The organism is Natrinema salaciae, from assembly GCF_900110865.1.
GTDB classification, from domain to species: domain Archaea; phylum Halobacteriota; class Halobacteria; order Halobacteriales; family Natrialbaceae; genus Natrinema; species Natrinema salaciae.
In genome coordinates, this window is record NZ_FOFD01000001.1 from 219,773 (window position 1) to 276,635 (window position 56,863).

A 56,863-nucleotide genomic window follows, 5' to 3' on the forward strand; every position below is an offset into this window, starting at 1 on the left:
GCTTCGGGGGAGAGGTCCCGCATGTATTTGATGTCGGCGCCGGCGATGAACGCGTCACCCGCGCCCGTCAGGACGAGTGCACGCGCATCCTCGTCCGCGGCCGTCGCGATCGCGTCGCCCATCGCCTCGAGCGTCTCGACGTTCAACGCGTTGAGCGCGTCGGGTCGGTCAACGGTCAGCGTCGCTACGTCGTCGTCCCACTCGAGTCGGACTGTGTCCCAGGACATACACCGCCGTTCGTCGGCGACCGCCAAATCCCTTCCCACGCGATTCACGTCGCAATAGCGGGGCGTCACCGCCGACCGACCGATCACACCCGTCACATCTTTCCTCGGCGGTCCCCTACGGACGCCCATGGAACGAGCCACGTTCGGCGGCGGTTGTTTCTGGTGTACCGAGGCCGCGATGAAAGAGCTCGAGGGCGTGTCGTCGGTCACCTCCGGCTACGCCGGCGGGCACGTCGAGGAGCCGTCCTACCGCGAGGTCTGTTCCGGGAACACCGGACACGCGGAGGTCGTCCAGGTCGAGTACGATCCCGACGCCATCGGCTACGACGACCTGCTCGAGGTGTTCTTCGCGACCCACGACCCGACCCAGCTGAACAGGCAGGGGCCCGACGTCGGAACCCAGTACCGCTCGATCGTGCTCTACCACGACGACGACCAACGGAATCAGGCCGAGGCCTACATCGAGGCCCTCGACGAGGAGTACGACGACGAGGTCGTGACCGAACTGGAGCCGCTCGAGACGTTCTACCGCGCCGAAGAGAAACACCAGGACTACTTCGAGAAGCACCCGAACGACGCCTACTGTACGATGCACGCGGCCCCGAAAGTCGAGAAAGTCCGCGAGAGGTTCGCCGAGAAAGTCACTACGAAGCAGTAAGAAGGGAAACGAGTCCGTTCGCGTTCGGTTCCCCCTCATGTGGGATAGCGAGACAGTAGCGGACCACTATAGATACGCAGTCACTAGATAACGATTTACGAGAGTTACATCTCCGCTTACATGGTCGGCGTATCAGGCAGAACGACGAGCGAAGGAACGACCGAAGCGACGTTCGCCGAGTCCCTTGATCCGTTGTTGCATCTCGGCCGATACGAGAAACGGGTCGTTCTCGACGAATCGGAGCACGCAGTCGGCGTTACGGCCTATCCGGAGTACCCCGTTCGGGTGTACGAAGACGAGAATCGGTGGGTGTATCTCGAGGGGCGGATCTACGACCACGACGGGTCGCTCGAACGCGAGTTGCTGACGGTCGCTCGGCACGCGCTCGAATCGGATACGGACGCGCTGACGGAGTGGTTGTTGGAGACCGACGGGGAGTTCGTCGTCGTCGCGGCCGACAAGCGGTCCGGTCGGCTCGCGTTGCTGAACGATCTCCTTGGTCGCCTCCCGCTCCATTATCATCACGACGGCGACTCGTTCGTCTTCTCTCGCGAGCTCCGCTACATTATGAACTGTCGCGACGTCTCCTTCGATTCGGTGGGTGTCGCCCAGTCCCTCCTGCTCGGCTATACGCTCGGGAGCCGATCGCTCCTCCGGGACGTCGAACGGCTCCGGCCGGCGACGCTACTGACGTTCGATCCGGCACAGGACAGGCTCACGACGTCGACGCTCCACACGTTCTCCTTCGACGAGCCCGCCTACGCCGATCGGAGTCGAGAGCGGAACGCGACGGAACTCGTCTCTCGGTTCAGGGCGGCCTGTCGTAGCCGCGCCGGTATCGGCGACCGCGACGTCGTTTCCCTGAGCGGCGGACTCGACTCTCGGTCCGTCCTCGCCGGCTATCACACCGGGGGGCTGCCGGTCACTGCCGCCACTATGGCGTCCGAAGCCTACGTCCCGATGCCGGACGTCGAGATTGCGGGCCAACTCGCGGACATCTACGGGATCGACTGGCGGACCTATCGCGTCGATTCCCCCCGAGGCGGCGACCTCGACACGATCATCAAGACGAAAAACGGACAAATCGGCCTTCTCACGTCGTTCATTATCGATTTCTTTCGCGAGCTTCACGACGACTTCGGTCCGTCGATGACCTACGTTACCGGGGACGGCGGTGACAAGGTTCTCCCCGATCTGACGCCGGCGAAGCCGCTCGCGGACGACGATCTCATCGACCACATCGTCCGCGAAAACCGATTCCTGCCGCTCGAGGACGTCTCGGAGATCACCGGCCTGTCGGAGTCGGCCATCGAGGAGAGCATCCGATCCCGGATCGAGACGTATCCCGAACGAACGCCCGAAGCGAAGTACGTTCACTTCCTCGTCTCGGAGCGAGCGGTCAACTTCCTGTTCGAGGGGGAAGATCGGAATCGGTTCTTCTTCTGGAGCACGACGCCGTTCTACTCGCTGCCGTTCTTCCGGTACGCGATGAACTGTCCGACCGATCAGAAGACGCGATACAAGCTCTATCGGTCGTTCCTCCGTGAGCTCTCCCCCGAGGCCGCGAGCCAGACGCACCCGGACTACAACGCGGCGGTCGATTCGCCGCGTCACGCGGCGACTGCGGTGGTCGACGACCTCCTCTCACGGTACCCCGGCGCGTTCGAGGTCGTCAAGCCGCTCATCAGGGCGATCAACGGACTCGATACCGATTCGTCGCTTCCCCCGACGACGATCGACTGCATCCAGCGCCAGATCGATCAGTGCGACACCGTGGGCGACGTCCTCTCCGCCGACGAGATCCAGCGCTTGCTCGACGCTCACGAGGAGTACGATCGCTCGGAGATCTTCCGCGTCTTCTCCCTGACCTCGGTCATCGACGACCTTCACTCCACCGAGAGCGTCCTCGAGACACACCCTGAGACGGTCTTCGAGTGACGAAACTGCGGCGGAGACGTGCGGTTCCGGGAGCCGCCGAGACTAACAGTCCGTATTTCGGTCCGGTCAGCGGGCTGTGAGATTCGTTTTCAGGAATATCCTATCCGACGGTACGTCGTTGTTACTGACGGTCGAGACGGTGTCGAAACCACCCGGAGACACTCACGGCGAGTGGAAAGCCGAATCCAGGTGACCGAACGAAACCCGCGTAAAAGCCGATCAGCTGCCGGCTTCGGTGTTTTCACCCAGCGTCGCCCACGTTCTTCTTCGAATATTGTTATAGACAAGTATTTCATAATATTCTGTACATATAGTCACGATTTATTGTATTTCATCGAAATACGTACTAATAGAAGCAAGAAAGTTTATGTTATCTCGACTTTCTCATTTCCCAGTATGGCACGCGACTATCCGGGAGGGAGCAGTGAAAATCCCGTCCCCACCGACGAACGGACCACTGAAACGACGATCGACCGGCGCTCGTATCTGAAGCTGGCCGGCGTCGCAGCGATCGCTACGGGGACGGCGACGGGAGCCGCGAACGCGGCGTCCGGTGAATACGAGACGATTGCCGCGAGCGGCCAGACGATTCGAATCGACTCCGGGGAGACGTGGGAGAACAAGCTCATCGATCTCGGCACTCGAAATTCGATCACGATCGTCGCGAAGGGGACCGACTGGACGATTCGAAATATCGGCTTTACGGGCGAAGTCGCGTACGACGACACGCTCTTCGCGGTGGCCGATACGGGCGGTGGCACCTCGCGAATGGAGAACATCTACTTCGACGAGTGTCCGTCCGATCGACCGACTGGTGGCAGTTACCGAGCGAAGTGCATCTGGGTCGATCCCGATCACAACGGATCGCTCGAGGTATCGCGGTGCAATTTTTCCGCGAACGGAAACAACGGCATCTACGGCTCGGCGCCCGCATACAACGGCGACGGTGGCGATATCGTACTCGCCAACTGTTACACCAACGACAGCCACCACACGGGGCTCCGCATCGGCGATTGCGGCATGAAAATCGTCGACTCCGTCGTCTACAAGAGCGGTTCCAGTTCCGCGAACCGCGGTATCTGGATCTGGGGCGACGGCGGCGACGTGGCTACCCTGGAGAACGTCCACGTCATTACGAACGGCGCGGGCGTCGGAATCGATACGAAGAACAGCCCGAACGTGAAGATGACCGACGTGTACACCGACGACGGCACCGGGACCGACGGCAACCCCGACCACTTCATCCCCGACGGCTGTCCGGAAAGCGCTAAAGCGGCAGCATCCGGCTCCGGGAACGAGGAGCAGCCGTCCGACGGCGACGAGTCGGCCGGTGAGGATCTCCCCGAACGTACCCTGACGATCATCGGCCAGGGCGATCCGACGGAGTACTACGTCGAAACGACCGGCGAGATCGTTCGCAACCCCGACCGCGGGACGCTCGAGAGCCACGACGCGATCGACGGCACGACGGCGACGGGATGGGTGACGACGACGAGCAACGTCGACGGGTTCAGGTTCGACGGAGAGCTCGTCGACGTCGGGTTCCACCAGGGGCGTGCGACCGTCGAGGTCGACGGGGAGGAAATCGACCCCGACGAGTACGGCGAGGAACCCGCTGCCCTCGAGAACACGATCCTGATCGACGGGTTCGGGACAGCGGGCACGAGCCACTACGAGTTCGCCGTCTCCGGCGCCGCCGAGAAGTCGACGATCAAGGGCGCGACGATCGACGGCGCGGACACCATCGACAGCGGGACCGTCGTCGGTAGCGTCGGCGGCTGGCGCGACGCGTTCCGCTTCGCCGGCGAGCTCGAATCGCTGACGGTCGACGGCGACGCGCGCGTCTCGGTCAACGGCGAGCTGGTCGACCCCACCGAGTACGGCGCGGAGTTCCCGCACGTCCTGACGATCGTCGGTAACGGGTCGCAGGCGGAGTATACGGTCACCGTCGACGGGCGAATCGAGACGATCGCCGGCGACGACTCGGACCGGTACGCGACGGTCGAGTCGGGCGACACGGTCGTCGGCTCGATCGAGCGAGGCGTTCAGCGCTTCCGCTTTTCCGGTTCGGTCTCGAATCTCACCTTCCACCAGGGGTCGGCCAACGTGTACGCCGATCAGGAGGAACTCGACCCCGACGCGTTCGAGTCCGCGCCCACACCCCCGCACTCGATCGTGATCGACGGGAGCGACGCATCGGGCACGACCGAATACGAGTTCACGGTCGACGGTGACGTCGTCAAGTCCAGTTATCGCGATGCGACGCTCGAGGGCGGCGACGTGATCGACGGCCGTACCGTCACCGGGAGCGTCGACGACGATCTCGACGCCTACTGGTTCGAGGGAGACATCACCGACTTCTGGCTGTTCGGAGATGCGTCGGTAGACGTCGAGTACGACGTCTGATCGCAGCCGGCTCGAGCCGCCGTGGAACGCTCGGGCTACTGACCTGCGTTCACTCGAAGGCTCCACGTTGAATACCGTTCCGCTGCTGCATTCGAGTGACCCATGTCTATCGGCAAACTCGGCCCCGAAAACGTCGTCACGACGAGTCCAGACAGCGACCTCGAGGAGGCGACGGAAACGCTAGCCGAGGAAAACGTCGGTGCGGTCGTCGTCGTCGAAAGCGACGAACCCGTCGGAATGCTCACCGACCGCGACGCGGCGCTCGCGATTCACGAGCACGACGACGTCGGGTCGGTCTCGATCGAGGACGTGATGACGGCCAACCCGGTAACGGTCCACGAGGACGACGATCCGATCACGATCTCGGAGGCGATCCGGGACAACAACGTCCGCCGGTTCCCGATCGTCGACGACGACGGCGACCTGGCGGGGATCGCGACGCTGGACGATCTGGTCGCGACGATCGGCGAGGAACTCGAGAACGTCGCCGATACGATCGAGGCCCAGTCGCCCGAGTACAGCCCGTAGCGCCGCGCGACCGCGAGCCGAGACGGTTCGAACCCGCGGCCCCGTTCGCCCTGCTCGGTTTCGCCGCTCCGCCGTCCGGGGAGTGAAAGCTACGTCCGTCTGGCGCACGTCGGTCGCGTATGGATCAAACGGACGTCCTCGTCGTCGGTGGCGGCGCGACCGGCGCCGGAATCGCCAGAGACCTCGCGCGCAGGGGTGTCGATGTCACGCTCGTCGAGCGAGACGGCCTCTCGTCGGGTGCCTCGGGGCGCTCCCACGGCCTGCTCCACAGCGGGGCGCGCTACGCCGAAGCCGACGGGCCCGGCGCGACGGAGTGTCTCGAGGAGAATCGCACCCTGCGACGGATCGCGGGCGCGTGCGTTCGGGAGACGCGAGGTCTGTTCGTGCAACTGGCCGACGACGACCCGGCGTACTTCGAGGCGAAGCGCGACGCCTGCGTGGACGTGGGAATCCCGACCGACGTCGTCGACGGCGCGACCGCCCGCGAGGCCGTCCCGGGGCTGTCAGACGACGTCGAGCGGGCGATGTGGGTCCCGGACGCCGTGGTCGTCCCGTCCCGGCTCGTCGCCGCCAACGCGGCCGGCGCGAGCGAGCACGGCGCGCGAATCCACACCCACGCACCGGTCACGTCGATGACCGTCGAGCGCGGCCGGGTGACGGCGGTCGAACTCGGCGGCGACGTCGACGACACCGTGTGCCCGGAGTACGTCGTGAACGCGACCGGTCCCCACGCCGGGAAGATCGCGGAGATGGCGGGCGTCTCCGTCGAGATGCGACCGACTCGCGGCGTCATGGTCTCGGTCGCGTACGATGGTCTCGAGCCGGTGCTCAACCGGTGCCGGGAGCCCGCGGACGGGGACATCGTCGTTCCGCACGACGGCGAGGTCGTCCTCGGGACGACGAGCGTGCCGGTCGGCGATCCCGACGACTACGAGCGGGACGATCGGGAGGTCGAGCGGACGGTCGCGGAGTGTTCGGCGATGCTCCCGTCGGTCGTCGACGCCGACCGCGTTCGGACGTGGTGGGGCGTCCGCCCCCTGTACGAACCCGACGAGGCCGCGCGGGGCGGCCGCGGAATCTCCCGGGGCTTCCACCTGCTCGAGCACGCCGACGAGGGCGTCGAGAACTGCTGTAGCATCGTCGGCGGCAAGCTGACGACCTACCGGCGGATGGCCGAGGCGACCGCGGATCTCGTCTGCGACCGACTCGACGTGGAGGCGACGTGTTCGACCGCGGACGAGCAGCTTCCGGGTGCGTCGGAGCCGGCGCGCCTCGACGAGTTCGTCCGGCAGTTCGACGGGCAGGGACCCACCGATATCGATCTCGTCGGTCGGTAATTCGTCATCCAGTAGTCGATCCGTCTCGGCGGGGACGCGTGGGGGATGGGTCCGAATCGACGGCTAGACTGCGATCGAGAAGCCGACCGGTCGGCTCACAGTTCCGACGACAGGTCCGACCAGATACTGTGTCTCGTCCCGCGGTCGATATCGACGCGCAACTCGTTGTCGTCGTCGAGGCGAATCGAGATCCGGTCGAGGTTGGCGACGTATCGTGACTTCTGGTGGCGACCCCGGCGGACGCCGACGGCTTCCTCCACGAGTCCGGCGTCGGTCAGGCAGTCGAGCTTTCGGTAGGTCGTCGAGAGCGGATGTGCCGTCGCCTCGGCGATGTCGTGGACCGTCATCGGCTCCTCGAGAATCGCGATGATCTCCCGGCAGGCCTCGTCGTCGAGCGCGCCGATAACGCGCTCGAACGAGGCGACGTCGTCGGACGAGGAGAACTCGAGGGACATGCGTGCAGCGACGTTAGGAGCGAGCCCTAAAGACACGTTTGGTTAGGAGTGTCACAGATCGGACACGGGCGGAGGAGGCAACTACATGTGCGATCGGTCCGACGGCTCCCGTATGAGCGACGATCGGACGCCCGAGTCCGCGGTCGAGAACACCCCCGGACAGGGACGGACGCCCGAAGCGGAGGCGATCGAGCCCGCCGCTCCCGAGGAGTTCGGCCTCGTCCAGGTCTGGTGGGGCGACGGAAAGGGAAAGACGACGGCCGCCCTCGGCATGGGGATGCGGGCCGCCGGCCACGGCTATCGCGTTCACATGCTCCAGTTCATGAAGGGCGGGGCCTCGAGCGTCGACGCTGTCCGCGGCGAGTACAACGCGATCGCGGCCCTGCCCGGCATCAGCTACGAGAACCTCGGCCACTACGGCTGGCACGGGATGGCCGACGGGAGCGAGGAGGCCGACCACGAGGCCGAGGCCCAGGCCGGCCTCGAGCGGGCCCGCGAGCTACTCGAGGCGGCCGAGGCGGCCGACCTCGCCGCGCCGATCGATCTCGACGCGGCTCCCGAAGCCGGGATGCACATGCTCATTCTGGACGAAGTGCTCTACGCCGCGGATCGGGGCCTCGTCAGTGAAGCAGACGTCCTCGAGCTCGTCGAACGGAAACCCGACGACCTCGAACTCATCCTCTGTGGCAGTCACACCGAACCGACGTACCTCGAGGAGCAGGCCGACCTCGTGACGAACGTTAGAAAAGTGAAACATCCGATCGACGAGGGACAGCGAGCGCGGCGCGGGACCGAGTTCTGAGCGCCGGCGACAGGCGGTATCGGGCGGACTGCCAACCACCCACAGAACCGGCGCGTCGGGGGCTCGCTTGGAGAGAGCGTCGTATGGGAGGGAGGGTCCGTTTGCGTCCCGAATACCGCTACTTCGCACCCGTTCAGGGTGAGCAGTCTCGAATGAACGCTGTGCGGTCACCCTCGCCGATCTCGGAGCCAGTCGCGCCGCGACCGGGACCCGCTACAACCAACGTTTCCCACGGCTACCGCGTTCTCGGACGATACTACCTCGTCTAGCGAACCGTGAGCGATTCGATGCTGCGCGCCACGGTTGCGTAGACGGCTCTCGGCTTTTTCGCTGTGTGAACGGGTTCCTGCGGCCTGAACGATTCAAATTCGATTCGCTTTTACTCGCAAACGTATGTATTAGCAGTAATGATACAGATTGAATTAAGCGAAGGTGCGAAAAATGGAATCGCTATCCTCCTCCTTCCACTCTCGACCCTGGTCTTACTCACGAACGAAGTTCTGTATCAACTGAGCCTCCTCGCTGACGCCGATCCAGGTATCATCGACGAGGTCGCACCTGTAATCGGCTGGGTAGTACTCGTTTCAGCTGTGGCGTATCTACTTGTCGGTCTTCGGAGGTACCTGCCCGTGGTTGATTTCAGGGAACGGCGCTGATTGCATCGTCGAGTGCTCCGTCTCCCGGTGCTCGGGCGCAAGGAGGTCGAAACCGCCGTCGAACAGCCGCTCGACGGGATGGACCTCGAGTCAGCGTTCAATCGCCCGGCGCGGTACGTCGACGGGAAATCGACCGACGGCAAACGCGCGATCGTCCAGCTGCCGATGGACACAACGACCGGCTGGTTCGAATCCCGTGCTATCGGCCCAGTGTTACTATTCCTCTACCAACACAATTATTATCAGTTCCTGAGAACGCTTCTGCGTTCAATGGGAGCGATTCAGGTAGACGGACTGCGGAAGTCCTACGGATCCGTCGACGCGGTAGACGGGATGTGCTTTTCCGTCGATCGCGGGGAGGTATACGGGTTTCTCGGCCCGAACGGTGCCGGCAAGACCACCACGATCCGGGTGCTGACCGGACAGATACAGCCGGATTCGGGCGACGTGAGCGTCCTCGAGACCGACCCGGTCGCGGACCCCCTCGAGACGCGCCGACGGGTCGGCATCCTGCCGGAGCAGGGATCGCCGCCGAGCTTTCTCACGCCCCGCGAGTACCTCGAGTTCGTCGGCGAGGTACGGGACATCGAGCCGGCGCGGGTCGCCGATCGGACGGCCGCGTGGGCCGAACGGCTCGGCTTCGAGAGCAAGCTCGACACGCTGCACACCGACCTCTCTCGGGGGCAACAGCAGAAGGTGATGATCGCGCAGGCGTTCGTCCACGAACCCGACGTGGTCTTCATCGACGAGCCGCTGGCGAACCTCGATCCGCTCGTCCAGGAGCAGGTCAAGCAGTTCCTCGTCTCCTACGCGGCCGGCGACAACGCCGTCTTCGTCTCGACGCACAACATCGACGTCGCCGAGGAGATCTGCACTCGCGTCGGCATCGTCGCCGACGGACGACTCGTGACCGAACGCTCCCTCGACGACGAGCCCGACGAATCGCTGCTCGAGGTGTTCCTCGACCGCGTCGACGGTGAAGACGCGCGAGATACCCCGTCGCTCGAGCGGATAGACGCATGACCGGGACCGGGACCGGGACCGGGACCGGGGCTGGGACGTCGGATCGGGCGAACACGGCGAGCCCGGACCGATCGGGGACAGGGATCTCGACCCGGCGGCTGCTCGCGGTGCTCTTCCGCGAGGAGTGGCGACTGCACACCCAGCTGTTCGGCGGGTGGCGGTTCGCGTGCTTCCCGTTCGTGATCGCACTGCTCGCCGTCGGCGCGGCCGTCGCGCTCGTCGAGACCGGCACTGCGCCCGAAACGGTCGTCGTCGGGCTGCACGTCCTCGCCGTCGGCTTCGGGCTCTACAGCGGCACCGCCGGGTTCGCCGGATCGGACATGCTCGAGAACGTGTTCGGGCGGCTGTCGCTGCTGCTCTCGTCGTCGACGACGCTGCCGCTCTCGCGGCGGCGCTTGCTCGGCGCGTTCCTCGTGAAGGACGCGCTGTTCTACGGGGTCGCGTTCGTGTTGCCGATGGCGCTGGGGAGCGTCGCGGTCGACGGGCTGTCGGCCACGACACCGCTCGAGGTGGGGCTGTTCTGGCTCTCGCTCGTCCTCGTCTTCGCCGTCGGCATGGCGGTGACCGTCTCGCTGATCGCCGTCCGCACTCGCGGCGTGGCACCCTGGACGATCGGGCTAGCGATCGGCGTCGCCGCCGTCACCGTCTGGGCGACCGGGGGGCTCGAGGCGCTCCGGCGCGTCCTCGTGCCGATCGACGGGCCCGCGATCACCGCCGTCGGACTGGCCGTCGCGACCGCCGCCGTCGCAACGGGGTCGCTCCGGCTGTACGATCCGACGTACGGGAGACCCGCTCGGACTGCGACGGATCGCTTCGCGCGGCTCAGCAACGCCCTCCCCGTCGATGACGCGCCGCTGGTCACGAAGTCGTTGCTCGACCTCGCGCGCTCCTCGGGCGGCGTCTGGAAGCCGTTCGTCTCGGCGACCATCCTGCTCGCGCTCGTGGCCGCGCTCGTCGGCGTCGTCGACTCGATCACCGGCATCGCGCCCGCACCCGGGATCTTCTTCGGCGGCGTCCTCGGGCTCTCGGCGTTTACGACGTACAACTGGCTGACCCAGTTCGACTCGCTCGAGGCCTACCTCACCTACCCCGTCTCGATCGCGGACGTCTTCCGGGCCAAACGGATCGCGTTCGTCCTGGTCGGCGCGCCGACGGTCGCGGTCCCCTACCTCGCAGCCGTGATCTGGTTCGAGGCGACGCTCGTCGACGCCGTCGTCGGGGCCATCCTGCTGGCTGGGTACGCGCTGTACTACTACGGGCTCACCGTCTACATCGCCGGCTTCGATCCCAACGAATTCCTCTTCGACGCCGTGCGCTTCGCGACCTTCACCCTCGGCGTCGCCGTCGCGCTCGTGCCGACGCTGGTCGCCGGCTTCGTCGTCGTTCCGCCCTCTCTCGAGCTCGCCGCCGTGCTCGGGCTCGCGGGGGTCGCTCTGGGACTCGTCGGAGTCGTCCTCTCGAGTCGCGCCGGTCCGCGTTGGGACGCGCGGTATCGGACGGAGTAGCGGGTTACCGTTCCGGCCGAGGTGCGGCCTCGTACCGCTCGATTTCGTCGGTCTTCTCCACCCGTTCGTAGATCGATCGCAGGGTGTCCTCCGCCCGCAGGAGGTCGTGTGACTCGAGGAACTGCCGCCCCTGATCGCTGATCCCGTAGAACTTGTACGGACGATCGTTCCGCCGGCGGTCCGTCGGGAGGGTCACTTCTTCGACGACCCCCACCTCGATGAGTCGTTGGAGGTGCTGCCGAATCGTCGTTCGGCTCTTCCCGGGATTGACGTAGTCCAGCTCCTTCAGCGTCGGCAGCCCCTCAGGGTGCCCGAGGAGGTCCTGAACGAGTGCGAACCGCGTCTCCTGCGTGACGACGTTCAGTCGCTCGCGAACGCTCTCGAGGTCGGTCGGCGTCCGATCCGGCGTGCTCATACCCGTTCCTTCGTTCGATACGCCCAAAAGCGTTTCGCTCAAATGCGAATCGTATGTGGACAATGTATTCACGATACGAGCCGATAAATTAAAGTCCCGAAGCCGCGTCATCTCGATCGATGAGCGAGCAGCCGGTGACTGTCGACGAGCTCGCTGCGAAAGCCGAGTCGTACCTCCACGAGTCGTCGCTGACGCCCGAGGAGTACGAAGCGCTCAAACAGAGCGTGGCAGAGCTATCTCCGCTTCTGACGACCGACAGAACGTACTTCGTGCTGGGAAGCTACGGGCGTCCGGAGATCCACCGCCTCCAACTCGTCAAGGACAGACTCAACCGACGATCGGATCGGTACGCGTTTTTGATGGTCGATATTCGAAGCGAATGGACGAATACGTACCTCAAATTTCGGCTCCTCGCCGACTACGCCGACGTCATCGTCGGCGTGACTGAGCACGATCAGGGCGGATTCCTCGTCGAGCAGGGCTATTTTACTGCCATCGAGACCTACTTCGAGAAGACCCACGTCCTCGTGCGGACGTACGAGGAGACGGACGCTGCGGACGTCGAGACGTCCGTCGATCCCGAGAGGCCGTACAGCGGGATGCAGACGGCGATATTCGATATGCTCGCGGACGCGGATCGACTGTGTACGTGGGAAACCGAGGACGAACTGCGTGATTGCGCCACCACACTGCCGTAGCGTGACAGTATCGCTCTCCGCCGGCCGATCCGCCGTCGAACGGACTGCGGAACCCGAGACGGCCACGTATCCGACGCGGTGTCTGTGCAATCGGCTGGAAACGCGACCGAACCGATAGGACGATACCACCGGCCGCGCGAATACGTCCCAACGCGGATGACCAGAACGCTTCTCGTCGCCGGAACCGCGAGCCACGTCGGCAAGTCGACGGTCGCGGCCGGCCTCTGCCGGCTGCTCGCCGACCGCGGGATCGACGTCGCCCCGTTCAAGGGCCAGAACATGAGCAACAACGCTCGCGTCGTCGTTCGACCGGAGACCGACGGGCGACAGAGACAGAGCGGCAACTCCGACGGCAGCACCGACGCCCGGTGGGGCGAGATCGGCGTCTCGCAGTTCGTCCAGGCTCGAGCGGCCCGGATCACGCCGACCACGGACTGCAACCCCGTCCTCCTCAAGCCCCGCGGCGACGGCGAGAGCCAGTTGGTTCTGCAGGGAGCGGCCCACGACCACGTTCCCGCCGGCACCTACTACGAGGAATACTGGGAGCAGGCGCGTGCGGCGGCCGCGGAATCCTACCGCAGACTGGCCGCCGACAACGACGTGATCGTCGCCGAGGGAGCGGGCAGCATCGGCGAAATCAACCTCCACGACCGGGACCTCGCGAACGTCGAGACCGCCGCGTTCGCGGACGCCGACATCCTCCTGCTCGTCGACATCGAGCGCGGCGGTGCCTTCGCCAGCCTCTACGGAACCGTCGAACTCGTTCCCGACGACCTCCGGGATCGAATCGTCGGCGCGGTGATTACGAAATTCCGGGGCGATCCGTCGCTGCTCGAGCCCGGCATCGAGGAGATCGAGTCCCGGACGGGGGTCCCGATTCTGGGCGTCCTGCCCTACGACGACCCCGGGCTTCCCGAGGAGGACAGTGTCGGCCTCCCGGGAGCCGAGGAGCGGGGCGTCGTCGGCGACGACGACGGCATTCCCGCCGACCGCAGGATTCGGATCGCCGTCCCTCGGCTCCCCAGGATCTCGAACGCGACGGATCTCGAGGCGCTGGCGGCCGAACCCGGCGTCTCGGTCGTCTACGTTCCGGTCGACGACGACGTCACGGCGAACCCGCTCGAGAGTATCGACGCCGACGCGGTCGTCGTTCCGGGAACGAAGAACACGGTCGACGACCTCCTGGCGCTCCGCGAAGCCGGCTTCGCCGACGCGCTCGCGGCTTTCGACGGGCCGGTTATCGGCGTCTGCGGCGGCTACCAGCTGCTCGGCGAGCGGATCACCAACGCCGCACTCGAGGGCACGGGCGAAGACGACGTCGTCGAGGGACTGGGCCTGCTCCCCGTCGAAACCCGGTTCGAGGGCGACAAGCGCCTCGAGCAGACCACCGTCCCCGTCGACGGAACCGCGTCGCCGCTGCTCGACGGCGCCGACGGCCCGGCGTCCGGCTACGAGATTCACGCCGGCCGGACGCGGGCGCTCGAAGCGGTTTCCCGGCCGCTCGGCGACTCGAGCGCGGCTCGCGGACGGGTGCTGGGGACGTACCTGCACGGGCTGTTCGACAACGAGTCGGTGCGGACGGCGGTTCTCGATCACGTCGCGGCGACGGCGGGCGTCGATCGGCCACCGCGCGGGGATGCTGCGGGGTCACCGTGCGCGTCACCATCGACGGACCCGGACGCCAGCGCCGCGACGCCGTACGATCGAGCGGCGCGGCTCGTCGGCGAGCACGTCGAGCTAGAAGCGCTCGGCGAGCCGTTCGCCTACGCGGACTCGCCGCGGTAGGTCCCGAGCAGTTCCTCGAGAATGATGCACTCCTGGTCGGTCTCGTCGTAGTGGGTGTCGATGAACCGTTCGGCGGCCTCGTAGTTTCCGCGGAGGCCGTGCTTTCGGACGTTGATCACGGCATCGAGGAAGAAGGTGCCACCGTCGGCCCCGAGCGCGTCGGCGTGATCCTGTTCGGTGATATCGAGTTCGGACTTGATCTCGTCGAAATTGAACGTCTTCACCTCGTGGTCGGAATCGATCAGGGTGAGGACGTACTCCGCGGAGAAGCGGTAGAACTCGGATTTACTCTCGAACATACCGTCGTCGACGAGCTGGTCGATCTGCTCGACCACGTCGTCCGGGTACCTGACGGTATCCTTCGCCATGTCCGCACACTCCACGCTGCTGACTAATTATTGTTTCTACTGTTTCTACTGTTCCGGGGGCGTCTCGGTGACGGTGAGCGCACCGGCGCGACTCGAGCCGTGCGGCCGACCTCGTCGAGCAGCTATAGTAGACGTTGAAAGTCATTGCACTTTCGCTCGCGAATCAGCGGCCAGCACGAACGGTGCTGGCCGCTCGAGTGCGAGCGGTGAGTAAATCGTTTCAACGACTACTATCGTCGTCCGGGTTCGTATCGAGTCTCGAAACGGAACGAACGTTAAAGGGAGGGGCCCGACTCCATTCGGACGAGTGGGTGTAATCGACGTGTATCCCGGCGTTCTCCTCAGTTCCCTCCCGTGGTGGCTGGCAGCCCCGCTGATCCAGCTCGCGGTGCTGGTCTTCGGGATGGCGCTCGACGAAACCTACGTCAATCGAACGACCGTGTTGACCGGGGCGATCGCGGTCCACATCCACGGCTTCGTCGCCGGGGAGGTCGGCCTCCTCGTCGGCCTCTACGCCGATATCGGCCTCCTGATCGGGGCGTACGGGCTCTACGCCTACGTCATCGACGGCTACGTCGGCAACGTCTTCCGACTGATCGCGTTTTTCCTCTACTCGCCGCTGTCGGTCTCTCTCGTCATCCTGACGGCCGGACCGACGCTGTTCGGGATCGAACCACTGGTCGTCCCCGCGCTGGCAGCGGCCGGATACGCGAACGTGCAGCTGCGAGCGTCCCTCGCGCCGAGCGAGCCCTACTACTTCGGTCCCGAATCCCAGGCCGCGTTCGAGGCAGCGGTCGACGCCGAAACCGAGGCGGAGACCGGCGCGGCCGACGGGACGAACGAAGCGGCGAAAGCGGCGGCCGAGACCCGATCCGAGACGGCGGAGCCCGACGGTGAGGCCGCCCGCGATTCGAGCGCCGATCCCTTCGAGGAGCCGTCCGACGACGGAGAGATCGATCCGCCCGGTGCCGAACCGGCTGCGACCGGCGGCTCGAGCGAGCGGGGTATCCTGCCCGAATTCATGCGCCGTCTGTAAGCGATTTCGCCGCGCCGGCCCGCACCACCTGCAGATTTATTGGGGCCGACGCTGAACCACGGGACGTAATGGCAGACGAAGCCGATCTCCGCGACCAGCTGACCGAGGCGTTCGAAGACGCCGACTATCCCGTCTCGGGTCCGATGGAACTCGTTCCGGCGCTGCCGAACGGTCCGGGGACGACATTCGAGTCCGGCGACTTCTCGATGACCGCGATGGAGCTGAACAGCAAGACCTCCGGGGGAACGTTTCCCTACGAGGACGTCGAGTCGTTCGTCGACGACATCATCAGCGAGCTGAAAGCGCAGGGCGAACTGTAAGCAGCGACGGCTGACGCCGGACCGGCCCGCGGCCGCGGCGCGAGATACGAGAGATGAGACGTGGTCGCCCTCCGAACCCGTGAGCACGGGTCGTTCGCCGTCGGACGGCCGAGAGACGACCAGCAAGCTTTTATTCCACAATCCGTTCTTGGTAGAAAGAGAGTTGCGGCTGGCGGATTCGACGGGGCCGCGCGGAGGGGACACACGGATGATCACGACAGACCGAGCGAGACCGATACTCATCGTGACGGACGCCAGAGAGCAGGAGAGCCGTCTCCGGACGCGTCTCGAAAAGGCGACCAATCGCGATGTCCGGACGGTTCCGGCGACCGGTGACCTCGAGGCGGTCCTCGAATCAGCGGCCGAAAGCGAGGAGACGCGTTCCGACGAAACGACGGTCGACGGGAAGACGGCGACCGACGGTGACTCGGCGGCCGACGGCGAACCCGCATCGACCGCTCCGTGCGCCGTCGTCGTCGAGCTCGACTGTCCCGGTGAAATTCGGACGGTCCTCCAGCACGTCCACGGCTGGCTCCCGGACGTGCCGACGATCGTCGCGCCCCGGGACGGCAACGAACGGCTCGCTACCGTCGCACTCCGATCCGACGCGACCGAATACGTGCCGACGAACCGCGACGAGGACCCCATCGATCTGATCGTCTCGACGATCGGTTCGCGGTCCGGGCCGGAGAGTGGCCGCGGCCGACACCACCGGATTCTCGCCAACAAGCTGCCCGACGAGGCCTTCGTCATCGGCGAGGACGGGACCTATCTCGAGGCCAAGGTCCGGCCCGGTTCGGCGGACCTCTACACGATGGCCGCCGACGAACTTCCCGGGACCACGCTCGAGGAGGCGTTCCCCGACGAGGTCGCCGCGAAGCTCCAGGAGTGCATCGATCGGGCGATTCGGACCGACGACGTTCAGTCGGTCGAGTACGACACCGAAACGACCGAGGGGGACCGTCGATACGAGGCGCGTGTCGTCCCGATCGAGGAGCGAATGCAGGGTCGACGCGCCGTCGTCTGGCTGGCGCGCGACATAACCGAACGGGTCCGTCGCGAGCGACAGCTCCGCTCGCGGCAGGACCAGCTCGAGACGCTCAACCGGATCAACGCGGTCGTCCGACAGGTGATCGAGACGCTGGTCGAGGCCCCGGCGCGGGACGCCATCGAGAGTGAGGTCTGTGAGCAGCTCGTCGATTCGGAGCTGTACTGCGGGTCGTGGATCGCCGAACGGACCGGCGACGGCCAGCTCTCCTACCGGACCGGCACGGGCGAGGCGGACACCTACCTCGAGCGCGTCCGGGATTTCTCGATCGATCAGGAGCGACCGGTGGCGAGGGCGGCACGGACCGGCGAGATCCAGACGACGAACCGTCTCCTCGAGGACGAACAGGCACCCGAGCCGCTCCGAGCGGCGGCCCGTGAAGACGACGTCAGATCCGCGATCGCCGTCCCAATTACGCACGAGGACGCGACCTACGGCGTCCTCACCGTCCTCGCGAGCCGTGACGACGCGTTCAGCGAGCGCGAGCGGGCCGGATTCAGACTGCTCGGCGAGACGATCGGCTTCACGATCATGGCCGTAAAGAACCGGCAACTGCTCTTCGCCGACACCGTCGTCGAACTCGAGTTTCGGATCGACGGCGGTGATACGTTCTCGTTCGACCTCTCCGAGGAGTACGGCTGCACCTGCTCGCTCGAGTGGGCCGGGACCACTGCGAACGGGCGCACCTTCCAGTACGTGACGATCGACGGGCTAGACGGGGAGACGGTTCTCGCGGAGGCCGGCGACCACGACTCCATCGAGGAGTGTCGGCTCATCCACGACGGGGACGAGAGCTGTACGATCGAAATGCGCCTGGCGAAGTCGGGGGTCCGTACGCTCGCGAATCACGGCGCGACGATCCGAGACGTCACGGTCGAGGACGGCATCGGAACGTGCGTGATCGAGGTCTCGCAGGACGCCGACGTCAGGGAGATCGCAGAGGCGCTGACCCTCGTCTACGAGAACACCGAACTCGTCGCGCGACGGCAGGTGGATCGGCCGGTTCGAACGGCAGCCGAACGGCGCGATCGAATCCTCGATCAGCTCACCGACCGCCAGCTCACGACGCTTCGACTGGCCTACTACGGCGGGTTCTTCGATTGGCCACGAGAGAGTACCGGCGAGGAGATCGCCGAATCGATGAACATCTCGCCGCCGACGATGCACCAGCACCTCCGAAAGGGGCTCAAGGCGATCCTCGGGGAGTTCTTCGAGAGCGACGGCCACTGAAAAGCGATCGGCGGGACGTGGCGGTGGCCGTGACGCGCATCGTCGCCGACGTTCAGTGTTTCGTGAGTGTCACGGCAGCTTAAAGGTCGCGTATGTAAACCCCAGTATCGATGCACGTCACGGCCGGTCGGTCGGGTAGCAATGACGAGAATCGGTCGGGCGACGCGGCGCGTCGCCCAGACGTCGGTGGTGGGCGGTCCGTGGTAGCGTCGCCGTGCGAGACGGTCTTCGAGGGGACGAACGGCCGGTACTACTCCGAGTGGCAGGTCAGGAGACGGCTCCGGACTGGCCGGTGGAACCGCTGCATGCGGCAGCGGACGCCGGACCGGTGGCTGGTCGAAACCGCGGACGAAGCGTTGCTTCTGCTCGCGCCGATCGAACCCGACGAGTTGCCGGCGGGGATCGAGATTCGCGTCGCCGACGGGCGCGTCCGAATCGTCGATACGCGACGGCCGGGATCGGATCGACGGTCGGCCGTTCGGTGGTGACGGCCGTCGCCGTTAGCTGATGGTCGCCGTCGTCGGCAGCCCGCGGTGGCATCCGCGCGCAGTACCTAATGGCTGCACATATGCAGCCACAGGAACTGGGTGTCCGCCTCGAGACGGCTGGTCGTGAAGCGCCGCGTCTTCCTCGGGGCAGTCGGATCGACGGCCTCGCTCGGGACGCTGGCGTACGCGACGCGCGGCTCGAGCGAGACACTCGACGTTCGGATCTGGTTTTCCGAGCGGGCCGCGACCTACGACGGCGTCGCCGATCGCATCCACGAGTACCTCGAAGAGATGCTCGCACTCGATTACTGGACGCTCGAGCTCTCCGTCGGCGGCACCGTTTCGGTCTCGACCGAGGACGCCGCACGCCTCACGACCCGCGGCGAGTGGCCGATGGCCGTCGCAGCGGGCGAGCTCGGCCGGCGCGACATCGAGCGGGTGTCGGACGTCAATCTGCTGGTGACCGACGGCGGGATGGAGGAGGCCCCGACCGGATACGGGATCCCGCACGTCGCATCGGTCGGCGGGGCGCGGCACATCGCCGAACTCGAGCCGTACGACGAACTGGTCACGGACGAGGCCCGATCGATCGTGCCGCTCACGACGCCGGCGCGGACGATTCAGGTACTGGTCCACGAGATCGGACACGCGCTTGGATTGGCCCACGAGCACGGCGTCGCGTTCATTTACGAGGGGGCGCTGGTCGCGACACCCATGCTCAGTGCCTACGCGTGGGCTCCCGAATACGACGCCGAGAGCTCGCGCTGTGGGACGACGATTCCGGCTGCGGACGACCGGGAACGAAAACTCAGCCTCTCCTTTTCGTCGTGCGCCCGCCGCGCGCTCGCCCCCGGCGGCAGCGTCGATTCGTGACGCCACCGCATCGTCGGTGCGCGACGCTCTCGGTTGCGGCGATCCGCGGACCGATCGGTCCGCGGTCCATGGCCCGCGGTCGGCAGAATAGCGTCGAACCGAATGCCGCTGCTGGACGACCGCAGCGCACCTCGGTGGTCGATCGGTGAGCGAGATCGAGTCGGCCTCGATCAGCTCGGTCCGTTACTCCTCGTCGGCGTCGTCTTCACCGCGGGCGAAACTGGCTTGCGCCTCACCGTCCTGCTCTGCGCCAGCGTTCGGCCCTTCGATGAGCGCATCGAAGTCGTCGACCTCGTCGTACTGATCGCGGTAGACGAGTGCCGCCTTCCCAGTCGAGGTGATCTCGTAGAGCCCGGACCGCTCCGCGGGTCCGATCTTCTGGACGAGACCGTAGTCCTCCAGTACGGGAAGCCTCGTGTTGATGTTTTTCCGGCTCTTGCCCGTGTGTGCAGCCAGGTTCGTTGCGACATTTCGACCCTTGTCCTCGAGCGCTTCGAGGATCAGGAAGTCAGTTGGTTGGCGGAGTTTCACTTTCGTTCACTCTCGTACCGGACTATATTTCCAGTGGTAACTAATACTTTCGGCTCGAGACGAGATGTTTGTCCTGGAAATTTCTATCGGTATTTTTAAGTGGTGGGCGGAAGAACAGTTCGGATGGGTGGGATGACGACCCCAGATGGCATCTCCCTACCGCACCATACAGGCCGGGCGCGACGATGGCCTCCCCACTCCACCGATCCGTGCCCGGTCGCCACCTGCTGTACCCGTCTCCCACCCCTCCCCCCCTTACGATATCCCCTCATTTCCGATCGCCAGTCGTCGATTCAGCGGCGATAGTCGATAGCGGTGCCGAACTGGATTCCCCGGCACCGCCATCGACACCGAACGGTCGCCCCGTTCCGAGTTACTGAGTCTCGAGGCAAGTCGATCGCGATCGTCCGGAGCGGGCTACCAGTTCGGTGCCGGTCGACCCGAGCCACGAGAGAACGGACGCGACCGCCGCGGGGGACTCGACTCGACAGGATGCACTCGAGGGGCTGTCACCGCCGACCCGAATACCGGTTCCGTCGGGTTCGACCGCCCGAAACGCGGACTCGTCGGTGACGTCGTCGCCGATGTACACGACGGCGGTCTCCGGCGGTTCGTCGGCGGCGATCAACTCGACCGCGTTCCCCTTGCCCCAGCGAACGTTCGGACCGATCTCGAGGATGCGTTTCCCGGTCGAGAGCGCGAGTGCGTCGCCGCCGAACCGGTCGACGACCTCGCGAGTGATCCGTCGAGCGATCGGTTCCGCGGCCGCCGGGACGGATCTGAAGTGGATCGTCCCGGTCAGTCGCTTGTTTTCGACCCGGCAGTTCGGGACAGAGCGCAGGGCGGTCTCGAGGATCGAACAGAGTCGGTCGATCTGGGCGGCGCGCTTGCGCGCGATCGGATGGACGGCCACCGTCCCCTTGCGGGCGAGTTCGAGCCCGTGATTCCCGGCGTAGATCGACGGACCGTCGATACGCTCGCGGACGTCCCGCAGGGCGCGCCCGCTGACGATCGCCGTCGTCACCCGCGGGTCGTCGGCCAGCGCGGCCACGGCGTCCCGATTCCGTTCGGTGGGTACCGCTGTATCTGGATCGTCGACGATCGGCGCGAGCGTGCCGTCGAAATCCAGACAGACCACCAGCCCGGCGGCGGCCTCGAGCGTCGCCCGGAGCTGTGACCGCCGCTCGTCGAACGGTCGCGGGGGTGACTCGGTCGCCGTCATCGACTACACCGGCGGCGTTCGTTCCTTCGAATCGGGGCCCGTTTCGGATCGCCGACGACCGCCGTGAACGCGACGGATCCAGTCGAACTGCGTATCCATCCACGATCGAATATCCCCGTCGAAGACGCGCTGGCGAAGCGTGTTCATCCGCCATCGCCGTTCGTGCGGGGACATCGAAAGCGCCCGCTCGAGTTGGGCGGCGAACCTGTCCGTGTCGGTCGGATCGATCGTCAGTGCGTGTGAACCGAGCCGCTCGTGTGCGCCGGTCCGATCGCTCAACACCAGCGTCCCGTCGCCATCGACGCTCGCGGCGATGTACTCCTGTGCGACCAGATTCATGCCGTCGACCAGCGGGCTCACCACCATCACGTTCGCGCGGCGGTAGAGCGAGCAGATCGCTTCCTGGGGGAGGACGTCCTCCGTGTAGACGATCGGCCGCCAGTCGGCGGTTTCGAAGCGGCGGTTGATCCGCTGGACTTCGCTGCGGACGAGCTCGCCGTGCCGTTCGTAGGTCTCGATCTCCGTTCGCGAGGGCGTCGCCTTCTGAACGAACGTGAACTCGCCGCGCCATCCCGGATTCCGTTCGAAGAACCGCTCGAGCGCGGTGAGACGTTCGGGAATCCCCTTCGTGTAGTCGAGGCGATCGAGGCCCAGTCCGATCGTCGTTCCGGTTGGAATACCGTACTCCTCGAACAGGTCGGAGAGTCGATCCGGACCGCTCGATCGCGCTTCTCGATCGTATGACTCGGCATCGACGCCCATCGGCGTCGCGACGACGCGGGTCGTGTCTCCGTCGTACCGGACCGTTCGACGGCTTCGATCGACCGTCGCGTTCGGAAGGAACCGATCGACGCACTCGAGGAACCGATCGGCGTACCGGTCGACGTGAACGCCGAGCAGGTCGTTGCCGAGCAGCCCCTCGAGGAGCTGGCCGCCGGCCGGGCAGTGCCGGAAGGTCGACGGCATCGGCCACGGGATGTGCCAGAAGTGAGCGACCGTCGCACTCGCCGGCACGGACTCCCGGACCATCCGTGGTGCGAGCGCGAGGTGGTAGTCCTGAATCCATATCACGGCGTCGGTGGACGCGTGATCGGCGACCGCGTCGGCGAACCGCTCGTTGACCGTCCGGTACCACTCGAAGTCGTTCGACCGGTCCTCGATCAGGTCGGGGAAGCCGTGGCAGAGCGGCCAGAGGACGCGATTACTGAACCCGTAGTAGTACGAGTCGACCGCCTCCTCGGAGAGCTCGAGCCGGCGCAGGGTGTATGCCTCCTCGCCGGGCGGGACGGCCACGCAGCTCCGCTCGTCCGTCACGTCGAAGTCGGCGTCGCCGTCTCCCCAGGCGATCCAGGTACCATCGGTCCGCTGAACGACGGGATCCAGGCCCGCGGTCAGCCCACCGGTCGGCTCGTCGACCGTGATGGCCCGGGTTCCGGCTGTCGAACGGGGGCCGCCGCCGTTCGGCGGGGGTCCGTCGGCGTTCGCGGAGTCGTCGTCCGACTCCGACGCGTCGTCCGCGTACTCGTGGCGATACGGTTGCCGGTTCGAGACAACGATCAACGAACCGGGACAGCTGGGACCGTCGGCGTCGGACGGCTCGTCCGCCCGCCCGCAGCCGTCGGCCCGTCGCTGTCGATTTCGTACAGTCGTCGACGACAACCGCTCGGTAACTCGCATTCGCTGAAAGCACACAGCGTCCCGACTGGTTGCTTCGCGGCCTGCGGTCGCCGGGGGGTTAATAGGTTCCCGCTAGCAACCGCGTGACGCCGACTGTGCGCTCGAGGAGTCAGTCACCGTCCGTGAGAGATCTGTGGGGTGTCTCTCTGACGGTGGTGCGCACGGGACGACTCTCCGACACGCTCATTCTCGCTCCCATTCTGGCTCTCGCTTTCACTCCCACTCTGGCTCTGGCTCCCACGTTCACTCATCCCCCGCCCCTGGCAGGCACTTTGAAGCGACCGCAACCAAACGTTGATTCCTCGGTCGAGCGAAGCCCCGTCCATGACCTCCCCGTTCGAGCGCCGGATCGCGGCCTGTCGGGACCGACTCGCGGAGACGGACGCCGACCTGATCGTCTGCTTCCCGAGCCCGAATCTGACCTATCTGACCGGCTTCGAGGAGTCGCCGTCCGAACGCCACCTGCTGCTGTTCGTCCCTCGGTCCGGCGATCCCGCGCTCGTCGCACCGGCGATGTACGAGGCGCAGCTGTCCGAACTCCCGGTCGCAGACCTCCAGCGTCGACTGTGGACCGACGCGGACGATCCGCTCGCACACGCCGCGGACGTCCTCGAGGGATACGCGCTCGGTGCGAACGACCCCGACCCGGCGACCGTTCTCGTCGACGACAGGCTGTGGGCGACGTTCGTGCAAGATCTCCGGGACCTGCTTCCGAACGCCGAGTTCGGTCTCGCGAGTCGCGTCCTCGAGCCCCTCCGGATTCGGAAAGACGACGTCGAACTCGCGGCGCTCCGCCGTGCCGGCGCGATCGCGGACCGCGTCTCGCTCGCGATTCGCGAGCGCGGTGACGACCTGCTCGGGACGACCGAATCGGAACTGGCGGCGGAGATCGACCGACTGCTCGCTGCGGAGGGCGGTTCGGAGCCGGCGTTCGAGACCATCGTCGCCGCCGGTCCGAACGGGGCCCGACCACACCACCACAGCGGCTCCCGGGAGATCGAGGCCGGTGACCCGGTCGTCCTCGATTTCGGTGCGTTCGTCGACGCGGAGCTCGGGGGCGGGACGGGCCGATATCCCGGCGATCAGACGCGGACGATCGTCGTCGGCGAGCCACCCGCGGCGTACGAGCGCGTTCACGAGGTCGTCAGTGCGGCGCAGCAGGCCGCGATCGACGCCGTCGAACCGGGCGTCACCGCCGGAGCGGTCGACCGCGCCGCCAGAAGGGTGATCGACGAGGCCGGCTACGGCGACGCCTTCGTCCACCGGACCGGCCACGGCGTCGGCCTCGAAGTCCACGAACCGCCGTACATCGTCGACGGCAACGACCGCGAACTCGAGCCCGGGATGGTCTTCAGCGTCGAGCCGGGAATTTACCTCGAGGACGAGTTCGGCGTCAGGATCGAGGATCTCGTCGCTGTGACCGCGGACGGCGCCGAGCGACTGAACGGGACGCCGCGTGGCTGGGAAACCGGCGACTGAGTCGGCGAGACGGACCCGTCGGACGCCGTCGAACGGGGACACCGGGTTTCCGGTGAAATGTCGGCTCGTTGCCGGCTGTGGCGGCCGGGAAGAGACGGCAGCAGCCTGCCAGTTGCGGGCGCTACGAGTCGTCCGTCTCGACGAGGACGTTCCGAACGACCGCCGGATCCTCGAGCAACTGATGTTCGGTGTAACTCCCCTCCGCGCTCCCGCCGCTCCGGCGGGCCTGCTCGAGAATGTCGAGGAACGCGTGTTCCTTCAGCAGGTCGCGAACCCGTCGCAACGAGAGCGGATCGGACCGTTCCTGGCGACAGATCTCCTCGTAGACGTCGTATATCTTCGTCGTTCGGAAGCCGTCTTCCTCGGCCGCGTTGAGCGAGAGGACGGCGAGCGCCTGCAGGACGTACCGGGAGTGGGGCGTCGAGCCGCGGATGAGCTCCCGAAACCGGTCGGTCTCGGCCCGCTCGCGGGCCTGAACGACGAACTCCTCCCGGACCGTCTCGCTGCCCTTCGATTGGGCGATCTCCCCGGCGTACCGGAGGATGTCGATCGCTTTCCGCGCGTCGCCGTGTTCGCGGGCGGCCAGCGCCGCGGCGCGGGGAATCACCGACGGCTCGAGCACGCCGTCTTTGAACGCGTCGCTGCGGGCCTGCATGATGTTCCGGAGCTGATTCGCGTCGTACGGCGGGAAGACGAACTCGCGTTCGCAGAGACTGGACTTGACTCGCTCGTCTAACCGGTCCTTGTACTTGATCTTGTTACTGATCCCGATGACGCCGATCTTGCACGACTCGAGTTTCCCGGCCTCGCCCGCACGCGAGAGTTGCATGAGAATGTCGTCGTCGTCCAGCTTGTCGACCTCGTCTAAGATGACGAGAACGACGTCGTACTGCGAGTCCAGCACCGTCCACAGGCGCTTGTAGTACGTCGAGGTGCTGAGCCCCTTGTCGGGAATCCGAACGTCGGTGATCGCCGGCTCGTTCAGCGTGTGGGCGATCGTCTGGACCGCCTGTGTCTCCGTGTTGTCCTGCGCGCAGTCGACGTAGGCGAACGCCGACGTGACGCCCTCGTCTCCCGCGACACGGACGGCTCGTTCGGAGATGTACTTCGCACAGAGGGACTTGCCCGTCCCCGTCTTCCCGTAGATGAGGAGGTTGCTCGGGCTCTGCCCGAAGATCGCCGGGTTGACCGCGTTCGCGAGTTCGGAAATCTCGTCGTCCCGGCCGACGATCCGCCCCTCGGCGGGAAGGTGATTGATCTCGAGGAGCTCCTTGTTCTCGAAGATCGGGTCGTCGCGCGTGAACAGGTCGTCGCCGGAACTCGACATAGGAGGACACCGTGTTTCCGGTGAAATAGCTGTTCCGTTTGTACTGCGACCCGTGGGTCGGACGACCGACGACCGATTCCGGCTCGAGAAACGGACGTTTCGGGTCGTTCGATTCCGTTCGAGGGCTCGATCGGGTCGTACCGTCGCGTCTCTCCGGAACCGAACTGGGTCGAACCGGACCGGACTGGATCGAACTGGATCGAACTGGAAGGGACACACACCGGGTTTCCGGTGAAACGGGGTGAACGCGGGGATGGGGGGCAGTCGAAACCGCGGTGGCGTTCACCGGAAACGTGGTGTGTCGGCTGCTACCACTGCTATCGGCTGACGATGCCGCCGTGACTCGAGGCGGGACGATTTCGTCGCGACCGACGCGACCGACAGTTCGAGTGCGCCACTCTCCGATCCTCGACCGAGAAATGAACCGATTCAATCAATGGGCTGTACTCATATCCTACTCATATAATTTTTGAATATAGGCTCCGGTGGGTTCCGGAAAATCCGGTAGGCTCTGGAACAGATCCGTCCAGAATCACCGTTCTAAAGGTGTTACACACGGTATGTGGGTCTCTATCTACTCTCTATGTACACTCTATCTACTCTCTATCTGCGCTGATTATGCCTCCGTTCTTTTCACCGGAAACCCGGTGTGTTTCCGCGGCCGTCCCTGTGGGATACTCCGTGGCCGTCTCTCGAGCGTGTCTCCGCGGTCCGCTCCAAGCGTGTCCCCGCGGTCCGCTCCGAGCGTGTCCCTGTAGTCCGCTCTGAAGGGCGTTTCGGTGGCTCTGTCCGAGGGCGACGAATATCCTCGAGCCGAGTTCCGTATGATACGCCGCCGCGAGCAGTTCATCTATCGCCGTCTCCGCTGCGGAATTTCACCGGAAACACGGTGTGGGTGCGAGTGTGGATGGAGTCGAAATCGGAACGATCACTCCGAGAAGCTATCCTGATATCCCCCCGAATCGTTCGGGACGCCGTCGTCCGGTCTCGAACGTCAATTCACCGGAAACCCGGTGTGCACCCCTCAGACGGGCTCACTCGAGTCCGGTCCCCGACGACGGTGTCCGATAATCCATCTCCGAAACCGGTACTCGATAGCATGGATGCCGCCGTGAGCGAACGATCGCGAGTAGCGATCGAACTCGTTGGACCGAATCGTGATCGAACTCGCTGGACGCCGATCCGAATCCGCTGCAACGGACTCGTCGGCGATCGGGACGGATACACCGGAAACCCGGTGTTTGTGGGACCCGCCCCCGACGGACTCCGCTCTCGAGTAATTCACCGGAAACCCGGTGTGTGTCACTGACGGGGACCGTCGGGAGCGAACTCTCGGTGATACCGCTCGCCGTTCGTCCGATTGCATTTCACCGGAAATACGGTGTGGGTGGGGAAGGCGTGGGAGATGGGAGAGTCGCGAGGAACGGTTCAGTAGTAGTAGAGCTCGAGTTCGTGCCCGCAGTTCCCACACTGCGTTTCCGTTCCCAGTAGCTGGTTCGAGTCGCTTTCGGCGTGGATGCCCGGACCGGGAGGGACGGACGCCGCGATCGTCGCGTCACACTCCGGACAGCCGATCTGCATATCTGCGTTCCCTGTGCGAGACATGGGGACAGAGATATTCGATGATCCCGCATAGTTATCGTAACCGTACGACCTCGGTAGTACCCCGTTCCGATCGGCCGATCATCGTTCGATCGCGATAGGTTGAGATTTACGACGTGAAACGCGCGACTCGAGCGGCGAGTGCAGCGAGTGCGGCGACCAGTTCACGTCCGCTCGACGCTACGTGTCGCGCTCAGACCGTATACGAGACCGCTTCGAAGTCGAAAAACGCCGTCTCGTAGCCGTCGTGGCGGGACACCAGCGGCGGGGAATCGACGGTCACCGTCACGCGGTCGCCGTCCGCGAACTCGTCGACGCCGACTCCGTAGTGGTGGCCGAACTGACTGTCGAGGGCCTCCACGAGCGCTCCGTCGTAGACGGTGTCCCCGTCCCGCTCCACGGTCGCCGACAGCGAGGTGAACGGGACTCCGTCGTAGACGGTGTCCCCGTCCCGCTCCACGGTCGCCGACAGCGAGGTGAACGGGAGGATGATATCGTTGTACGGCGTTCTGGTGAAGACCGCCAGATACGCGCCGTCGCCGAACCGATCGGCGTCGGTGACGAGCGCCGACACGTTCGCGTCCCCGCTGCGTTCGGTTCCGAGAACCTCGCCGGATAGCTCCTCGATCGACGGCCCCTGCCCCATCGGCGGCGAACCGAGTTCGCCGTCGCCGTGTCCGGACTGGGTATCCCCGCCGCTGTGACCGCCGTGATCCATCAGCGACAACGCGTCGGGGCTGCCCCGGTCCTCCTCGTCGATGGTCTCGAACGAGAGGTCGGTGATGTCTGCCCGCGTGTACTCGAAGTCGACCTCGAGCGTCGCCGCGGCGTCCAGTCGGTCCTCGAACGCGCCGGTTCGATCGAGCGTAACGGGACCGACGCGGGCGCGGACCGTGTACTCGCCTTCGCCTGGCAGTCGGATGTTGTCACCGTAGTGAAACCCCATCCGTTGTGAGATCATCGGCCACGGCGCGGAGATACCGGCGTCGACGAGCGAGCCGTCCTGCAAGACCTCGATGGTCGGGTCCACCGGAAGGACGGTGTCCGTCTCCCGGTCCCAGACGGTCAGCATGAGATGGAGGCTATCGTCGGCGTCGACTTCGACGAGCTGTTTGCCCTCGCTGGTCGCCTCGACGGTCCAGAACCGGTGGGGGAAGGTGTACGAGAGCGCGACGGCGTAATCGCCGTCGCTCGCCGTCCCGTACATTCCCATCTCCTCGCGCGAGGCCGGCAGGTAGACGGCGTCCGGCCGATTCTCGACCAGCGGCGGGTTGGCCCAGGCCGACTCCTCCTCGAAGCCGAGTCGCTCGAGACAGCCGGCGAAGCCGGCGGCTCCGGCCGCTCCGATCCCGGCCACGCCACGGAGATAACGCCGACGGTTCATTTGCCGAGGATTGGCGACCGTCGATAAAACGCCTGTTGGTTCACCGGTCGAAGACCGGCCGCGCCGAGGCAACGTCCGCCCGCTGTGTCAAGGCAACGTCCACCCTGCAAGTCGAGGACGAGCGCCCGCCCTTCGGGAACCGAACCAACGAACCTTTGATCGCGCCACCCTACGAATCGAATATGGACCGGCGGACATACCTCGGCGCGGCCGGAATCGCGGGGCTTACCAGCGTTGCCGGTTGTCTCGGCGAGGCACTCGGCGGTGACGACGGGAACGGGGACGCGGGCCATCCTGACGCCGTTCTCGGACCGCCAGAGCAGGATCTGAGCGACGCGTCACATCCGAGCTACGGCGACGAATATCCAGCAGCGACGCTCCCCGACCCGCTGTCCGGTGAGACGGTCTCGACCGATCAGTTCGAGGGCGACCGCACCGTCTTGATGACGTTCCTCTATACGAGCTGTCCGGACGGCATGTGTCCCGCACTGGCGCTACGATTGCAACGCGCCCAGGCGGCCGCGGCCGAGAACGGGTACAGCGACGAGGCCGCGTTCCTCGCGATGACGTTCGATCCCGAACGGGACACCGCGGAGAAACTGCGGACGTTCGCCGAGCGGCGGAGCATCGACTACGAGGCCGATAATTGGCACTTCCTGCGGCCCGAGCGGTACGAGGATGCGCAATCGATCGTCGACGAGACGTACGGAATTCCCGAGGAGTCACTGGAAAAGAACTACGACCACGATTACGAGAACGTCGAGTACACCTTCCCGCATCTCCCCTATATCTTCCTCGTCAACGAAGCGGGGATCGTCGAGCGCGTTTACGTCAGAGGCCATTCCGTCGAAGTGTCGCGTCTCGTCGACGACTTCGAAACGGTGGTGAACGGGTAGATGCGCAGACGGGATGTCATCGCCGGAATCGGCAGCCTCGGTGTGGTCGGTGGCGCGAGTGCGGTCGCTATCGGCGGCGTCCCCTCGTTCGGGAGTACCGAGGACGCCGACCCCGTCGAGCCACAGATGGTGGAGACGATCGACGCGCCGGGCAGCGAGGCCGGCGAGGTGCGCGTGCCGGCGTCCGACCAGCCGACGTTCATCGACTTCTTCGCGACGTGGTGCCCTCCCTGTTCCGAGCAGATGCCCGCTCTCATCGAGGCTCACGAGCGAGTCGGCGACGACGTATTGTTCATGTCTGTCACGAACGAGAACGTCGGCGGCTCGGTCACGAAAGAAGAGGTCGCAGACTGGTGGGCGGACCACGACGGAAACTGGACGCTCGGCATCGATCCGATCAGAGACCTGAGCGCCCAGTACTCGATCGGGGGGCTCCCGTACGCCGTCGCGATCGACGTCGACGGGCGCGTTCAGTGGTCGGACAGCGGTCGGAAGTCCGCGGACGAATTCGTCGACGGCATCGAACGAGCGATCGAGAACTAACATGGTCGATACGACACTCGCGACGTCGATCGCGTTCGGACTGACCTCCGGGATCGCGACGTTCTTCTCCCCGTGTTCCTACCCGCTCCTGCCGGGCTACGTCGGTTTCTACGTCAGTCAGACCGACGGCGACCGCGCGTCGCTCGGCGGCGCGCTCAGCCGGGGACTGATCGCCGGTCTGGGCGTGTTGGTCACCTTCGGCGTCTTACTCGGGGCGACGTTCTGGGTCGGCTACTCGACGCTGTCGCAGATCACCCTGTTCGAGGTCATTGCCGGTCTCGTCCTGATCGCGTTCGGACTCCTGATCGTCTTCGACCGCGCGCCGTCGCCGTCGATCGCGCTCCCGAAGCGGCGCTCGAGCGTGCTCGGATTCGCGATCTTTGGCGTCGGCTACGCGCTGGCGGCGGCTGGCTGTGTCGCGCCGGTGTTCTTCGGCGTCGTCACCCGCGCCCTCTCGCTGCCGACGACCGGGGCGGCGGTCCTCCTCGGAACGTACGTCGGGAGCTTCGTCGTGCTCATGGTGTCGCTGACCGTCGCGACGGGGATGGGGCTGGTCGCCGGTGCCGGCCGGCTCGCGGCGTACACCGGACTGCTGAAACGCCTCGCGGGGGCCGTCATGATCGTCGCCGGCGTCGGACAGCTCTATCTCGCGATCGTCGTTCTCGACGCGCTCTGACGCGCCTCGAGTCCGCCCGGCGCGGGATCGGAGCCGACTCCGGAACCAGCGGTCGGCGTCTCCCGATGCCGACCGAGCGATCGACGGACACAGTCGACCGACGTGGTCGACGGGTGCTCCCGTTATGTCCGGGACGAAACACTATTAATCCAAACTGTTATGGGGGCGTTTTTATATGCTGCCGTCTGTAGGTGTCGGGTCGTGAGCCGATACCGCTGCCCGAACTGTCTCGAAGAGGACGGTGAAGTGACCGACAGATCCGTGACCGAAGCGGGGCTGAAACGGCAGTTCGAGTGTCGGAGCTGCGACCATCGTTGGACCGTCGTCTTTTGATGTCGGTGTTGGGCCGATCGCCGGCAGGCAACGGCAGGTCCGGGATGTATGCTGGTGTCGCCCGAACGAGTACGCGAACGATGCATCAGGATTTGCTTCTCGCGACCGACGGGAGCGACGCCGCCGAGCGGGCGGCCGATCACGGTATCGAACTCGCGAGCGAACTCGGTGCGACCCTGCACGTGCTGTCCGTTTCGGAGGACGGTCCGCAGGCAGCGAACAAACAGGACAAACTGCGGTCAGATCCGGAGGACGAGGCCGTGACGGCCGCGGAACGAACCAAAGAAGCGGCGGAACGGGACGGCGTCGACGTGACGACGGACATTCGCCACGGCGTCCCACAGGAGCAGGTCGTCGACTTCGCGGAGACGAACGCCGTCGATATGATCATCGTCGGAACGGCCGGCCGATCCGGTCTGGACCACCTGATCTCCGGCAGCGTCGCCGAGGAAATCGTTCGGAACGCGCCGGTTCCGGTCCTCACCGTCCGCGACCGGTCCTGACGGATCGCGGTGCTGGTCCCGCGGATTCCCAATCCCGTGTTACGCCCGCGTACGAGAGCGATACTTAACCGACGTGCGTCCGATCCAGCCGCTATCGTGGCCGCTCGTTTCGCTCGCGTCATCGTCGGACCGGCCGCCGACTCGGCGGACGGCCGACCGTGGCCGACGCTACCGGTCGACCGCGTGTGGGTGCCGGAGGTGCACGGCCGGTGAGCGACGGCACTGTGACCGTCGTCGACGACGCGCCGTGCGTGCTCGTCGTCGGCGACACCGAGCCGGTCGACGACGCGATGGACGCCCTCGCGACGGGATTCGATGGTGCCACACTGCTCCGAGAGCGAACGCTCGAGGGTGCGCTGGAGCGACTCACCGATCGCGAGGTGCACTGTCTCGTCTGCCCGTTCGTCGCGCCGGACGAGCGATCGGGCTCGGGGGAGTCGCTAGTCGAGCGGCTCGCAGCCCGGGCGGACGACCGCCCGATCGTCGCCGTGGTCGACGGTGGGGAGGCCGATCGAGCGCTCGCGGCCGGGGCGAGCGACGTCGTCGACCGCGACGAGTCCGCGACGGTGCTGACCGCCCGCGTCGAGACCGCCGCCGAGCGAGAGCGATACCGGCTGGCCGCGTCGCGACCGGCCCACAGGTATCGGTCGATCCTCGAGCACGCCGCGGCGATCGTCTGGGTCCTCGACGCCGACGGCGGCGTCGAGTACGCGAGTCCAGCCGTCGAGTCCCGGATGGGGTACACGCCGACCGAACTCGAGCGAACGACGATCACCCGGCTCGTCCACCCGGACGATCGCGACGCCGCCCGCGAGGCGCTCGCGTCCGTCGCCGCGGCCCCCGTCGGGACGACCGAACGCCTCACCCTCCGGCTCGGTCACGCCGACGGCACCTGGCACGTCTCGGAACTCGCCTGCACCAATCGACTCGAGGACCCGGCCGTCGACGGGATCGTCGTCACTCGAACCGGCGTCCCGTCGGCGACGGCCGACGCCGTCGGCGACGGCGCTCGGGCGGGACTCGATCGGCTCGCTGCCCCGTTTTTCGCGATCGGTCCGCGCGGCGAACTGCAGTACGCCAACGAGGCGGCGATTCGCCTGGTACCCGGTATCGATCGGTCGAGTGACGACGGCGTTCCGACGGGCGCAGTCGTCTGGGAGCTCCTCCCCCCAAATCTCGGCGGGACGATCGCCGACAGCGTTCGCGAGGCCGAAACGACCGACTCGGTCGTCGAAACCGAGACGACCGTCCCCTCGATCGAGGGACGCCTCGCGATCGCCGTGCATCCCGGCGACGACGGTGTTTCGATCTGGGCGAGGGAACGCACGCCCGAGGACGCGGCGTCGCCAGCCGCGGGGGACCGCGATCGCCTCGCCCTCCTCGAGTCCGTCGTCGACGCGCTGGACGACGGACTCGCCGTGCTCGAGGGGTCGACCGTTCGGCTGGCGAACCCGGCCCTGCTGGAGCTCGCCGGTGCGGACGCGCTCGTCGGTCGGGACGTCGCGGACCTGTTCGACGACGAACTCGCGGCGGCGGTTCGAGAGCGGGCCCGATCGGCGGTCGTCAGGTGGATGGACCCCGTTTCGGGGACGCTCGAGCCCGACCGGGACGGCGCGCCGGTCCCGGTCGACGTGGTCGCGATTCCGCTGCCGGGTCCGGATCGAACGCTCTGCGTCGTCCGGGACGGACGCAACGGCCCGAGAGCCGCGCTGCCGGTGGTCCGGCGAACCGTCGCGGCCCTCCGCCGTGCCGACACACCGGTCGCCGTTCGCGAGGCCGTCGTCGATGCGATCCGCGAGTTCGCGAGCGCCGACGTCGCCGTCTGGTACCACGGGGATGCGGACCGGCTTCGCCCGGCGGCCGTCTCGACGGCTACGGACCGCGCCTCCGACGCTCAGCCCGCCCGTAGCCCCGACGCTGGGCCGTCGATCGAGCCCCTGTCGATCGACCCCGACGGGACCCCGCTGTCCGATCTTCTCGAGGGAGGGAGGCCGACCGTCTTCGATCGATCGGCGTTCGCCGACGTGCTCGCGCGAACCGGAGTCCGCGCCGAACGGGTTCTGGCCGTCCCGGTCGCGGGTCGAGGCGTCGTCCTCGCGACCAGCACGGAGCCGATGGCCTTCGGCGGGCTCGATCTCGATCCGATCGACGCCTTGTCGGACGCCGGCGCGGTCGCGCTCGAGTCCCTCGAGCGCGCCGACGACCTGCGGGCGTGCCGACACGATCGATCGCGGCTGCAGACCGTGGCGGAGCGGGCGGAACGGCTCCGGGAGACCGAACGGTCGATGCTGCGCGCAGACACGCGCGAAGACGTCGAGCGACGGCTCTGCGAGGCGGCCGTCTCGCTGGGAGCCCTCGAGTCCGACGACGGCATCGAACTCGCCTGGGTCGGCCGCGCGGACGACGGTCCCGAGACCCTCGAGCCGACGACGTGGGCCGGTCGCGACGGCGAGTTCCTCGAGTCGACGACGGTTCCGCTCGGACCGGACGTCGGTGCGCCGGCGGGGACCGCGGCCGCGACTCGCGAACCAGCCCTGATCCAGGACCTCGCGACGAGCGAGACCGCCCGCGGCGATGCCGCTGAAGCGGGCCGGACGTGGCGTCGCCGCCTTCTCGAACGCGGCTTCCGATCGGCGCTGAGCGTCCCGATCTCGTCCGGAGCGTTCCACCACGGCACGCTGACCGTGTACGCGGGGCGACCGTCGGCGTTCGACGAGCGGACGCGGCGGGTCTGCACTCACCTCGCGTCGATCGCTGGCAGCGCGATCGGCGCACTTCGGACGAAAGCGGCGTTGCTCGCCGATCGGGTCACCGAACTCGAGGTCGTCTGTCGGGACGACGCGGAACCGCTGTCCGCGATCGCGCACCGACTCGGGGAGCGCCTCGACGTGCGAGCCGTGGTCCCCCGGTCGTCGGGCGGGTCGACGGTGTTCTGTTCGGTCGCGGCGGCCGAATCGGCCGCCGTCCGCGCTCCGATCGAGTCACTCCCGGCGGTCGACTCGGTCTCGATCGTCGGCCAGGAGAACGGTGATCCCGTCCTCGAGATCGTCCTCCCCGCGGCGACGGCTCCCCCCATCGCGCGGACGGTCGCGGACCACGGCGGCGTGCTCCGCTCGGTCACGCCGGTCGACGAACGGACCAGGCTCGCGATCGACCTCGGCGATCCGATCGGCGTTCGGCCGTTCGTGCAGGCGCTCGAGCGGGTCCACCCGGGGACGGAACTGCTCGCCCGCCGGGAACGAGACCGATCGCCGCGCTCGGCACGAGTCGTCGATGCGCTGATCGACGAACTCACGGACCAACAGCGGCGGACGCTCGAGGCGGCGTACTACGGCGGCTTCTTCGAGTGGCCGCGCGAACACACGGGTGAGGAGGTCGCCGAGTCGCTCGGGATCTCCCAGCCGACGTTCAGCCGCCACCTCCGGACGGCCGAGCGCAAGCTGTTCGAGCTGTTGTTCGACGGATCGACCGGCGACTGAGCCGCTCGCCGTCGGGTAGCTCACTGTTACCCGGTGAAACGCTCGGGTAATTCGGTCTTTCCCGATGCGCGCGATGACGACAGTGGGGTGATAGATGAATAGGTATTCGGCGCAGCCGCGGGGTCGATTCCGTGTATAGCGTCCACGACCATGTACTCGGCATCTAATGTGGCATTCGATGAGTGCGTTCGCGGTAACACGAAATTACGACGGCCATCTCCCCGGATGGCGGATGGTCCCGTGAGCATCGACACCGCCGATACCGACGAACTGGCGGAGGCCGAGGGCGTAACCGATGCCAGCGCCGACCGCGCGACCGGCGTTCGGTCACGGGCCGAAGGCGGGATCGTCGCCCAGCTTCGACTCGATCACCCGGACCTGTTCCTGCAGCCGACCCTCCGGAACGCACCGGACGTCTCCGTCGAGCCCGACTACTGGACGACCGTCGAACCGGACCGCACGTTCGTCTTTCTCACCGTCCAGGGAACCGCCTTCGAGGGCTTCGAAACCGCCCTCGAGACGGACCCGACCGTCACCGATCCGGTGCTCGTCGATCGCTATCCCGACCGACGGGTCTATCGGGTCACGCTCACCGACCGCGCGACGACGTTCGTCGCCGAAACCGCCCGCGTCGGCGGCCGCCTGCTCGAGCTCTCCGCCGCTCGAGACGGGTGGCTCGTCCAGCTTCGCTTCCCCGACCGGGAACGACTCGTCGCGTTCAACGACGTCTGTCGCGAGCGCGATATCTCGGTCACAGTCGACCACCTCCGCATCTCCGACGACGACGACGACGGCGTCGTCGCCCTGACCGACAAACAACAGGAACTGCTCGCAGTGGCCCACGAGGAGGGGTACTTCGACGTTCCGCGCGGCATCTCCCAGGACGAACTCGCGGACCGGCTCGACGTCTCGAAGTCGGCTGTGTCCCAGCGACTGCGGCGCGCGATCGGCGAACTCTGCACGTCGACCCTTTCCTGAGCCGAGTCACCAGGGGCTCGAGTCGTCTCCGGCTCCGTATCGGCGGCTCGAGTTGTCTCCGGCTCCGTATCGGCGGCTCGAGTCGGTTCCCGCCGCGTCTGGATCGGGTCTCCGTTCGGTGGGGGAAGCCATCGCCTCGACGGCCGTCGGTGAACGCGAGAGAAAAATCGAATCGGCGATCGGGTCGTCCGTCGTCCCGTGCCGGCGTCGATCGAGCGTGCCCCCCGTCTCGATCCGGCCGCTCGGCGGCGGGTTACTCGTCGTCGTCGTCCTTCATCGAGCCGAGCTGGTCGACCAGCTCGTCCGTCGAGACGTCGGATTCGAACGACATCTCACCGTGATGATCGTTTTCGTGGACGTTGACCGCTTCGACGTCCTCGTCGTCGGTCGTCTGCTCCTGTTGTTCTGATTCGTCGTAGCTACCAAAACCCATACGCGCCCTTTCCGCCCCACCGCAAAAGGTGTGGTGGTTTGGTCCGTGTCGCGCCGCTTCATATCTGATATCACACACGTTCTACGACCGCCGCCGTCCGCGCTGCGGGTCGATTCGACGGGCGACCGCCCCGAACTGGGACGACGCGCTCACGATCACTCGTTGACGTACCCTACCGGCGGTTGGCTGCCGATACGGGCCGTTCGGCGCTCCGTACTCGAGCGCGGGTCGACTGTTCGTTCGGCGTACTTTTCCGCCAGATCCGCGTGTCTGTGGAAAACCGACGATACAGCGGCACTAATCGAGGGTTCGTTTTCGAAGACGGAGCCAACGGGAGTCGGGCCGCGGGACGCGAGCCAACGATCGTCGGCGGCCAGCGGCTGAGTACCCGAGGGCTACAGCGTTCAGTAGTCCGTCTATAGTAATGGGTTCGGGAGGTTTGCATTCCGCTCATGGTTGCGTACCGTCCGCCATCTCGAACACCCGCTATGGATCAGCAGTACATCAGGCCGTGTCTCTCACCGCTCTCGGGGAACAGTCGAGCCGACGGCGCGTCGGCGGAAACCGAAACCGTGACCGGGCCGCACGACCGCACCGAACGGCCCGCCGATCGGTGAGTAGCCGATGTGTGGAATCATCGGTCGCGTCGGCGACGGAAACGCGCTCGAACCGTTGCTGACGGGCCTGGAGAACCTCGAGTACCGCGGCTACGACTCGGCCGGCGTCGCAGTCCAGAACGGCTCCGGGATCGACGTGCAAAAACGCTCCGGGAAGGTCGAAGAGCTGAAAGACTCGATCGGCGAACCGCTCCACGGCGAGGTCGGGATCGGACACACTCGCTGGAGCACCCACGGGCCGCCGACCGACGCGAACGCCCACCCCCACACGGACGAGAGCGAGGACGTCGCGGTCGTCCACAACGGGATCATCGAGAACTACGCCGAACTCAGGGAGCGGCTGGCGGCGACCGGCTACGAGTTCACGAGCGACACCGACACCGAGGTCATCCCGCACCTCGTCCAGTACCACCTCGACGCGGGATGCGACAGCGAGACGGCGTTCCGGCGAGCGATCGACGAACTCGAGGGCAGCTACGCCGTCACCGCGATGGTCTCCGGCGAGCACGTCCTCTACGCGGCCCGGCAGGGCTCCCCGCTCGTCGTCGGCATGGAGGACGGCGAGTACTTCCTCGCGAGCGACGTGCCGGCGTTCCTCGAGTACACCGACAGCGTCGTCTACCTCGAAGACGGGGACGTCGTCGTCGTCGACGAGGATGGCGTCGAGTTCACCGACCTCGAGGGTAACCCGATCACGCGGCCGTCCGAGACGGTGGAATGGGACCCCGAGCAGGCGGGCAAGGGCGAGTACGACCACTTCATGCTCAAGGAGATCAACGAGCAGCCGACGTCGCTGGCCCAGGCGATCGAGGGTCGGGTCGATTCCACGACCGAACGGATCGCGCTCTCCGACTTCGAACCCGGGACCTTCGAGAACGTCGACAGCGTCCAGTTCGTCGCCTGCGGGACCTCGTATCACGCCGCGCTGTACGGCTCGCTCACGCTGAACCAGGCGGGGGTGCAGTCGACGGCGCTTCTGGCCAACGAGTACAGCGTCTCCGCGCCGCCGATCGACGACGACACCCTGGTGATCGCGGTCACCCAGAGCGGCGAAACGGCCGACACCCTCAACGCGCTCCGGCGGGCCGACGCCGAGGGCGCTCGCACGCTCACGGTGACGAACGTCGTCGGGTCGACGGCCGCCCGCGAGGCCGACGACACCCTCTTCATCCGCGCCGGGCCGGAGATCGGCGTCGCCGCGACGAAGACGTTCTCCTCGCAGGCCGTCATGCTCGCGCTGCTGGGCCAGCGCATCGCCGGCGACCTGCGGAACGGGCCGCCGGCCGACCTCGAGTCGCTGTTGCCGGCCCTCGAGTCGATGCCCACCGACATCGACGCGTTGCTCGACGAGTCGGACGCCGAGACGATCGCCGAGCGGTACCGCGACAGCCAGTCGTACTTCTTCATCGGCCGCGGCCTCGGATTCCCCGTGGCGCTCGAGGGCGCGCTGAAGTTCAAGGAGATCACGTACGAACACGCCGAAGGCTTCGCCTCCGGTGAGCTCAAACACGGGCCGCTGGCGCTCGTCACGCCCGAGACGCCGGTGTTCGCCATCTTCACCGGACAGGAAGACGAGAAGACGCTGAAAAACGCGGAGGAGGCACAGACCCGCGGCGCGCCCGTGATCGCGGTCTGTCCCGACGGCCACCCGGCCGTCGAAACCGCCGACGAGCACCTCGCGATTCCCGACACCGACCCCGAACTCGCGGGGCTGCTCGCGAACGTCCAGCTCCAGCTCGTCTCCTACTACGCCGCGGACCTCCTCGGTCGCCCGATCGACAAACCGCGGAACCTGGCCAAGAGCGTCACGGTCGAGTAGGCCGTCGACGGTCTCGGCAGGCGGCCGTTTGCGCCGTGAATCGCGACGAACCGGCGGCTATCGGGGTCGTGTAAAATTCTGGCACGAACGATCGGACCCGAGTAGGGGTCCTCGAGGCCGCAGGACGCGAGACCACCCCCGTAGCCTCGTATCCGCACGGCATCGGTAGTGGCGACCCGTACTCGACCGATGTCGGAATCGAACGTGGAGGGTCACTGTGCGATCGAGTCGCGGAGACTTCGTCACCGGACTCGCGGGTATCGACCGATACCCTCCAGTTAGACTAGGTGTTCGACATAGTATAAAGGCCACACCTGATCACTACGGTATCTCGCCTCGTTGACTGGACCGGTCGCCGCTCGAGAGCGCGACACTCGTCGGACGGCGTCGCGGTTATCGGTCCCGTTCGACCGTTTCGCCGGGCTCCGTCGTCACACCGGTGTCGAGCTTCAGGCCCGGCGTCAGCGTCGCGTCGACGCCCGTCCGGACCTCGTCACCGGCGACGACGCCGAACGTTCGTCGGCCCGTCGAGCGTCGCTCGCCTTTGACGGTGACCTCGACCTCGGCGTCGTCGCGCCGACGGGTCGCCACGTTCGTCCCCGCCCCGATGTCGACGTTCCGCCCGAGGACGCTCTCCGCGACCGACGAGAGCTTCCCGACCGACGTGCCCCGCGAGAGGACGCTGTTTTTCACGTCAGCGCCAGTTCCGATCGAGACGTCCGCACCGATCAGCGTCGCCCCGCGAACGGATGCGTTCGGCCCGACGGTCGCTCCCTCCCGAATCAGTACCGGCCCCTCGATCACGACGCCCGGCCGCACCGTCGCCCCGTCTTCGACGACCACGCGTCCCTCGAGGTGGGCCGCATCGCTCACGTCGCCGTCGAGCCGCCGCTCGAGTTCGCCGAGCTTCCACTCGTTCGCGTCGAGCAGCTCCCAGGGGCGACCGACGTCGAGCCACCGCTCGAGCGTCACGGGGGTGACCGCGTACCGCTCGACGAGCCGCGCGAGCACGTCCGTGATCTCGCGTTCACCTCGATCGCTCTGCGGAACCTCGAGCCACTCCCGGGCCTCGGCGGGGAAGGCGTACGCGCCGGCGTTCGCGAGGGTCGTCGGTGGATCGTCGGGCTTCTCGACGATGTCGGTGACGGTGCCGTCGGTCGTGCTGAGGACGCCGTAGTTACTGGGGGACGCCACCGTGGCGGCACAGACCGCCGGACACTCGGCGAACAGGCGGTCGATCGCGGCCGGATCGTACAGGTTGTCGCCGTTCAGGACGGCGAACGGGCCGTCGATGTGGTCGCGGGCGCTGTCGACGGCGTGGGCCGTCCCCGCCTGCTCGGTCTGGACGGCGTACGAGACCGGCACGCCCCGGCGTTCGGCACCGAAGTACTCCCGGACCGTCTCACTCTCGTAGCCGACGACGAGGACGATCTCGTCGGCCCCGGCGTCGACGGCGGCGTCGACCGCGTGTGCGGCGAGCGGTCGGTCGCCGACGGGAAGCATCGGCTTCGGGCGGGACTCGGAGAGCGGTCTGATCCGCGTGCCTTCACCTGCTGCGAGAACGATCGCTTTCATCACGACGACGTACCTCGATTCGCCGAATAATTATACGGCTGTTACACCGACCGGTCGGCGGCGACCGATCCGTCGCCCGCCCGGCCCGCCGCGGGTGGGGTCGGCGTCGCGACCGTCGCCGAACTCGCTCCGGTTCGACCGGCCGTCCGCGGTGCCGGTCGTCGATCACAGTAGGCGGCAGTCGGCGCGGCCGAACCGCCGGGCGTTCGACCCCGTTAAACATCTATTACCGCCGCGAAATATCGTATTTCTCCCCGACGAGCCGCCGACACTCTCGAGAGGCTGACTGTCTTTGGAACGTGTTAATCGCGACCGAAATATCCGACTACCGCGCGTCGGTTCGATTATGCGGCCCATAGTAAATACCGTTCTGTGGCTACGGGTTGTTGATGTCGACGGATCCATCCGCGAAGTGGACGCCCATGACGTCCGGCCAGCAAACGACTGCCCCCCGCTGTGTCAACTGTGGCAATCAGGTGACTCGCCAGTTCGCCCGCGTCTTCGGCGACAACCGCGACGTCGTCCACGCCTGTCCCGACTGTGCGACGTACCGTGAAATGAAGACGTCCGATTTCATTCCCAAGGAAGTCAGATAGCAGGTTGGCCACACTGCACCCCGCCCCGACGGACGCGTTCACGCGCCGCTCCCCCGACGGATCCGCTCGACTGGATCCGCGACGTCGTCTCAGGCGTCCGTCCCAACGGTCTCGGAAACCATCGTCCGTGCGGTCTCGAACAACTCGTCGGCGTCTGACGCCGATCTCGCCTCCGCGGTAACCCGGATCAACGGCTGCGTGCCGCTCGCACGGAGCAGAAACCACCCGGCTTCGGTCCCGACTCTGACGCCGTCGAGCGTGTCGATATCGTCGTATCGTTCGCTCACGCGTTCGCTGACCTCGGCCATGACGGCCCGCTTGTCTTCGACTTCGATCGACGTTCGCCGAATCGGATACCCTTCGATCTCCGCGACGAGTGCCGCCAGCGCCCCCCGCCCGGCGACCAGTTCGACCAGTTTACAGGCCGCGAGCGGGCCGTCCGGACAACGGGTCTCCTCGGGCCAGATCCAGGCACCGCTCGGCTCGCCGCCGAAGACGACGTCGGACTCGGTCGTCCGCTCCGCGACGTAGACGTCCCCGACCCGCGTCCGAGTCAGCGACGCCCCGACCGCCGCCAGCGCGTCGTCGACGGCGAGACTCGTATCGACGGGGGCGGCGACGCGGTCCCCCTCCCCCGCCGCCGCTCGAGCGAACAGCGCGAGCAACGCGTCTTTCGGGACGAACGTTCCGGTTTCGTCGACCGCCACCATGCGATCGGCGTCGCCGTCGTGGGCGATCCCGAGCTCGGCGTCCGTCCCCGCGACCAGCGTCGAGAGCGTCTCGAGGGTCTCTTCGGTCGGTTCGCTCGGTCGGCCGGGGAAGGAGCCGTCCCGCTGCCCGTTGAGGGTGCGGACCCGACAGCCGAGGTCGTCGAGCACCGCCGCCGTGATGCCGCCGGCACCGTTGCCGACGTCCACGACGACGCTCGGGGACCGCTCGAGCGAGACCGCCTTCCGGAGCGCGTCGGCGTGGTGGTCCCGCACGCCATCGCGACCGGTTCGGTCGCCGACGCCGTCCCACGCGGCCAGCTCGAAGTCGTCCTCGCGGACCCGTCGCTCGATCGCCTTGCGCTTCTCGGGCCCGAAGGCCTTCCCCGACGGGGTCCAGAGTTTGATCCCGTTGTCTTCCGCCGGGTTGTGCGAGGCGGTCACCACGACCCCCGCGTCGGCGTCGAGGTGGGCGATCGCTCGAGCGATCGTCGGCGTCGACTCGACGCCGACCGTGACAACGTCCGCGCCGCACTCGCGCAGTCCCGCGCCGATCGCGTCGACGAGCATGGAGCCGCTCTCGCGGACGTCGCGACCGACGACGACCCGATCGTGTCCCTCCGAGGCGACCGCTCGACCGACCGACAGCGCCAGCTCCGCCGTCACCTCGTCGCCGACCCGACCGCGAATACCGCTGGTTCCGAACATGGTTCCACCTGATGGCGGCGGTCGCCTTACTATGCACGGGTTACCGTCGGTGTGCTGGCAGCCCGGCCCCGCCGTCGTCGCGTCGGTCGCCCGTCGAGGCAGCGTTCGATGGCACTACCCGCGACGGAGCGGCGACGACGCGGGTCCGATCCGTCGTTAGTTGCTCCCTGTCGATTTGAACTGTCGGGGCCGTATATGTGACTCACGCGGATACGCTCGAGTGAGAATGCTACGGACACAGCGACAGTTCCCGTTCGACCCCCACGATCCGGGAGGCGACGGAATCGCCGCGCGGCCGGTCGACGCGTCGGGTTTCGGCTGGCGCGCCGCGATCGACGGTGGCGCATCGCCCCGCACGCCGCGGCTCGCCCCCTCGAGCGCAGTGACCGACGAACGCAACGAGTGGGACCCATGAGCACGACGGAACCGGATACCGAGGCCGCCGAAGCGGAGCAAACCGACGACGGGGCCGACACCGCGACCGACACAGCCGATACCGCAACCGACATGGCCGGCACCGCGACCGACGACGACTCGCTCGGCGACCTCCCGCCCAGCGCGAAACTCGTCTACAAGGTCCTCGAGTACGAAGCGCCGCTGACTCAGGAGGGGATCGCGACCGAATCCCGGCTCTGCCCGCGGACCGTCCGCTACGCGCTGGGGAAACTCGAGGACCACGGACTCGTGACCAGCCGCGCCTGTCTCGAGGACGCCCGGCAGTCGAAGTACCGAATCGGCGAGTAACCGGCGACCTCCCTCGCGGCGGCGACGCCCTCGCGTTGATCTCCGTCCGTTCTCGAGCGGCATCGATCCGCAGAGACGGGGCCGGGAGCCGCGGCGATGGGCCGACCGAGCGGATGCGGACGGGTGTGGACGAGACGAGCGCGTCGTCGGTTTCGAGAGACGCGGCGCTTGTCATCGCACAATTTCCATTAGGTATAAGGTATATACGCTAGAATATTTAGCCGGAAGCCGGCTCCAGTGAGGGCATGCGTCGAAATGCCCCGGGTGCTGTGACCACCCGAGGCTGGCTTCCAAACGCGACCCGTTTGCAAGCCATGTTTCGCTTACTCCTACCGAGACATAAACGTCTCGCACGACGACAGTATCGCACCCGAACGCGGACGCGACTCGAGCGGCCGCGCCGACGGCCGACCGGCGGCCGAACGCGGAGGGACGGATGAGCGACGACGACTCCGTTCCCGGTGACGAGCCGTCGGCCGCCGACGAACTGACGCTTGAGGCCGACTCCATCGCGTCGAACCGCTCGGCGATCCGCCGACGGCCGGTCCAGTGCCCGCGCTGTGAGACGCCCGTCGCGCTGGTCGTGAGCTACGGCCCGACGACCCACGAAGCGAGCCCCTGTGGCTGTCCGGTTTCCGGCGGTGTTCTCGAGGGGCTCGAGTCCGGTTCCGAGTGAGAAGAGCGGGGGTGTGCGACGGCCGATCCGTTTTTCTCCGCGAAGATCGTCCGCGTCTGGAGTGCGACTCGAGACGCACACCTGTCCGCTGTCCGATACGAACGACGCGGAGAATCCGTGACGCGCTACCGGTGTTTCTGATACTGATCGACCAGGAGGTCGATCCCGAACGCGCCGGCCGTGATCTCGTAGTGGAGCTCGAGGCGCGGGTTGAACTTCGCCTTGTACCGGTTGATGCTGGGGACGCCGGCTCCGACGAGGTCGTACTCGTCGATATCGCCGTGGAGGCCGTCGCGCATGACGTGCCAGTCCAGCAGGTCGTTGATCGCGATGTCGACGTCGACGTCCGGCTTGACGCCGCCCTGCCACCGGTACCGCGTCCGATCGGACTCGACGACCAGAATGCCACCGAGGAACTCGCCGTCGACGCGGCAGACGTACGGCCGGAGCGCTCCGTCGGGGAGGGTCTCGTGCAGCGACCGGGCGAAGCTGGTGCTCAACTGGAACGGCCGGCCCTGGCTCTCGTAGCGCTCTCGGACCTTGTCGACGATGCGTTCGACGTCGTCGGTGTCGCCCTCCTCGATCACGTAGTCGTCCTCGTCGGCGTTGCGGATGTTGCTCCGCGCGTCGCTGCTGAACCGCTTCAACAGCTCGTCTTCGGACCCCTCGAGGTCGACGATGTACGTGTAGCCGAGTTCGACGTCGTGGTCGTTCCAGGCGAACGGACGGATGTCGTCGAACCCCGCGGTGACGAACTTGCTGTACAGCGGCGACAGTTCGTCGTCGATCCACTCGAGACAGCCCTCGACGAACCGCTTGATCCGGCGATCCGCCTTCCGCTGTTTGAGCTTGCCGACGTTGAGCAGCGCGGGACCGAGGTAACTCACCCACGAGTGGGGAGCCGGCGAAAAGGCCCCGGTGACCGGTCCCCTGGTGTACTCGAAGACGGGAAAGATCCCGACCGGTTCCTGCCCTTTGAATCCCGCGAGCAAGTGCAGCGTGGTGCCGGTGTCCTCGGCCTGCAACCGGAGCGCCTCGGCCCGGAAGAACGGGTTCGCGCCGTCGGATCGGTCGACGTATCTGTTCCACTCGTCGGCGTCGGTTCGCGGGTCGAGGGTGCGTATGTCGATACTCATAGGTACCCGAGGTCGGAGAGTCGGTCTTCGACGACTTCGTCGTCGGTCGCCGTGATCGGGGTTGGATCGTACGCCGGGTACGCCCGCTCCTCGCTCCCGTCGACGATCGGGAGCGGCTCGCCGTCCATCGCCTCGTCGATCGGCACGTCGAACAGCGAGCAGATCGTCGGTGCCACGTCGAATATCGTCGCGTCCTCGAGCGAGGCGGCGTGGTCGAAGGCCGGTCCGGTGGCGGCGACGACGCCGGTCGGTTTGTGGTTCCAGGGCTCCATCGGCTCGCCGAACCGCGGCTTCCCGAGGTCGGCGACGATCGCGTTGTCGAAACCGGCGGGAACCGTCACGATGTCGGGTGCCTCGTCGACGTGCGGTCCCTCGAAGTAGGTCTCCCTGGGCTCGACCGCCTCGAACATCGGGTCGCCCTCGGGCGTTCGAACGGCCGATAGCGCCTCGATGAGCTCCTCGCGAACGGTCTCGTACGCCCCGGTTGGGACCCGTCCGTCGGGCTCGCGGCCCTCGAGATTGATCCGGACGCCGAGTTCGCTCTTCGAGCGGACGTACGCTCGCGATTCCGGAAAGTCGACCTGCTCGCTCGCCGCGCGGATCATATCGTTGGGCACGCGTCTGCCGATCGGCTCCTTCAGGCCGACGCGGTCGAGCGCTCCCGCGATGCGCTGGGTCGTGAGCCCGACGGTCGCGGCGAGGTTCATCGCCCGCTCGAGCGGGCTCGGCTCGTGATCGCCGGCCTCGGCACCCTCGAGGAGGTCGTTCTCCCAGGACCGCGACCAGTTCGGCATCCCCGCGCCGCCGCTCCGGCCGGTCACGTACCCCTCGTCCCGGAGGAACTCGTTTACTCGGAACTCGTCGCCGGTCACTTTCCCCATGCCGTGGTCGCTGACGATCAGGACGTTTTCGGGGTTGGTCCGCTCGAGCGTTTCCGCGAGCTGTCGGTCGACCTCGCGGTAAACCGCCTCGATCGCCCGCTTGTCGCCGGGTCGCTCGTGGAACACCGAGTCGGTCTGCTGGAACTGGACGAACCCGAACTCTGGGTCGAACCGCCGGGCGAGATAGCGAAACGCCGATCCCCGGAGCTCGACCGTCCGTTCGTACCCCTCGATCGACCGGTCCGGCTTCGGCCCGCTCTGGGGGTAGAGCCAGTAGTCGCCGCCACACGCCAGCTTCACGTCCTCGAGGACCCCCTCCGGGTGACAGCTCGGGTCCTCCGGGGCGGTCAGCCCGGGGATCAACGCGCCGTCGAACTCCCGTGCGGGATGGGTCACGGGCACGTTGACGACGACGCTCGTGAACCCGCGGTCGCTTAACAGCTCCCAGACCGGCCGCTCCCGGACGTGGGTCGCGTTGACCACGTCCCAGTCGTAGCCATCGAACGAGAGAAAATCGTAGACGCCGTGCTTGCCCGGGTTCTTGCCGGTGTAGAGAGACGGCCACGCGCTCGCGGTCCACGGCGGAATCTGGGACTCGAGCGGTCCCGCAGTCCCCGCTTCGAACAGCCGCTCGAGCGTCGGAAGCTCGTCCGACTCGAACAGCGGCTCGAGCACCGGCCGACAGCCGGCATCCAGCCCAACGACGAGCAGACGAAGGTTCCCTTCGTCAGTCGAACCTGCCATAGACGCGTTGTCCGTTCGCCCGTGCTTTGTTATGTAACCGCTGGCCGACTGTAAGCTCGTGCTGGCGGCTGTACGGTTGGGATAGCGGTTCAGATGGTGTGACTGTCACCAGCAGCCGGGGCGTGTAAGGAGTTGTTGACTCGCGGTCGGCGCCCGGTATCACCCCTATCACTAAGGGGTCGCTCGGTGCCCTCTCACGTCGATGACCGTCGCGCCACCGATAAATTCCTCGCGCGGATCCGAACGATGATCAGTGCAACCCCTTCCGTGTTCGACACCTCGTTCTCGCGGTCGGGGACGGGTATCGACGCGTTCGTCGACCGACACGCCCCCGACGTGCGGACCACTTACTACGGCGCCGGGAAGGTCGCGCTCCGGGACGGCCTCGCCGGCGTCGTCGACGCTGGCGGGAACGTCATCGTCCCATCCTATCTCTCGCCCGCCGTCGTCGAACCGCTCTACGAACTCGGGCTCGAGTCGCGGTTCTACGCCATCGACGAGTCGCTCGCGCCGGACTTCGCCGATCTCGAGGACCGGATCGACGACGACACCGTCGCCATCATGTCGGTCAACTACTTCGGCTTCCCACAGCCCGGCCTCGAGCGACTCGCCGCCCTGACCGACGAGTACGACTGTTACCACATCGACGACAACGCCCACTCGCCGCTCAGCGTCCACGACGGAACGCTGCTGGGGACCCACGGCGACCTCGGGATCACGACCCTGCGGAAACTGCTCCCGGTCCCTGACGGCGCGTTACTCTACTGTGCCGACGAGGAACTCCGCGAGCGGTTCGTCCCGTCGTCGCTGGCCGGCAGATCGGACCGCGTCGCCGCGACCGACTGCCGGTTCGTGGTCACCTCGCTGGCCGAGTCCGTCCTCGAGACCAGTCAGTCGCTTCATCAATCGGTCGAGGCGTTGCTCGACGACGGGCCCGACGACTCGTGGTCCGTGGATCCGGTCGGCCGATACGAGGCGGCCAAAACCCCCATGTCGAAGATTTCCGGGATCGTCGTCGACGCCGCCGACCTGGTCGGGATCCGGACCGCGCGCCGGGAGAACTTTCGGGCCTGGCGGCGCGTGCTCGACAGCCGCGACGACCTGTCGCCGTTCTACGAGGCGCTGCCGGCGGGGATCAGTCCCTACGAGTTCCCCGTCCGCGCGAGCGAGCCGGCGGCGTTCCTCGCGGAACTCGAGGACTGCGGCGTCGTCGGCGCTCACACCTGGCCGATACTCCGCGAGTCCGTTCGCGAGAGCGACGCGTACGAGACCGCGATCCGATACTCACAGGAGGTCGTCGGGCTGCCGGTTCACCAGGGGATTGACCCCTCGTCGATCGAGGCGGTCGGCGACCGCCTTCGACGGTAGCCGAGCGCGGTCGGGGCCCGAACGCGACTCAGTCCGCCCGGTTCGCGTCGCGTTCGGCCGCCGAGTCAGACAGCGCCGCCCGAACGTCCGCGTGTAACGCGTACGTCCGTTCGCCCGAGCGCTCGAGAAGGTCCGCCGTTCGGAGCTCCGACAGGAGACTCTGGACCGCGACCCGCGACCGCTCGACCCGGGCGGCGACGGTCTCCGTTCGGAGGTGGCCGTCCGTCGCGAACACGGCCAGAATCGCTTCGGCGGTTTCCACCGAACACTGCGATCCATCGCACGCGCGAGCAACTCGATCACCGACCCACGGGACGTCGAGAAGCTCCTCGATATCGCGTTCCTCGTCGGCGACGACGAATCCCGGCTCCGCCGCCGCTTCCTCCCCCGCGTCGCCCTCGTCGACGGACGTGTATCCGAATTCGATGTCGTCACCGCCCGCCTGGACGATCGGCGTCTCGGCGTCGCCGGACGCCCCGTCGTCGTCTCCCTCGTCACCGCCGCGCTCGGCGTAGGGCTGCTCGCGCTGGAGTTCGCGGACGACGTCGCGCAACTGGTCGTTCTCCGATCGGATTCGTTTCAGCGTCGCCGTCCGGGACTCGAGCGCCGCTTCGAGGGCCTCGATCCGGTCGTCGCGTGCGTCGAGCGTCTCCCGTAGCTCGTCGCGCTCGGCCTCGAGGTCGGCGATCTCCTCGTGGAGCCGGCGCAGGTCCTCGTCGGAGCCGGGCAGCTGCGACTGGACCGTCTCCGTGTTCTGCAGGGCGTCGGCCATCTGTCTGGCCGCGCTCGAGACGTCCCGGGCCGAGGACAGCTCGTCCTCCAGGGTCTCGATCCGCGTCTCCTTCTTCTCGAGTTCGGCCTCGAGCTCGTTGATCCGGTCCCGTTCCCGGTCCTTGCGCTCGGAGATCTCCTGGAGATCGCCGACCAGCGCGTCGGAGACGGACTTGAGTTCGGGCCGCTCGAAGTCGTCGAGGCCGGGCGTCGCACCGGCGTCGAAGGTTCGCTTCCGGCGGAACTGGATCTTCCGGACGTCGACTTCGGTCCAGTCCGTCTGGACGAAGGCCTGTCCGTCGTCGAGCTCCGAGACGAGCTCCGAGTACTCGGTGTCGATGATTCGCCCGACGACCTTCGTGTCGTTGTCCCAGGTCAGGCGGTGCCAGACGAGCCAGTTGGCCTGCGTGATGAAGTCCTTCTTGACGTCGGCCGGCCGCTGGCTGATACCGAGAATCCCGAGGCCGTGTTTGCGGCCGCGCTTGCTGATCTTGATCAGCAGGTTCCCGGTCTCGCCGACGCCGCCGCCCTCCGGAATATACTCGTGGACCTCCTCGACGACCAGCAGAAACGGCTTCTTGAGCTTCTTTTCCTTGACGAACAGCTGGCGGGCGATCTTTCTGAGCAACTCGTCGGCCACGTCCTCGTCGAGGTAGCCGGAGACGTCGAGAATGACGGGGACGTTCTCCTCGAGCGCGAGCGAGGCCATCTGCTCGGCGTGCTCCGGCCCGATCTGGATGTCGCACTCCTCGTCCGCCCCGGCGTGGAGCATCTCGTACTCCTCTTTGAGCCCGTAGTACTCCCCGTCCGTGTCGACGATGAGGAGCGGATAGCCGGCCTCGAGCAGTTCCTCGGCGATGACCGACGCGGTGTTCGACTTCCCCGAACCGGACTTGCCGGTGACGAACCCGCGCCCGGTGAGCAGTTCGACCACGGGCAGTCTCAGGTCGGCACCGTCGGCCGTCTCGCCGACGCGGATCTGGCGCTGCTGGGAGTCGTCGCTCACCGAGTCACCACCTCGACCGCCTGCGACTCGTTCATGGTATCAGTACAGTTCGAACACGCGACCTTGAATATTGGCCCCGTCACGGCAGCCGAGTCGCTATCGAGCGAGGTCGTGCTCGAGCCGGCCGCAGGCCGTGGTATTGATAACCACACCCGAAGAACAGTTATGTCATCCCGGACGAATGATATCGGTGTTCGCCGACCGATGATTCCGACCACACTCCAGATTCGCTTCGCCGGCCGCGCTCCGGTCGCGAAGTGGATCGTCGCGTCCGCGACCGCGCCCGGTTCCGGGCGCGGCGGCGGAGACGGCGCTCGTGGACGGAATCCGAACCGGTCGCTTCGGTCGAATCCGGTCGGCATCGGCTCCGTCCGCGCCGCGTAGATCGCTGCTCGGCCGGATGGCCAACCGGGCTGGTTTTCGGGACGTCCCCTCCGCCTGCCAGGTGAGTTCGGCGACCGGCCGGCGGGATCGCGACGGCGCGGGGAGCCACGCTCCCCCGTGGTGTACTGGCCAACACGCGGGCCGCGGCCCGAACGTCGAGTTCGATTCTCGACGGGGGCATATGGATCGACAACCCAGTGTCGTCGTCGCGACGCTCACCGTGCGCGTCCCGCTCGGCGCGACCGGTGACCTCGCCGACGGCGCAGTTCGAATCGTGAAGCGAATCGAGACTGTCGACGCGATCGCCGACGCCGACGTGCGGCGGATTTCGCCCGGACTCAACGATACGATCGTTGACCTCCGCGTCCGCGTCGAACTCGACGCGCCCGTCGACGACGACCCACCCGACGCGCTCGCGAGACGCGAACTCGAGGCTGGCGTCGGCGTCGACAACGTCGACAGCGTCGACAGCGTCGACCGCGTCGACCGGGACGTGCCGCCGAGAGCGGAGGTCGGTTGTCGGAGTCGCTGAAACGGGTCACCGATCGCGACCGCATCGATCGGGTGTTCACCGACTGTCAGTTGCTCCGATCGTCCTCGCGGTCGACCGTCCGCTCGCGGACCGTCATCCCCTTGCGACCGAGGTGCTGGAGCCGTCGCCGGGCGAAATCCTCCTCCCGCGTCCCCCGCGTCGCGAGGACGTAGACCAGCGCGCCGCCGGCCGGCCGCATGGTTCGCCCCGCTCGCTGGGTGCCCTGCCGTCGCGAGCCGCCAAGCCCGGAGGCGACGATCGCCAGATCCGCGGTCGGCAGGTCGATCCCCTCGTCGCCGACGCGAGAGATGAGCAACAGATCGCGTTCATCCCGCCGGAACTCCTCGAGCAGCCGTCGGCGCTCGTGGTGGGGTGTCTCGCCGCTGAGGAACGGGACGTCGAGGGCGTCGGAGAGCTCTCGACCCTGCTCCAGGTAGTCGACGAAGACGAGCGCCTTCGAATCGGGGTGGGCCGACAGCAGGTATCGCACCTCGTCGATCTTGCCCCGATTGCGGGCGGCGATCCGATACTTCTCCTGCCCGTCGGCCGAGCCGTAGGCGTTCGCCTGTTCGTCGTCGCCCCACGGCACGTACCGGATCTCGAGTTCGGGTTCGGCGACGTGCCCGGCGTCGAACAGGGCCTCCCAGTCGGTGCCGATCGGCGGGCCGACGAGGGTGAAGATCTCGGTCTGGCGGTCGTCTTCCCGGATGGGGCTGGCGCTGAGCCCCAGGCGGTGTTTGGACTGGAGGTGCGTACTCCGCCGGTACACGTCCGAGGGGACGTGCTGGCACTCGTCGAAGATCACCAGCCCCCACTCGCGGTCGTCGAACAGCGACCGGTGCCGGTCCATGCCGGCGATCTGGTACGTGGCGATCGTCACCGGCCGCACGTTCTTCTGCCCGCCGTGGTACTGGCCGATCTGGTGGGGCTCGAGCGAGGTGTACTCCGCGATCGCGTCGGCCCACTGTCCCGCGAGGTCGCGACTCGGCACTAGCACGAGGGTCTCGCCCTCGACGTGGGCCATCGCACCGGTCGCGGCGACCGTCTTCCCGCTGCCCGGCGGCCCGACGAAGACGCCCTCGCCGGCCTCGGCGAAGCGATCGACCCAGGTCCGCTGGTAGTCCCGCAGGCTGACCCGCAGGTCGATCGGTAGTTCCTCCCCGGACTCGAGTTCGCGGTGGTCCTGGACCGGATAGCCGGCCTCGTAGAGGAGCCGCTTGATCGCGGCCTCCGCCCCCTCCCGAACCCAGTCTTCGGTCTCGGAGATCGGCGCGTGGACGTGTTCCTCGTCGAGTTTCTGCCGGGCGACGTTCCCCATGATTTCCGGGCTCTGGGCCTCGAGCACGGTGTAGCCGTCCTCGTGAGTGACGAGCCGGAACTGGTGGGCGCGCTCCCACTGGCTCTGGACCCAGTCCTCGAGCGCGTCGGAGCGCTGGCCCAGCGCCTGCCGCATCGTCCGCGCGAGGTCGTCGACGGAGTCGTGTGGCGTCCCCCAGACGTCCGCCGGTCGGACGACGTAGCGGTAGCCCTGCTCGCCGTTGGCGTCGGCGAGGTGCGCGAACTGCGAGAGCTGCGCGCGGGTGAACTGGTCGGGTCGATCGACGACGATCTCCCGTCGCTTCGGGAAGACGACCACCCGCTCGCGGTCGGTGAGGTCCTCGAGTTCGGCGGGGTACCAGACCACGGGATCGGTCGAGACGGCGTGGCGCTCGAGGTCGCCGCGCTCGGCGAGGGCCTCGAGCCGCTCGGTCGCCTCCTCGTGGGAGAGCTCGAGGGCGCGGGAGACGGCCGCGGCGGTCAGCACCGGCCGCCCCTCCCGCTGGCTGGCGTCGTGGAAGTCGGCGATCGTGAACGCGTCGTCGGCGGTCGCTTCGCCGCGGTCGCCCGCCTCGCCGGCGTCGGCCGACTCCGGTGGTCGGCTCCGCTGTTCGTCGGAGGATGTCGAAGAACGGTCGTCGGTCACTGCCGAGTCGTAACGGGGGTGCGGGTAAACCGATTTCGTTCGCCGTCAGCCGGCCGCTCGAATCCGGGTCCGCGCCCGGCGACCGAGCGGGGCCGTCCCCTCGCGTCCGGATAGCTATATTTGACTGGATCGCATGGCATTCCAGTATGTACCGCGCAATCCTCCCGGAGGGACAGATCGAATGCGACCGGTACGACCACATCGAGAACGGCGTCGAGCTCTACGACGGTGACGACGAGTTCATCGCGTTCGTCCCCTACGCGAACCTCCACGCGTTGGCAGACGAGAACCTCTACACCGGTGACTCCACCGAGGAGGAGCGGTCGATCATGTAGCAGGCTGCTGATCGATCGCCTCGAGCTGCTCGCGGTACCGGTTTCGGACGGTGACGACGGTCGTCTGTGCGGTATCGGCGACGGCTCGCTGCGGGATCGTCTCGTCGCAGAGCAGTCCGGCGGCGTAGATGGCGGCGGCGGCGAACCCGGTCGGTGACTTGCCCGAGTGCAGTCCCTGCTCGGTCGTCCGATCGATGATCTCGATGGCCTTGGTCTCGACGTCCTTGTCGACGTCCAGTTCCGAACAGAAGCGCGGGACGAACTGCCGGGGATTCGTCGGCTCCAGGTTGATGTCCAGTTCGTCCGCGATGTATCGGTACGTCCGCCCGATCTCGCGCTGATCGACGCGCGAAACGGACGTCACTTCCTCGAGACTGCGGGGAATATCCTCCTTCCGGCACGCGGTGTAGAGGGCGCTGGTCGCGACGCCCTCGATCGATCGGCCGCGGATGAGGTCCCGCTCGAGCGCCTGTCGGTAGATGACGCTCGCGGTCTCCTTGACCGGCTTGGGGACGCCGAGCGCGCTCACCATCCGGTCGATCTCGGAGAGGGCGTACTTGAGGTTGCGTTCGCCCGCGTTTTTCGTCCGGATTCGTTCCTGCCAGACGCGAAGTCGATGGAGCTGGCCGTGTTTGTCGGCCGACATCGAGTGGCCGTTGGCATCCTTGTTGCGCCAGTCGATAGTCGTCGTCAGCCCCCGGTCGTGCATCGACTGGGTCAGCGGCGCACCGACGCGGGACAGCTCGTCGTGCTCTTGTGCGTTGAAGGCCCGCCATTCCGGTCCGTAATCGATGGGCTCTTCGGTAAGGACGAGCCCACACTCTTCACAGACCTGTTCACCGCGGTCCGGGTCGTGGACGATCGTGTCAGTCTCGCAGTCGGGACACAGATCAGCGTCAACCTCCTCCGACTGTGATTCGCTGCTGTGTTGATCGATTATAGACCGCGTCATCAGTACCGGAGGAAGTCATGCCGTCACTGTAAGGGGTTCACATGGTTTCGCGGGAAACTCCGACTTACTACCTCGCCGATAGCCAGTCAGTGGACCGATACGTCGGACCGATCGCGGCCCACAGCCGACCCTGCTGCCGTCGGCCGAAGCGAGAAGGTAGACGAACGACGCGACCGCCGGCTGCCTCGAGCGAACAGACCCGTCGGTCGCGTCGAGACCGTGTCCCATCGGTCGTGTCCGGGTCAAACGACCGCCGCTCGGTCGTTCCGACCCAGAATGACAAATGTGCACATGGGACATGAATCGCGGTGATCGTTGCGGCGAATCGCCGACGTAAATCACTCGTTCATCGCGTAAATCAGTCGTTCGTGTGTGAACTGCCGCTTATATTTATATCGGTTGGATCGAACGTTCAGTACGACCGCCGTGTCGTTATCCAGTCAACCAACTCGAACTCGGGGCTCGCCGCGCTCCGGACCGCCCTCCCGTACGCCGTCGATATATCCCGACAATCGACTGATACCGATCGGACTCGAGGCCGGACGCGAGCGCCCGCTGCGACGGCGATCGGCCGCCGCCACGCGGCCGTCGAGAAGCCGTTCCGTACCCGCTTTGCAGACGGTGCGAAACGTGGTCGTGTTTAAGAGTATCTCTGTTGGTGTACAACTTGGTGTGTCAATCGTGATTTCGACTCGCCGTTCGAACGTACAGCGGTCGCCGTCGAGCCGATGCTCCGGTGGTACGGGGTATCGATTCAGGGGCGTGCCACGCTCGAATGGGGTCTCTACGACCGGAGGGTCCCGATAATGTCCTCGATCGATACGTCGCTGCCCGACGAGATCGCCTCGGTCACCGACGCCGACGAGGACGAACGTCTGTCGAAGGACGTCATTTTCGAGCTCTTAAAGAATCGCCGTCGCCGGGAAGTTCTCGCGTACTTGCTGGAAGCCGACGAAACGGTAACGCTCGGTGAACTGGCGGAACAGATCGCGGCCTGGGAGAACGACACCGAGGTCAACGCGCTCAGCTCCGACCAGCGCAAACGCGTCTACGTCGCCCTCTATCAGACCCATCTGCCGAAGATGGACGACGCCGGTATCGTCGAGTACGATCAGGACCGCGGGCTGATCTCGCTTTCGGACAACGCCGACCTCCTGATGATGTACCTCGATACGGATACCCACCGACAGGACCGGTGGGATCGGTGGTACGCCGCGCTCAGCGCCGTCGGCGCTGCCCTCCTCGGCGCGGCAGTTCTCGGCGTGCCGATGCTGTCGGCCATCCCACTCGCCGCGCTCGCGGGCGTCGTCGTCGCCGCTTTCTTCTGTCTCTCGACCGCACACGTCGTCCGAAACCGTTCCCAGGAACGCAACGTCGACGGCAAACTGTCCCGAATCGAGTGAGCGCGCGTCTGCGACGGCGGCGTCAGTACGTGACCGACGGTCTCCGTTTTCGTCCCGTTCTCGACTCCCGGACGCGATTCTCGAGCGGCGTCGCTCGCAGTCGCGACGTCGGTTCCTGTCCGTCCGCTGAGAAGGTTTTTATTGGGTGATTACGTACGGTCGACTGGCTCCCGACGACCGTCATCCGGTACCGGAACAGTCGCGTGCCAGCAGCTGTTCCCTGCGCGGGAGCCGTTCCGTACACGATCCGTCCTCTCGTCTCGCCACACGGCTCCCAGCCACAGCACCGCCCTCTCGTACCGTTCTCACTCGAGTGGAATCCGAAACGGAAGCCGAGTTCGACCCTCGACTCGAGGAAGCACCTTGATACCGGACGGATACCGGCCGTTCGGGTCGGGACGAGTGAACTACCAGTTTCTGCGTCTTTCAGCGCCCCCTGAAGGGTGAATAGGCGTGAAATAACCAAACGGCAATACGACTACCGGTTCACCAACCTGCTCCCATGGAAGGGTCGTCGCTGACAATCAGATACGCCACAGGTGGTGGACAGCATCCGGATGAACCGGTCGAACGGTCGCCGACCGGGACGAGACCGACCGAGACGTGTGCGGTCGGATCGAGACGAATCGGGACGGACGCGCTCCCGGCCGAAACCGCGGACGAGGAGCGATGACTCTCGCTGCGCGTCTCACCTCGCGATTCAAGGCCGAGTTCCTCGGCCGAATCGTCGCGATGCTCTCGAGCGGCCTGTTGATGGTCTTGCTGGCACGGCTACTCGGCCCCGACGAGTACGGCCTGCTGTTTCTGGCCATCTCGGTCTTCACAGCGATCGGGATCTTCACCAAGCTCGGGATCGCGAAGTCCGGGTCGCGCTACGTCGCGGAGTACAAGGAGAAAGACCCGGGACAACTGCCCCACATCTTCCGGACGTCGCTATCGTTCAATCTGGCGGCGATCGCGATCGTCGTCGCCGCCGTCGTCGTCGGTCACCGCGGTATCGCCGCCGTGCTCGACGAGCCCGGGCTGACGCCGTTTCTGTTGCTCGGTGCGCTGTACCTGATCTTCGAGGCGCTCTCGGCGTACGCTC

52 protein-coding genes and 1 tRNA gene (2 of these 53 cut by a window edge) are annotated in these 56,863 nt (G+C 66.5%); 35 read left to right on the plus strand and 18 right to left on the minus strand.

Translation table 11 applies throughout. The features are described 5' to 3' along the window. On the minus strand, positions 1-227 hold the start of the coding sequence (locus tag BMX07_RS01140; RefSeq protein WP_090612243.1) for an enoyl-CoA hydratase/isomerase family protein. It extends 544 nt beyond the left edge of the window; only the first 227 of its 771 coding nucleotides appear in the window; its start codon is at positions 225-227; the stop codon falls past the left edge of the window. 127 nt (positions 228-354) lie between these two features. On the opposite strand from BMX07_RS01140, the gene msrA reads away from it, so the two are divergent. From msrA to BMX07_RS01165, 5 genes are all read left to right on the plus strand, one after another. Beyond that, the gene (msrA, locus tag BMX07_RS01145) at positions 355-885 is read left to right on the plus strand and encodes a peptide-methionine (S)-S-oxide reductase MsrA (RefSeq protein ID WP_090612246.1); all 531 of its coding nucleotides are present in this window, start codon (positions 355-357) and stop codon (positions 883-885) included. A gap of 120 nt (positions 886-1,005) precedes the next feature. Further along, positions 1,006-2,823: an asparagine synthetase B family protein gene (locus tag BMX07_RS01150; RefSeq protein ID WP_090612249.1), complete on the plus strand. Its 1,818-nt coding sequence runs from the start codon at positions 1,006-1,008 to the stop codon at positions 2,821-2,823. Between the two features lie 396 nt (positions 2,824-3,219). Further along, on the plus strand, positions 3,220-5,229 hold the full coding sequence (locus tag BMX07_RS01155; RefSeq protein WP_090612254.1) for a right-handed parallel beta-helix repeat-containing protein: 2,010 nt from the start codon (positions 3,220-3,222) through the stop codon (positions 5,227-5,229). 102 nt (positions 5,230-5,331) lie between these two features. Continuing rightward, positions 5,332-5,757, plus strand: a complete 426-nt coding sequence (locus tag BMX07_RS01160) for a CBS domain-containing protein (protein ID WP_090612258.1) — start codon at positions 5,332-5,334, stop codon at positions 5,755-5,757. A gap of 119 nt (positions 5,758-5,876) precedes the next feature. Further along, on the plus strand, positions 5,877-7,094 hold the full coding sequence (locus tag BMX07_RS01165) for an FAD-dependent oxidoreductase (RefSeq protein WP_090612262.1): 1,218 nt from the start codon (positions 5,877-5,879) through the stop codon (positions 7,092-7,094). 95 nt (positions 7,095-7,189) lie between these two features. Here the strand turns inward: BMX07_RS01165 and BMX07_RS01170 are convergent, their stop codons facing one another. Continuing rightward, positions 7,190-7,549, minus strand: coding sequence for a helix-turn-helix domain-containing protein (locus BMX07_RS01170; RefSeq protein ID WP_090612266.1), 360 nt, complete (start codon positions 7,547-7,549; stop codon positions 7,190-7,192). 112 nt (positions 7,550-7,661) lie between these two features. On the opposite strand from BMX07_RS01170, the gene BMX07_RS01175 reads away from it, so the two are divergent. The 4 genes from BMX07_RS01175 (at position 7,662) to BMX07_RS01190 (ending at position 11,535) form a co-directional block, all read left to right on the plus strand. Beyond that, positions 7,662-8,351 carry a cob(I)yrinic acid a,c-diamide adenosyltransferase gene (locus tag BMX07_RS01175; RefSeq protein ID WP_090612270.1) on the plus strand — a complete coding sequence of 230 codons (690 nt, stop codon included), beginning with the start codon at positions 7,662-7,664 and terminating at the stop codon, positions 8,349-8,351. Positions 8,352-8,758: 407 nt separating this feature from the next. Then, positions 8,759-9,007 (plus strand): hypothetical protein, encoded by a 249-nt coding sequence (locus BMX07_RS01180; RefSeq protein ID WP_090612275.1) that lies wholly within the window; start codon positions 8,759-8,761, stop codon positions 9,005-9,007. A 270-nt stretch (positions 9,008-9,277) separates the two neighbouring features. Then, the gene (locus BMX07_RS01185) at positions 9,278-10,030 is read left to right on the plus strand and encodes an ABC transporter ATP-binding protein (protein WP_090614742.1); all 753 of its coding nucleotides are present in this window, start codon (positions 9,278-9,280) and stop codon (positions 10,028-10,030) included. Then, a complete protein-coding gene (locus BMX07_RS01190) occupies positions 10,027-11,535 on the plus strand; it encodes a hypothetical protein (protein ID WP_245742020.1) in 1,509 nt (502 codons plus the stop codon). The genes BMX07_RS01185 and BMX07_RS01190 overlap by 4 nt, the downstream gene beginning before the upstream one ends. Positions 11,536-11,539: 4 nt before the next feature. On the opposite strand, the gene BMX07_RS01195 is transcribed toward BMX07_RS01190, so the two are convergent. Further along, positions 11,540-11,950 (minus strand): helix-turn-helix domain-containing protein, encoded by a 411-nt coding sequence (locus BMX07_RS01195; RefSeq protein ID WP_090612279.1) that lies wholly within the window; start codon positions 11,948-11,950, stop codon positions 11,540-11,542. A 119-nt stretch (positions 11,951-12,069) separates the two neighbouring features. On the opposite strand from BMX07_RS01195, the gene BMX07_RS01200 reads away from it, so the two are divergent. Together BMX07_RS01200 and BMX07_RS01205 are read left to right on the plus strand one after the other, a co-directional pair. Continuing rightward, positions 12,070-12,648 (plus strand): DUF8170 family protein, encoded by a 579-nt coding sequence (locus BMX07_RS01200; RefSeq protein WP_090612283.1) that lies wholly within the window; start codon positions 12,070-12,072, stop codon positions 12,646-12,648. Positions 12,649-12,804: 156 nt separating this feature from the next. Beyond that, the gene (locus tag BMX07_RS01205; RefSeq protein WP_090612288.1) at positions 12,805-14,433 is read left to right on the plus strand and encodes a cobyric acid synthase; all 1,629 of its coding nucleotides are present in this window, start codon (positions 12,805-12,807) and stop codon (positions 14,431-14,433) included. Here BMX07_RS01205 and BMX07_RS01210 read toward each other — a convergent pair. Beyond that, the gene (locus BMX07_RS01210; protein WP_090612291.1) at positions 14,412-14,801 is read right to left on the minus strand and encodes a ribbon-helix-helix domain-containing protein; all 390 of its coding nucleotides are present in this window, start codon (positions 14,799-14,801) and stop codon (positions 14,412-14,414) included. The genes BMX07_RS01205 and BMX07_RS01210 overlap by 22 nt on opposite strands. Positions 14,802-15,108: 307 nt before the next feature. On the opposite strand from BMX07_RS01210, the gene BMX07_RS01215 reads away from it, so the two are divergent. From BMX07_RS01215 to BMX07_RS01235, 5 genes are all read left to right on the plus strand, one after another. Beyond that, positions 15,109-15,837, plus strand: coding sequence for an ICP22 family protein (locus BMX07_RS01215; protein WP_245742021.1), 729 nt, complete (start codon positions 15,109-15,111; stop codon positions 15,835-15,837). Between the two features lie 68 nt (positions 15,838-15,905). Next, a complete protein-coding gene (locus BMX07_RS01220) occupies positions 15,906-16,157 on the plus strand; it encodes an MTH865 family protein (protein WP_090612296.1) in 252 nt (83 codons plus the stop codon). Positions 16,158-16,365: 208 nt separating this feature from the next. Continuing rightward, positions 16,366-18,435 carry a bacterio-opsin activator domain-containing protein gene (locus tag BMX07_RS01225; protein ID WP_090612301.1) on the plus strand — a complete coding sequence of 690 codons (2,070 nt, stop codon included), beginning with the start codon at positions 16,366-16,368 and terminating at the stop codon, positions 18,433-18,435. Positions 18,436-18,635: 200 nt separating this feature from the next. After that, positions 18,636-18,923, plus strand: a complete 288-nt coding sequence (locus BMX07_RS01230; protein WP_090614751.1) for a hypothetical protein — start codon at positions 18,636-18,638, stop codon at positions 18,921-18,923. A 123-nt stretch (positions 18,924-19,046) separates the two neighbouring features. After that, positions 19,047-19,796 carry a zinc metalloprotease gene (locus tag BMX07_RS01235; protein ID WP_090612305.1) on the plus strand — a complete coding sequence of 250 codons (750 nt, stop codon included), beginning with the start codon at positions 19,047-19,049 and terminating at the stop codon, positions 19,794-19,796. Between the two features lie 183 nt (positions 19,797-19,979). Here the strand turns inward: BMX07_RS01235 and BMX07_RS01240 are convergent, their stop codons facing one another. The 3 genes from BMX07_RS01240 to BMX07_RS01250 all read right to left on the minus strand — a co-directional run bounded on the left by BMX07_RS01240 (position 19,980) and on the right by BMX07_RS01250 (position 23,226). Then, on the minus strand, positions 19,980-20,327 hold the full coding sequence (locus BMX07_RS01240) for a winged helix-turn-helix domain-containing protein (protein WP_090612308.1): 348 nt from the start codon (positions 20,325-20,327) through the stop codon (positions 19,980-19,982). A 373-nt stretch (positions 20,328-20,700) separates the two neighbouring features. Further along, complete coding sequence (otsB, locus tag BMX07_RS01245) at positions 20,701-21,549, minus strand: trehalose-phosphatase (protein ID WP_090612311.1); 849 nt, start codon at positions 21,547-21,549, stop codon at positions 20,701-20,703. Between the two features lie 3 nt (positions 21,550-21,552). Continuing rightward, entirely contained in the window at positions 21,553-23,226 is a 1,674-nt protein-coding gene (locus tag BMX07_RS01250; RefSeq protein WP_090612315.1) for an alpha,alpha-trehalose-phosphate synthase (UDP-forming), read from the minus strand. Positions 23,227-23,550: 324 nt separating this feature from the next. On the opposite strand from BMX07_RS01250, the gene BMX07_RS01255 reads away from it, so the two are divergent. Then, a complete protein-coding gene (locus BMX07_RS01255) occupies positions 23,551-24,705 on the plus strand; it encodes a M24 family metallopeptidase (RefSeq protein WP_090612319.1) in 1,155 nt (384 codons plus the stop codon). Between the two features lie 121 nt (positions 24,706-24,826). On the opposite strand, the gene BMX07_RS01260 is transcribed toward BMX07_RS01255, so the two are convergent. From BMX07_RS01260 to BMX07_RS01275, 3 genes are all read right to left on the minus strand, one after another. Beyond that, complete coding sequence (locus tag BMX07_RS01260; RefSeq protein ID WP_090612322.1) at positions 24,827-26,032, minus strand: orc1/cdc6 family replication initiation protein; 1,206 nt, start codon at positions 26,030-26,032, stop codon at positions 24,827-24,829. A 1,428-nt stretch (positions 26,033-27,460) separates the two neighbouring features. Then, complete coding sequence (locus BMX07_RS24105; RefSeq protein WP_175479997.1) at positions 27,461-27,637, minus strand: hypothetical protein; 177 nt, start codon at positions 27,635-27,637, stop codon at positions 27,461-27,463. Between the two features lie 190 nt (positions 27,638-27,827). Continuing rightward, the gene (locus BMX07_RS01275) at positions 27,828-29,018 is read right to left on the minus strand and encodes an iron transporter (RefSeq protein WP_090612336.1); all 1,191 of its coding nucleotides are present in this window, start codon (positions 29,016-29,018) and stop codon (positions 27,828-27,830) included. A gap of 182 nt (positions 29,019-29,200) precedes the next feature. Here BMX07_RS01275 and BMX07_RS01280 point away from each other — a divergent pair, with 182 nt between their 5' ends. The 6 genes from BMX07_RS01280 to BMX07_RS01305 all read left to right on the plus strand — a co-directional run bounded on the left by BMX07_RS01280 (position 29,201) and on the right by BMX07_RS01305 (position 36,426). Further along, entirely contained in the window at positions 29,201-29,914 is a 714-nt protein-coding gene (locus BMX07_RS01280) for an SCO family protein (protein ID WP_090612343.1), read from the plus strand. After that, positions 29,915-30,457, plus strand: coding sequence for a TlpA family protein disulfide reductase (locus BMX07_RS01285; protein ID WP_090612347.1), 543 nt, complete (start codon positions 29,915-29,917; stop codon positions 30,455-30,457). Between the two features lies 1 nt (position 30,458). Further along, a complete protein-coding gene (locus BMX07_RS01290; protein WP_090612352.1) occupies positions 30,459-31,133 on the plus strand; it encodes a cytochrome c biogenesis CcdA family protein in 675 nt (224 codons plus the stop codon). A 413-nt stretch (positions 31,134-31,546) separates the two neighbouring features. Continuing rightward, entirely contained in the window at positions 31,547-31,969 is a 423-nt protein-coding gene (locus BMX07_RS01295; RefSeq protein WP_090612355.1) for a universal stress protein, read from the plus strand. A 209-nt stretch (positions 31,970-32,178) separates the two neighbouring features. Continuing rightward, a complete protein-coding gene (locus BMX07_RS01300) occupies positions 32,179-35,448 on the plus strand; it encodes a bacterio-opsin activator domain-containing protein (protein ID WP_090612361.1) in 3,270 nt (1,089 codons plus the stop codon). 225 nt (positions 35,449-35,673) lie between these two features. Then, positions 35,674-36,426, plus strand: a complete 753-nt coding sequence (locus BMX07_RS01305) for a helix-turn-helix domain-containing protein (protein WP_090612364.1) — start codon at positions 35,674-35,676, stop codon at positions 36,424-36,426. A 253-nt stretch (positions 36,427-36,679) separates the two neighbouring features. Here the strand turns inward: BMX07_RS01305 and BMX07_RS01310 are convergent, their stop codons facing one another. Then, complete coding sequence (locus BMX07_RS01310) at positions 36,680-36,859, minus strand: DUF5786 family protein (protein ID WP_090612367.1); 180 nt, start codon at positions 36,857-36,859, stop codon at positions 36,680-36,682. A 624-nt stretch (positions 36,860-37,483) separates the two neighbouring features. Between BMX07_RS01310 and glmS the strand changes: the two genes are divergently transcribed. Continuing rightward, complete coding sequence (gene glmS / locus BMX07_RS01315; protein WP_090612372.1) at positions 37,484-39,295, plus strand: glutamine--fructose-6-phosphate transaminase (isomerizing); 1,812 nt, start codon at positions 37,484-37,486, stop codon at positions 39,293-39,295. Between the two features lie 393 nt (positions 39,296-39,688). Here the strand turns inward: glmS and glmU are convergent, their stop codons facing one another. Next, the gene (glmU, locus tag BMX07_RS01320; protein ID WP_090612376.1) at positions 39,689-40,870 is read right to left on the minus strand and encodes a bifunctional sugar-1-phosphate nucleotidylyltransferase/acetyltransferase; all 1,182 of its coding nucleotides are present in this window, start codon (positions 40,868-40,870) and stop codon (positions 39,689-39,691) included. A gap of 389 nt (positions 40,871-41,259) precedes the next feature. Here glmU and BMX07_RS01325 point away from each other — a divergent pair, with 389 nt between their 5' ends. Beyond that, entirely contained in the window at positions 41,260-41,466 is a 207-nt protein-coding gene (locus BMX07_RS01325; protein ID WP_090612379.1) for a DUF7563 family protein, read from the plus strand. 89 nt (positions 41,467-41,555) lie between these two features. Here the strand turns inward: BMX07_RS01325 and glmM are convergent, their stop codons facing one another. Then, on the minus strand, positions 41,556-42,881 hold the full coding sequence (gene glmM / locus BMX07_RS01330; protein WP_090612383.1) for a phosphoglucosamine mutase: 1,326 nt from the start codon (positions 42,879-42,881) through the stop codon (positions 41,556-41,558). Between the two features lie 226 nt (positions 42,882-43,107). On the opposite strand from glmM, the gene BMX07_RS01335 reads away from it, so the two are divergent. The 3 genes from BMX07_RS01335 (at position 43,108) to BMX07_RS01345 (ending at position 44,301) form a co-directional block, all read left to right on the plus strand. Then, positions 43,108-43,296 carry a hypothetical protein gene (locus BMX07_RS01335; RefSeq protein ID WP_090612387.1) on the plus strand — a complete coding sequence of 63 codons (189 nt, stop codon included), beginning with the start codon at positions 43,108-43,110 and terminating at the stop codon, positions 43,294-43,296. A gap of 92 nt (positions 43,297-43,388) precedes the next feature. After that, entirely contained in the window at positions 43,389-43,625 is a 237-nt protein-coding gene (locus BMX07_RS01340) for a MarR family transcriptional regulator (protein ID WP_245742053.1), read from the plus strand. 436 nt (positions 43,626-44,061) lie between these two features. After that, the gene (locus tag BMX07_RS01345) at positions 44,062-44,301 is read left to right on the plus strand and encodes a hypothetical protein (RefSeq protein WP_090612394.1); all 240 of its coding nucleotides are present in this window, start codon (positions 44,062-44,064) and stop codon (positions 44,299-44,301) included. Between the two features lie 125 nt (positions 44,302-44,426). Here the strand turns inward: BMX07_RS01345 and BMX07_RS01350 are convergent, their stop codons facing one another. Next, entirely contained in the window at positions 44,427-45,437 is a 1,011-nt protein-coding gene (locus BMX07_RS01350; RefSeq protein WP_090612398.1) for a lipid II:glycine glycyltransferase FemX, read from the minus strand. After that, complete coding sequence (locus BMX07_RS01355) at positions 45,434-47,062, minus strand: alkaline phosphatase family protein (RefSeq protein ID WP_090612402.1); 1,629 nt, start codon at positions 47,060-47,062, stop codon at positions 45,434-45,436. Before BMX07_RS01355 ends, BMX07_RS01350 begins: the two co-directional genes overlap by 4 nt. Positions 47,063-47,308: 246 nt before the next feature. On the opposite strand from BMX07_RS01355, the gene BMX07_RS01360 reads away from it, so the two are divergent. After that, on the plus strand, positions 47,309-48,430 hold the full coding sequence (locus BMX07_RS01360; RefSeq protein WP_090612406.1) for a DegT/DnrJ/EryC1/StrS family aminotransferase: 1,122 nt from the start codon (positions 47,309-47,311) through the stop codon (positions 48,428-48,430). Positions 48,431-48,458: 28 nt separating this feature from the next. On the opposite strand, the gene BMX07_RS01365 is transcribed toward BMX07_RS01360, so the two are convergent. Continuing rightward, positions 48,459-50,207: a helicase HerA domain-containing protein gene (locus tag BMX07_RS01365; protein ID WP_090612410.1), complete on the minus strand. Its 1,749-nt coding sequence runs from the start codon at positions 50,205-50,207 to the stop codon at positions 48,459-48,461. A gap of 204 nt (positions 50,208-50,411) precedes the next feature. On the opposite strand from BMX07_RS01365, the gene BMX07_RS01370 reads away from it, so the two are divergent. The 3 genes from BMX07_RS01370 to BMX07_RS01380 all read left to right on the plus strand — a co-directional run bounded on the left by BMX07_RS01370 (position 50,412) and on the right by BMX07_RS01380 (position 51,123). Then, positions 50,412-50,591, plus strand: coding sequence for a hypothetical protein (locus BMX07_RS01370; RefSeq protein ID WP_090612415.1), 180 nt, complete (start codon positions 50,412-50,414; stop codon positions 50,589-50,591). A gap of 111 nt (positions 50,592-50,702) precedes the next feature. Then, a tRNA-OTHER gene (locus tag BMX07_RS01375) sits at positions 50,703-50,771 on the plus strand. Position 50,772: 1 nt separating this feature from the next. Then, a complete protein-coding gene (locus BMX07_RS01380) occupies positions 50,773-51,123 on the plus strand; it encodes a hypothetical protein (protein WP_090612419.1) in 351 nt (116 codons plus the stop codon). Between the two features lie 46 nt (positions 51,124-51,169). Here BMX07_RS01380 and BMX07_RS01385 read toward each other — a convergent pair whose 3' ends face one another. Continuing rightward, positions 51,170-53,086: a DEAD/DEAH box helicase gene (locus tag BMX07_RS01385; RefSeq protein ID WP_090612423.1), complete on the minus strand. Its 1,917-nt coding sequence runs from the start codon at positions 53,084-53,086 to the stop codon at positions 51,170-51,172. Between the two features lie 146 nt (positions 53,087-53,232). On the opposite strand from BMX07_RS01385, the gene BMX07_RS01390 reads away from it, so the two are divergent. Further along, entirely contained in the window at positions 53,233-53,421 is a 189-nt protein-coding gene (locus BMX07_RS01390; protein WP_090612426.1) for a hypothetical protein, read from the plus strand. Here BMX07_RS01390 and BMX07_RS01395 read toward each other — a convergent pair. Beyond that, positions 53,414-54,373: a transcription initiation factor IIB gene (locus BMX07_RS01395; RefSeq protein WP_090612431.1), complete on the minus strand. Its 960-nt coding sequence runs from the start codon at positions 54,371-54,373 to the stop codon at positions 53,414-53,416. The genes BMX07_RS01390 and BMX07_RS01395 overlap by 8 nt on opposite strands. 806 nt (positions 54,374-55,179) lie before the next feature. Here BMX07_RS01395 and BMX07_RS01400 point away from each other — a divergent pair. Both BMX07_RS01400 and BMX07_RS01405 read left to right on the plus strand, forming a co-directional pair. After that, positions 55,180-55,776: a DUF7344 domain-containing protein gene (locus tag BMX07_RS01400; protein WP_090614754.1), complete on the plus strand. Its 597-nt coding sequence runs from the start codon at positions 55,180-55,182 to the stop codon at positions 55,774-55,776. A 669-nt stretch (positions 55,777-56,445) separates the two neighbouring features. Then, positions 56,446-56,863: the 5' portion of a flippase gene (locus tag BMX07_RS01405; RefSeq protein WP_090612435.1), read on the plus strand. It continues 1,046 nt past the right edge of the window; the window shows 418 of its 1,464 coding nt (coding positions 1-418); its start codon is at positions 56,446-56,448; the stop codon falls past the right edge of the window.

What these genes read in the sequence shown, in the direction of transcription:
- BMX07_RS01160 (WP_090612258.1), top strand. Translation starts at nt 5,332, where the DNA reads ATGTCTATCGGCAAACTCGGCCCCGAAAACGTCGTCACGACGAGTCCA.
- BMX07_RS01255 (WP_090612319.1), top strand. Translation starts at nt 23,551, where the DNA reads ATGACCTCCCCGTTCGAGCGCCGGATCGCGGCCTGTCGGGACCGACTC.
- BMX07_RS24105 (WP_175479997.1), bottom strand. Translation starts at nt 27,637, where the DNA reads ATGTCTCGCACAGGGAACGCAGATATGCAGATCGGCTGTCCGGAGTGT.
- BMX07_RS01280 (WP_090612343.1), top strand. Translation starts at nt 29,201, where the DNA reads ATGGACCGGCGGACATACCTCGGCGCGGCCGGAATCGCGGGGCTTACC.
- BMX07_RS01260 (WP_090612322.1), bottom strand. Translation starts at nt 26,032, where the DNA reads ATGTCGAGTTCCGGCGACGACCTGTTCACGCGCGACGACCCGATCTTC.
- glmU (WP_090612376.1), bottom strand. Translation starts at nt 40,870, where the DNA reads ATGAAAGCGATCGTTCTCGCAGCAGGTGAAGGCACGCGGATCAGACCG.
- glmS (WP_090612372.1), top strand. Translation starts at nt 37,484, where the DNA reads ATGTGTGGAATCATCGGTCGCGTCGGCGACGGAAACGCGCTCGAACCG.
- BMX07_RS01390 (WP_090612426.1), top strand. Translation starts at nt 53,233, where the DNA reads ATGTACCGCGCAATCCTCCCGGAGGGACAGATCGAATGCGACCGGTAC.
- BMX07_RS01220 (WP_090612296.1), top strand. Translation starts at nt 15,906, where the DNA reads ATGGCAGACGAAGCCGATCTCCGCGACCAGCTGACCGAGGCGTTCGAA.
- BMX07_RS01200 (WP_090612283.1), top strand. Translation starts at nt 12,070, where the DNA reads ATGAGCGAGCAGCCGGTGACTGTCGACGAGCTCGCTGCGAAAGCCGAG.
- BMX07_RS01175 (WP_090612270.1), top strand. Translation starts at nt 7,662, where the DNA reads ATGAGCGACGATCGGACGCCCGAGTCCGCGGTCGAGAACACCCCCGGA.
- glmM (WP_090612383.1), bottom strand. Translation starts at nt 42,881, where the DNA reads ATGTTCGGAACCAGCGGTATTCGCGGTCGGGTCGGCGACGAGGTGACG.
- BMX07_RS01335 (WP_090612387.1), top strand. Translation starts at nt 43,108, where the DNA reads ATGCTACGGACACAGCGACAGTTCCCGTTCGACCCCCACGATCCGGGA.
- BMX07_RS01250 (WP_090612315.1), bottom strand. Translation starts at nt 23,226, where the DNA reads ATGCGAGTTACCGAGCGGTTGTCGTCGACGACTGTACGAAATCGACAG.
- BMX07_RS01190 (WP_245742020.1), top strand. Translation starts at nt 10,027, where the DNA reads ATGACCGGGACCGGGACCGGGACCGGGACCGGGGCTGGGACGTCGGAT.
- BMX07_RS01150 (WP_090612249.1), top strand. Translation starts at nt 1,006, where the DNA reads ATGGTCGGCGTATCAGGCAGAACGACGAGCGAAGGAACGACCGAAGCG.
- BMX07_RS01305 (WP_090612364.1), top strand. Translation starts at nt 35,674, where the DNA reads ATGGCGGATGGTCCCGTGAGCATCGACACCGCCGATACCGACGAACTG.
- BMX07_RS01400 (WP_090614754.1), top strand. Translation starts at nt 55,180, where the DNA reads ATGTCCTCGATCGATACGTCGCTGCCCGACGAGATCGCCTCGGTCACC.
- BMX07_RS01210 (WP_090612291.1), bottom strand. Translation starts at nt 14,801, where the DNA reads ATGGCGAAGGATACCGTCAGGTACCCGGACGACGTGGTCGAGCAGATC.
- BMX07_RS01395 (WP_090612431.1), bottom strand. Translation starts at nt 54,373, where the DNA reads ATGACGCGGTCTATAATCGATCAACACAGCAGCGAATCACAGTCGGAG.
- BMX07_RS01285 (WP_090612347.1), top strand. Translation starts at nt 29,915, where the DNA reads ATGCGCAGACGGGATGTCATCGCCGGAATCGGCAGCCTCGGTGTGGTC.
- msrA (WP_090612246.1), top strand. Translation starts at nt 355, where the DNA reads ATGGAACGAGCCACGTTCGGCGGCGGTTGTTTCTGGTGTACCGAGGCC.
- BMX07_RS01310 (WP_090612367.1), bottom strand. Translation starts at nt 36,859, where the DNA reads ATGGGTTTTGGTAGCTACGACGAATCAGAACAACAGGAGCAGACGACC.
- BMX07_RS01155 (WP_090612254.1), top strand. Translation starts at nt 3,220, where the DNA reads ATGGCACGCGACTATCCGGGAGGGAGCAGTGAAAATCCCGTCCCCACC.
- BMX07_RS01170 (WP_090612266.1), bottom strand. Translation starts at nt 7,549, where the DNA reads ATGTCCCTCGAGTTCTCCTCGTCCGACGACGTCGCCTCGTTCGAGCGC.
- BMX07_RS01275 (WP_090612336.1), bottom strand. Translation starts at nt 29,018, where the DNA reads ATGAACCGTCGGCGTTATCTCCGTGGCGTGGCCGGGATCGGAGCGGCC.
- BMX07_RS01180 (WP_090612275.1), top strand. Translation starts at nt 8,759, where the DNA reads ATGATACAGATTGAATTAAGCGAAGGTGCGAAAAATGGAATCGCTATC.
- BMX07_RS01165 (WP_090612262.1), top strand. Translation starts at nt 5,877, where the DNA reads ATGGATCAAACGGACGTCCTCGTCGTCGGTGGCGGCGCGACCGGCGCC.
- BMX07_RS01380 (WP_090612419.1), top strand. Translation starts at nt 50,773, where the DNA reads ATGGATCGACAACCCAGTGTCGTCGTCGCGACGCTCACCGTGCGCGTC.
- BMX07_RS01225 (WP_090612301.1), top strand. Translation starts at nt 16,366, where the DNA reads ATGATCACGACAGACCGAGCGAGACCGATACTCATCGTGACGGACGCC.
- BMX07_RS01290 (WP_090612352.1), top strand. Translation starts at nt 30,459, where the DNA reads ATGGTCGATACGACACTCGCGACGTCGATCGCGTTCGGACTGACCTCC.
- BMX07_RS01185 (WP_090614742.1), top strand. Translation starts at nt 9,278, where the DNA reads ATGGGAGCGATTCAGGTAGACGGACTGCGGAAGTCCTACGGATCCGTC.
- otsB (WP_090612311.1), bottom strand. Translation starts at nt 21,549, where the DNA reads ATGACGGCGACCGAGTCACCCCCGCGACCGTTCGACGAGCGGCGGTCA.
- BMX07_RS01345 (WP_090612394.1), top strand. Translation starts at nt 44,062, where the DNA reads ATGAGCGACGACGACTCCGTTCCCGGTGACGAGCCGTCGGCCGCCGAC.
- BMX07_RS01205 (WP_090612288.1), top strand. Translation starts at nt 12,805, where the DNA reads ATGACCAGAACGCTTCTCGTCGCCGGAACCGCGAGCCACGTCGGCAAG.
- BMX07_RS01370 (WP_090612415.1), top strand. Translation starts at nt 50,412, where the DNA reads ATGATTCCGACCACACTCCAGATTCGCTTCGCCGGCCGCGCTCCGGTC.
- BMX07_RS01340 (WP_245742053.1), top strand. Translation starts at nt 43,389, where the DNA reads ATGGCCGGCACCGCGACCGACGACGACTCGCTCGGCGACCTCCCGCCC.
- BMX07_RS01350 (WP_090612398.1), bottom strand. Translation starts at nt 45,437, where the DNA reads ATGAGTATCGACATACGCACCCTCGACCCGCGAACCGACGCCGACGAG.
- BMX07_RS01325 (WP_090612379.1), top strand. Translation starts at nt 41,260, where the DNA reads ATGTCGACGGATCCATCCGCGAAGTGGACGCCCATGACGTCCGGCCAG.
- BMX07_RS01295 (WP_090612355.1), top strand. Translation starts at nt 31,547, where the DNA reads ATGCATCAGGATTTGCTTCTCGCGACCGACGGGAGCGACGCCGCCGAG.
- BMX07_RS01195 (WP_090612279.1), bottom strand. Translation starts at nt 11,950, where the DNA reads ATGAGCACGCCGGATCGGACGCCGACCGACCTCGAGAGCGTTCGCGAG.
- BMX07_RS01360 (WP_090612406.1), top strand. Translation starts at nt 47,309, where the DNA reads ATGATCAGTGCAACCCCTTCCGTGTTCGACACCTCGTTCTCGCGGTCG.
- BMX07_RS01355 (WP_090612402.1), bottom strand. Translation starts at nt 47,062, where the DNA reads ATGGCAGGTTCGACTGACGAAGGGAACCTTCGTCTGCTCGTCGTTGGG.